Annotated in this window: 54 protein-coding genes, 2 tRNA genes, 1 other RNA gene, 1 pseudogene and 1 riboswitch (1 of these 59 running past the window's edge); of the genes and pseudogenes, 2 read left to right on the top strand and 56 right to left on the bottom strand. The window is 32.0% G+C overall.

The window, feature by feature from the left end; genetic code table 11:
• The 22 genes from B5D41_RS08005 to recO all read right to left on the bottom strand — a co-directional run.
• Positions 1-1,104, bottom strand: the 5' portion of a protein-coding gene (locus B5D41_RS08005; protein WP_078810103.1) for a hypothetical protein. Its footprint begins 606 nt before the window's first position; 1,104 of the gene's 1,710 nt are visible here — the first part of the coding sequence; its start codon is at positions 1,102-1,104; the stop codon falls past the left edge of the window.
• 168 nt (positions 1,105-1,272) lie between these two features.
• Positions 1,273-1,627: RNase P RNA component class A (gene rnpB, locus B5D41_RS08000), an RNA gene on the bottom strand.
• 78 nt (positions 1,628-1,705) lie between these two features.
• Entirely contained in the window at positions 1,706-2,311 is a 606-nt protein-coding gene (locus B5D41_RS07995) for a ribonuclease HI family protein (protein ID WP_078810102.1), read from the bottom strand.
• Between the two features lie 23 nt (positions 2,312-2,334).
• A complete protein-coding gene (locus tag B5D41_RS07990) occupies positions 2,335-3,051 on the bottom strand; it encodes a zinc ribbon domain-containing protein (protein ID WP_078810101.1) in 717 nt (238 codons plus the stop codon).
• A 36-nt stretch (positions 3,052-3,087) separates the two neighbouring features.
• Positions 3,088-3,279: a TraR/DksA family transcriptional regulator gene (locus B5D41_RS14250; protein ID WP_078810100.1), complete on the bottom strand. Its 192-nt coding sequence runs from the start codon at positions 3,277-3,279 to the stop codon at positions 3,088-3,090.
• A 67-nt stretch (positions 3,280-3,346) separates the two neighbouring features.
• Positions 3,347-4,468 carry a Nif3-like dinuclear metal center hexameric protein gene (locus B5D41_RS07980; protein ID WP_078810099.1) on the bottom strand — a complete coding sequence of 374 codons (1,122 nt, stop codon included), beginning with the start codon at positions 4,466-4,468 and terminating at the stop codon, positions 3,347-3,349.
• Positions 4,459-5,148, bottom strand: coding sequence for a tRNA (adenine(22)-N(1))-methyltransferase (locus tag B5D41_RS07975; RefSeq protein ID WP_078810098.1), 690 nt, complete (start codon positions 5,146-5,148; stop codon positions 4,459-4,461). The genes B5D41_RS07980 and B5D41_RS07975 overlap by 10 nt, the downstream gene beginning before the upstream one ends.
• Before the next feature lie 265 nt (positions 5,149-5,413).
• Positions 5,414-5,490: transfer RNA gene (locus tag B5D41_RS07970), tRNA-Ile, on the bottom strand.
• Positions 5,491-5,501: 11 nt separating this feature from the next.
• Positions 5,502-5,577 (bottom strand) — tRNA-Asn (locus tag B5D41_RS07965).
• Positions 5,578-5,732: 155 nt separating this feature from the next.
• A complete protein-coding gene (gene rpoD, locus B5D41_RS07960; protein WP_078810097.1) occupies positions 5,733-6,848 on the bottom strand; it encodes an RNA polymerase sigma factor RpoD in 1,116 nt (371 codons plus the stop codon).
• Positions 6,848-8,674 carry a DNA primase gene (gene dnaG, locus B5D41_RS07955; RefSeq protein ID WP_078810096.1) on the bottom strand — a complete coding sequence of 609 codons (1,827 nt, stop codon included), beginning with the start codon at positions 8,672-8,674 and terminating at the stop codon, positions 6,848-6,850. The genes rpoD and dnaG overlap by 1 nt, the downstream gene beginning before the upstream one ends.
• 27 nt (positions 8,675-8,701) lie before the next feature.
• The gene (locus B5D41_RS07950) at positions 8,702-9,139 is read right to left on the bottom strand and encodes a YaiI/YqxD family protein (protein WP_078810095.1); all 438 of its coding nucleotides are present in this window, start codon (positions 9,137-9,139) and stop codon (positions 8,702-8,704) included.
• Positions 9,140-9,296: 157 nt separating this feature from the next.
• Complete coding sequence (locus B5D41_RS07945; RefSeq protein ID WP_078810094.1) at positions 9,297-10,307, bottom strand: deoxyguanosinetriphosphate triphosphohydrolase; 1,011 nt, start codon at positions 10,305-10,307, stop codon at positions 9,297-9,299.
• A gap of 163 nt (positions 10,308-10,470) precedes the next feature.
• Positions 10,471-13,116, bottom strand: a complete 2,646-nt coding sequence (gene ppdK, locus B5D41_RS07940) for a pyruvate, phosphate dikinase (protein ID WP_078810093.1) — start codon at positions 13,114-13,116, stop codon at positions 10,471-10,473.
• An 18-nt stretch (positions 13,117-13,134) separates the two neighbouring features.
• Positions 13,135-14,118 (bottom strand): class II fructose-bisphosphatase, encoded by a 984-nt coding sequence (gene glpX / locus B5D41_RS07935; RefSeq protein ID WP_078810092.1) that lies wholly within the window; start codon positions 14,116-14,118, stop codon positions 13,135-13,137.
• The gene (locus B5D41_RS07930) at positions 14,119-14,940 is read right to left on the bottom strand and encodes a pyruvate, water dikinase regulatory protein (RefSeq protein ID WP_078810091.1); all 822 of its coding nucleotides are present in this window, start codon (positions 14,938-14,940) and stop codon (positions 14,119-14,121) included.
• A gap of 13 nt (positions 14,941-14,953) precedes the next feature.
• Entirely contained in the window at positions 14,954-15,619 is a 666-nt protein-coding gene (locus B5D41_RS07925; protein ID WP_234983920.1) for a transcriptional regulator CcpN, read from the bottom strand.
• 203 nt (positions 15,620-15,822) lie between these two features.
• Positions 15,823-16,623, bottom strand: a complete 801-nt coding sequence (locus B5D41_RS07920) for a pyruvate, water dikinase regulatory protein (protein WP_078810090.1) — start codon at positions 16,621-16,623, stop codon at positions 15,823-15,825.
• Between the two features lie 113 nt (positions 16,624-16,736).
• Entirely contained in the window at positions 16,737-18,821 is a 2,085-nt protein-coding gene (gene glyS / locus B5D41_RS07915; RefSeq protein WP_078810089.1) for a glycine--tRNA ligase subunit beta, read from the bottom strand.
• A complete protein-coding gene (glyQ, locus tag B5D41_RS07910) occupies positions 18,814-19,704 on the bottom strand; it encodes a glycine--tRNA ligase subunit alpha (protein ID WP_078810088.1) in 891 nt (296 codons plus the stop codon). The genes glyS and glyQ overlap by 8 nt, the downstream gene beginning before the upstream one ends.
• 337 nt (positions 19,705-20,041) lie before the next feature.
• The gene (locus tag B5D41_RS07905) at positions 20,042-20,422 is read right to left on the bottom strand and encodes a DUF4342 domain-containing protein (RefSeq protein WP_078810087.1); all 381 of its coding nucleotides are present in this window, start codon (positions 20,420-20,422) and stop codon (positions 20,042-20,044) included.
• 14 nt (positions 20,423-20,436) lie between these two features.
• A complete protein-coding gene (gene recO, locus B5D41_RS07900; RefSeq protein WP_078810086.1) occupies positions 20,437-21,195 on the bottom strand; it encodes a DNA repair protein RecO in 759 nt (252 codons plus the stop codon).
• 194 nt (positions 21,196-21,389) lie between these two features.
• On the opposite strand from recO, the gene B5D41_RS07895 reads away from it, so the two are divergent.
• Positions 21,390-23,249, top strand: a complete 1,860-nt coding sequence (locus B5D41_RS07895; protein ID WP_078810085.1) for a patatin-like phospholipase family protein — start codon at positions 21,390-21,392, stop codon at positions 23,247-23,249.
• Between the two features lie 56 nt (positions 23,250-23,305).
• Here the strand turns inward: B5D41_RS07895 and B5D41_RS07890 are convergent, their stop codons facing one another.
• The 5 genes from B5D41_RS07890 to B5D41_RS07875 all read right to left on the bottom strand — a co-directional run bounded on the left by B5D41_RS07890 (position 23,306) and on the right by B5D41_RS07875 (position 25,765).
• The gene (locus B5D41_RS07890) at positions 23,306-23,584 is read right to left on the bottom strand and encodes an ArsR/SmtB family transcription factor (protein ID WP_234983919.1); all 279 of its coding nucleotides are present in this window, start codon (positions 23,582-23,584) and stop codon (positions 23,306-23,308) included.
• 149 nt (positions 23,585-23,733) lie between these two features.
• Positions 23,734-24,264, bottom strand: a complete 531-nt coding sequence (locus B5D41_RS07885) for a permease (RefSeq protein WP_078810084.1) — start codon at positions 24,262-24,264, stop codon at positions 23,734-23,736.
• Entirely contained in the window at positions 24,261-24,740 is a 480-nt protein-coding gene (locus tag B5D41_RS07880) for a conserved protein, permease-related protein (protein ID WP_078810083.1), read from the bottom strand. The genes B5D41_RS07885 and B5D41_RS07880 overlap by 4 nt, the downstream gene beginning before the upstream one ends.
• A gap of 73 nt (positions 24,741-24,813) precedes the next feature.
• Positions 24,814-24,951 (bottom strand): hypothetical protein, encoded by a 138-nt coding sequence (locus tag B5D41_RS14245; RefSeq protein ID WP_200806443.1) that lies wholly within the window; start codon positions 24,949-24,951, stop codon positions 24,814-24,816.
• 235 nt (positions 24,952-25,186) lie between these two features.
• Complete coding sequence (locus B5D41_RS07875; protein ID WP_234983921.1) at positions 25,187-25,765, bottom strand: flavodoxin family protein; 579 nt, start codon at positions 25,763-25,765, stop codon at positions 25,187-25,189.
• 352 nt (positions 25,766-26,117) lie between these two features.
• Here B5D41_RS07875 and B5D41_RS07870 point away from each other — a divergent pair, with 352 nt between their 5' ends.
• Positions 26,118-26,399, top strand: coding sequence for a DUF2325 domain-containing protein (locus tag B5D41_RS07870; protein ID WP_078810081.1), 282 nt, complete (start codon positions 26,118-26,120; stop codon positions 26,397-26,399).
• 96 nt (positions 26,400-26,495) lie between these two features.
• On the opposite strand, the gene B5D41_RS07865 is transcribed toward B5D41_RS07870, so the two are convergent.
• The 29 genes and pseudogenes from B5D41_RS07865 to B5D41_RS14100 all read right to left on the bottom strand — a co-directional run.
• Complete coding sequence (locus B5D41_RS07865) at positions 26,496-27,584, bottom strand: iron-containing alcohol dehydrogenase family protein (protein ID WP_078810080.1); 1,089 nt, start codon at positions 27,582-27,584, stop codon at positions 26,496-26,498.
• Between the two features lie 27 nt (positions 27,585-27,611).
• Entirely contained in the window at positions 27,612-28,451 is an 840-nt protein-coding gene (locus B5D41_RS07860; protein WP_078810079.1) for a MetQ/NlpA family ABC transporter substrate-binding protein, read from the bottom strand.
• 99 nt (positions 28,452-28,550) lie between these two features.
• A riboswitch (SAM riboswitch) is annotated at positions 28,551-28,671 on the bottom strand.
• A gap of 133 nt (positions 28,672-28,804) precedes the next feature.
• Positions 28,805-29,983, bottom strand: a complete 1,179-nt coding sequence (locus B5D41_RS07855) for a YgeY family selenium metabolism-linked hydrolase (RefSeq protein ID WP_078810078.1) — start codon at positions 29,981-29,983, stop codon at positions 28,805-28,807.
• A 21-nt stretch (positions 29,984-30,004) separates the two neighbouring features.
• Positions 30,005-31,591, bottom strand: coding sequence for an N-acyl-D-amino-acid deacylase family protein (locus B5D41_RS07850; protein WP_078810077.1), 1,587 nt, complete (start codon positions 31,589-31,591; stop codon positions 30,005-30,007).
• A 360-nt stretch (positions 31,592-31,951) separates the two neighbouring features.
• Positions 31,952-32,725, bottom strand: a complete 774-nt coding sequence (locus B5D41_RS07845) for a sulfite exporter TauE/SafE family protein (protein ID WP_234983917.1) — start codon at positions 32,723-32,725, stop codon at positions 31,952-31,954.
• Between the two features lie 32 nt (positions 32,726-32,757).
• A complete protein-coding gene (locus tag B5D41_RS07840) occupies positions 32,758-33,519 on the bottom strand; it encodes a creatininase family protein (RefSeq protein WP_078810076.1) in 762 nt (253 codons plus the stop codon).
• A gap of 33 nt (positions 33,520-33,552) precedes the next feature.
• On the bottom strand, positions 33,553-35,067 hold the full coding sequence (locus B5D41_RS07835; protein WP_078810075.1) for a tripartite tricarboxylate transporter permease: 1,515 nt from the start codon (positions 35,065-35,067) through the stop codon (positions 33,553-33,555).
• A 24-nt stretch (positions 35,068-35,091) separates the two neighbouring features.
• Positions 35,092-35,556, bottom strand: a complete 465-nt coding sequence (locus tag B5D41_RS07830; protein ID WP_078810074.1) for a tripartite tricarboxylate transporter TctB family protein — start codon at positions 35,554-35,556, stop codon at positions 35,092-35,094.
• An 87-nt stretch (positions 35,557-35,643) separates the two neighbouring features.
• Positions 35,644-36,591, bottom strand: a complete 948-nt coding sequence (locus B5D41_RS07825) for a tripartite tricarboxylate transporter substrate binding protein (RefSeq protein ID WP_078810073.1) — start codon at positions 36,589-36,591, stop codon at positions 35,644-35,646.
• 313 nt (positions 36,592-36,904) lie between these two features.
• Entirely contained in the window at positions 36,905-38,275 is a 1,371-nt protein-coding gene (gene hydG, locus B5D41_RS07820) for a [FeFe] hydrogenase H-cluster radical SAM maturase HydG (protein WP_078810072.1), read from the bottom strand.
• A gap of 67 nt (positions 38,276-38,342) precedes the next feature.
• Positions 38,343-40,055, bottom strand: coding sequence for an NADH-dependent [FeFe] hydrogenase, group A6 (locus B5D41_RS07815; protein ID WP_078810071.1), 1,713 nt, complete (start codon positions 40,053-40,055; stop codon positions 38,343-38,345).
• On the bottom strand, positions 40,046-41,437 hold the full coding sequence (gene nuoF / locus B5D41_RS07810) for an NADH-quinone oxidoreductase subunit NuoF (protein WP_078810070.1): 1,392 nt from the start codon (positions 41,435-41,437) through the stop codon (positions 40,046-40,048). Before nuoF ends, B5D41_RS07815 begins: the two co-directional genes overlap by 10 nt.
• 45 nt (positions 41,438-41,482) lie before the next feature.
• Positions 41,483-41,713 (bottom strand): annotated as a pseudogene (locus B5D41_RS14550) ((2Fe-2S) ferredoxin domain-containing protein); the annotation flags it as partial.
• Between the two features lie 18 nt (positions 41,714-41,731).
• Entirely contained in the window at positions 41,732-42,178 is a 447-nt protein-coding gene (gene nuoE / locus B5D41_RS07800; protein WP_078810069.1) for an NADH-quinone oxidoreductase subunit NuoE, read from the bottom strand.
• 18 nt (positions 42,179-42,196) lie between these two features.
• Entirely contained in the window at positions 42,197-42,607 is a 411-nt protein-coding gene (locus B5D41_RS07795; protein ID WP_200806442.1) for a (2Fe-2S) ferredoxin domain-containing protein, read from the bottom strand.
• 353 nt (positions 42,608-42,960) lie between these two features.
• Entirely contained in the window at positions 42,961-45,198 is a 2,238-nt protein-coding gene (locus B5D41_RS07790) for a sigma 54-interacting transcriptional regulator (RefSeq protein WP_200806441.1), read from the bottom strand.
• A 195-nt stretch (positions 45,199-45,393) separates the two neighbouring features.
• Positions 45,394-46,047 (bottom strand): DUF1638 domain-containing protein, encoded by a 654-nt coding sequence (locus tag B5D41_RS07785; RefSeq protein ID WP_078810068.1) that lies wholly within the window; start codon positions 46,045-46,047, stop codon positions 45,394-45,396.
• Positions 46,048-46,069: 22 nt separating this feature from the next.
• On the bottom strand, positions 46,070-47,299 hold the full coding sequence (locus B5D41_RS07780) for an MFS transporter (protein ID WP_159442922.1): 1,230 nt from the start codon (positions 47,297-47,299) through the stop codon (positions 46,070-46,072).
• 135 nt (positions 47,300-47,434) lie between these two features.
• Positions 47,435-48,784, bottom strand: coding sequence for a uroporphyrinogen decarboxylase family protein (locus tag B5D41_RS07775; protein WP_078810066.1), 1,350 nt, complete (start codon positions 48,782-48,784; stop codon positions 47,435-47,437).
• Positions 48,784-49,416 (bottom strand): cobalamin B12-binding domain-containing protein, encoded by a 633-nt coding sequence (locus B5D41_RS07770; RefSeq protein ID WP_078810065.1) that lies wholly within the window; start codon positions 49,414-49,416, stop codon positions 48,784-48,786. The genes B5D41_RS07775 and B5D41_RS07770 overlap by 1 nt, the downstream gene beginning before the upstream one ends.
• A 135-nt stretch (positions 49,417-49,551) precedes the next feature.
• Complete coding sequence (locus B5D41_RS07765; RefSeq protein ID WP_078810064.1) at positions 49,552-50,355, bottom strand: methyltetrahydrofolate cobalamin methyltransferase; 804 nt, start codon at positions 50,353-50,355, stop codon at positions 49,552-49,554.
• A 189-nt stretch (positions 50,356-50,544) separates the two neighbouring features.
• Complete coding sequence (locus tag B5D41_RS07760) at positions 50,545-51,180, bottom strand: cobalamin B12-binding domain-containing protein (RefSeq protein ID WP_078810063.1); 636 nt, start codon at positions 51,178-51,180, stop codon at positions 50,545-50,547.
• A gap of 14 nt (positions 51,181-51,194) precedes the next feature.
• Positions 51,195-51,974, bottom strand: a complete 780-nt coding sequence (locus B5D41_RS07755) for a GntR family transcriptional regulator (protein ID WP_078810062.1) — start codon at positions 51,972-51,974, stop codon at positions 51,195-51,197.
• A gap of 158 nt (positions 51,975-52,132) precedes the next feature.
• The gene (locus tag B5D41_RS07750; RefSeq protein WP_078810061.1) at positions 52,133-53,239 is read right to left on the bottom strand and encodes a phospholipase D-like domain-containing protein; all 1,107 of its coding nucleotides are present in this window, start codon (positions 53,237-53,239) and stop codon (positions 52,133-52,135) included.
• Between the two features lie 237 nt (positions 53,240-53,476).
• On the bottom strand, positions 53,477-54,298 hold the full coding sequence (gene larE, locus B5D41_RS07745) for an ATP-dependent sacrificial sulfur transferase LarE (protein WP_143555679.1): 822 nt from the start codon (positions 54,296-54,298) through the stop codon (positions 53,477-53,479).
• Between the two features lie 140 nt (positions 54,299-54,438).
• Positions 54,439-54,717 carry a hypothetical protein gene (locus tag B5D41_RS07740; protein ID WP_078810060.1) on the bottom strand — a complete coding sequence of 93 codons (279 nt, stop codon included), beginning with the start codon at positions 54,715-54,717 and terminating at the stop codon, positions 54,439-54,441.
• 17 nt (positions 54,718-54,734) lie between these two features.
• A complete protein-coding gene (locus B5D41_RS07735; RefSeq protein ID WP_078810059.1) occupies positions 54,735-55,217 on the bottom strand; it encodes a cytochrome c-type biogenesis protein in 483 nt (160 codons plus the stop codon).
• Positions 55,210-57,192, bottom strand: a complete 1,983-nt coding sequence (locus tag B5D41_RS07730) for a heme lyase CcmF/NrfE family subunit (protein ID WP_078810058.1) — start codon at positions 57,190-57,192, stop codon at positions 55,210-55,212. Before B5D41_RS07730 ends, B5D41_RS07735 begins: the two co-directional genes overlap by 8 nt.
• Positions 57,193-57,236: 44 nt before the next feature.
• Positions 57,237-57,671, bottom strand: a 435-nt coding sequence (locus B5D41_RS14100) for a hypothetical protein (protein WP_159442921.1), incomplete at its 5' end; no start/stop codon positions are given.

The raw sequence follows: 57,671 nt of genomic DNA, 5'->3' as shown, positions 1-57,671 counted from the left end.
AGAATGCCATCTATAACAATTATCAACTTTATTATCATTTAGCCACCCTTTTAAGAACTCTCTAAATTCTAATTCACTTACTTGCTCTAACATGCTAAAAATTCGTTTCCAATCTTCCCAATCAATATCCACTATATCTTTTGGTCGATTCTTAGATTCGATTACTTCTTTTTTATCTTGGAATTCAGTTTTAATCTTAAAATGTAAATCCTTTACTTTATTAATAAACCTACTATAATTTAAATTAGTATCATATTCTATATGATATGTCCCCAGCAAATTATTAAAATAATCATTATAATAATTATTATTAATAAGTAAATATGTTATTAAAGCTCGACCATGGGCCTTCTTCTGACTAATTAATCGATAATAATATTCTTTTAATTGCCCAGTAAATAATTGCCTTCTTTTTCGTTCATTATAATTTCCTATTTTATAATCTTTTATTTCTAAACCTTGCTTCTTATCTAGCCACATAATATAATTTAATAATAAATTATAACTTTTCATTTCAAATTTAAAATTATATTTCCTTTTAAATTTAGTTAACCTTTTTAAAGTAATTATATTATTAACCGGATTTAAAACCCTTAATAACTTATCTTTAATATCATTAATAGCTAACTGCGTAGCATATAATTCATCTTTAAAATACATAAATTGCCTAAATGTTAAATCGAAATCCCAAACTTTAGTTTGAGGATTAGTACAAAATAATAAATCACAATCATAACCATTATAATTAAATGTAACTCTTTTACTCACTAACTCTTTAGAATAAGTCGCAGTAATCTTCTCTTCTTGTACTGGAGTTAAATCTGAAATGTTTTCTCTGCTATTTAATTTTTTAATTATTTTATCTGAATCTACTTTTATATTTATGAATATATCAATATCTGATGATTTTATTTCTGAAATAATTTCTTGGTCAAGTAAATAACTATCTGAGATTATCCCACCTGCAATTACTACATCTAAATTTAGTTCTAAAAATAATTCGTTAATCTCTTTAACTATCTCTGGTAATAAAAAATTAATTCTCTTTATTTGCATTAAGCCTAACCAACCATTCTTATTCTCCATATAAGAACTTTTTAACATACTTACTCACCTTCACGATATTATTCCTTTACTTTTCATTATATAATACTACATAATTTGCTAAATGTAAACATTACTAATCTAATCAATAATACTAAACTCTAATTTTCTTTAATATATTGTAAAAGACTTACCGATAATCGGTAAGTCTTTTAATCATAATATAAGCAAATAAGCAGACCTGTAAGCCGAGTTCTGTCATTTAAAGTAATCATCTATCTAGGGTAGTAGTTACCTACTACCTCAAGCGACCTAACCCGAGAAGATGGACGAGCAGCCCTTAACCTCCCCCTATTTGGTCTTGCTCCAGGCGGGGTTTACCATGCGGTGTCTGTCACCAGACCCCCGGTGCGCTCTTACCGCACCCTTTCACCCTTACCTACTTTACAGTAGGCGGTATACTCTCTGTGGCACTTTCCCGCAAATCACTTTGGCTGAGTGTTACCCAGCACCCTGCTCTATGGAGCTCGGACTTTCCTCAAGTAGAGATTCAATCTCTACTTACGATTACTTAGTCTACTTATTCGCTCAAATATTTAATTATTATCATCAACTGCTTTAACATGATAACACCTTAATCATTAATTGTCAAGTAGAATTATTAATTTATTCTTTTAGCTAATAATAAACCATAAATTATTCCTTGAGTTAAACTATCGTCCATATTAAGATCTCTATTTATAATTTGTGATTTAATTTCATTAATAATAGGAATTAAATCAGGTGATACTTCAAATTCTGTTACTTCTTCTTTTAGCTGATTGCTTAACTCATTTAAATCAAATTTTAATTCTTCATTCTGTTTATCTAACTGATCAATTCCTAAATTAGCTAATTTATCTGCCTCTTTATTCTCTTCCCTTGGAATATGTTTAAGATTATATTCTGGTATCTCTGCTAATAATGCCTTAACCTCATTATAATAAGGCTTTAATCTTTTACTCTTAACTCGATATTCACCGGTCAACTGTTTAATTACTAATTGACTATCTGCAAATAAATTAACAACCTTAGGAGTAAGGCTCTTTGCTAATTTAAGACCCTCTAAAATTGCCTTATATTCAGCAACATTATTAGTAGTCTCTCCAATATATTTAGCCAATTCTTCCTTCCTATTTCCTGTCTTGTCAAAGATAACTGCTCCTATACCCGCCGGACCAGGATTGCCCCTAGATGCTCCATCAGTATATATATTTAATTCTGTCATAATTTATAAATCTCCTCCCAGTATTACTCTTCACCAGTCCAATATAAAATCCGACCACAATTTTCGCATTTGATCATTTCATTACTATTTTTAACTGCTTCTGCATTCTTAGTAGACAATCCAACTCTACATCCCATGCAATAACCATCATTTAATTCAACTACAACTAAGCCTGCTTTCTTTTCCTTCAATCTATTATACTTAGCAATTAATGTGTCATCTAAATCATTATTTAATTTATCCCTTACCTTCTTCACTTCCTCTAATTCCTCATTTAATTTTATCTGTCTTTCTTTATAATTTTTCTGAAATTTAGTTAAATCATTACGATAAGTTTCTAATTTATTATTTAATTCTTCTTTATCTTCAACTAAATTCTCTAACTTCATCATCACGTCTAGGATTTCATCTTCTAATTCTGATTGTTGTTCTTTTAATTCATTCATCTTAGATTGTAATTGTTCCAATTCTTTAGGATTACTTTCTCCATTATATAATTGATCTTTATAATTTTTTATTTGACTATTTAATTTATTATTCTCATATTCTTTATTCTTAAGTTCATTATTTAATTCTTCTTTATTTTGATCTTTAGTCTTAATCTTTTTTTGTAAATTAGTAATTTTAAGCTCAATTTCTTCTATCTCTTTTAAAATACTTTGGTCATCCAAAGTATTTTTAATTCTATCTATATCATTATCGAATTGCTGTAATCTATATAACTCCTCTAACTCCGGCATGTTTTTTCCCCTTTCTAAAGAAATATTAGTATAAACTTAACTTCTTACAGCCCCTAATAAATCACAGTAAGTGTCTTGGTCCATTCCAACTTTTGTATTACTATCTTTAATGTCAGAGCCAAAAGTTTTTGCACAATCAATACATAGCCTAGTTAATGGTAATGCCTCTAATCTACCTTTATTAATTGCCTGACCACATATTTCACAAGTTTTAAAGTATATTACCATATTCCCCCTCCTTTCACCAACTTCAATACAAAAAGGTAGATCAAACAGCGAGTAACTGTTGACCTACCTAAACTATCTGTATAAATCCTTTATTACTTTTAGCACTACTAACTTCAATTTCTTCTAATCCTCGTTCTTGAATTTTAGTCTTAAGATATTCTACAATTCCTTTTTGCATAATAATTTCTGTACCATAATGTCCAGCATCTATGATTCCTAATCCTAATTCTACAGCTAATTCTGCATCATGATATTTTAGATCTCCAGTTAATAACAAGTCTGCTCCTTTAAAAGCTGCTTTCTTAATTAAATCAGCTCCACTACCACTGCATAGAGCAATTTTTTTAATCGTATCTACTTTAGGTTCTACAACCCGTAAATCAGCAACACCTAACTGTTTTTTTACTTGAGCTATTAATTCTACAAAAGATAAACTAGCCTTTAATTTTCCAATTCTACCTAAACCAAAACTCTCACCATTAATCTCTACTGGATAAATATCATAAGCAACCTCTTCATAAGGATGAACTTTATTTAACTTATTAATTACTCGTTTCAATTTACTAGCAGGTACTATAGTCTCTAATCTTACTTCCTTTACACTTTCCAATTGACCTTCTTCACCAAGGTAGGGAGTAGAATCTGCTAATGGTTTAAAAGCACCTACTCCTTTCATTTGAAATGTACAATCACTATAATTACCAATCCAACCAGCTCCTGCTGATGTAATAGCTTCTCTAACTTCATCAATACTCTCTTCTGGAACAAAAGTTACTAATTTCTTCACCTCATCTTCAAAAGTTGGCTGTAATATTTGTACATCTAATAAATCTAACTTATCGGCTAAGAGATCATTTAATCCACCTTTAGCTATGTCATAATTAGTATGCGCTACATAAATATTAATTTCATTCTTAATGGCACTCCTAATTATCCTGCCTATTTCTGTATCAAACCTAACCTCTGATAATGATTTGAAAATAACCGGATGATGGGAAATTATTAAATCTACTTCTTTTGCTATAGCTTCATCCATCACAGCCCGATTAACATCTAATGTAACTAATACTTTGCTTACTCTTTGGTCATAAGCACCAACCTGTAAGCCTACATTATCCCAGTCGGCAGCTAATTTCTTAGGAGCTAATTCTTCAATTAATTGAATCACTTGTTGAGCACTTAAAGACATCTAATTACCTCCTGAGTTTTAGCAATTTTTCCCTCTAATTGACTTCTTTTATTAAGTATCTCTTGATTCTTTGTGTCAGGCAACTTATTTAAGATGTGTTGCCAATTTTTCATTTTAGTATTCAAAAATTCTACATAAGATTCTGGTTTCTTCTCTTTAAGTCTAGGACCTATTTCCAATATGAAATCATCATGAATTATTTCTTCACCTGTTTCCGCTACTATAACCTCATAATACCTATTTCTTTCTTTAACTAAATCTTCATCTATAATTTTAAATTTATTATTAATTAACCAATCTCTTAAAGCTGCACTGGCATTCATCGGTTGTAATATAAATCTATTTATTGAATCAGTTATCTGCTGATTAGCAGATAAAATTTCCGATATAGTTATTCCTCCCATTCCAGCTATTACTACTGTCTCTACTTTGTAAGGATCTAAAATACTTAACCCTGGTCCTAATCTAACCTCAATTTCCCGTTCTAAACCAAATTTTTCTACATTCTTTAATGCTGCCTGATAAGGGCCAGACTTTATATCACTAGCAATTATCTTCTTACATTCATAATTTTGCTCTAAATGAATAGGAAGATAAGCATGGTCAGTCCCAATATCTGCTACGCTACAAGGTTTAGGTATAAATGATACTAACTTTAATAATCTATCTGATATTTTCATTTTTACTCACCACATATCTTAATTATTTACTCCAAAGAAACCTTAATTAATATAATATACATTTATGGTAACTATTATAACTAATATATAACCTCTATATCATTATATTCAATAGAGTCTAAAAAGTTCCTGCAATTTTTATTATAAAGAACAAAGTCAACACATATCTACAATTGTAAATAAAGATATAACTAAAAACCCCTCATCTAATGATGAAGGGTTTAATATACTTAATATGTAATCCATTTTTAATAAAATTATAAAATGGTGGACCCACTAGGATTCGAACCTAGGACTACTCGGTTATGAGCCGAGTGCTCTGACCAACTGAGCTATGGGTCCAAAAATCAAAATGGCTCCCCGAGTAGGACTCGAACCTACGGCTCGATGGTTAACAGCCATCTGCTCTACCAGCTGAGCTATCGGGGACCATTGGTAAGACAAAGATATTATATGATAAAATCATCAAAAGGTCAACAGACTCTATTAATGATTTAACTTGATTATCCCGGATTATCTAAACTTATCTTTTAATTACTCATTCATATTTACAAATAATTATTTCTAACAAATTTCCATTTAAATTAATCTAAATAATCTTTTAATTTCTTACTTCGGCTAGGATGTCTTAATTTACGTAAAGCCTTAGCCTCTATCTGTCTAATTCTTTCTCTAGTTACTCCGAATTCTTTACCCACTTCCTCTAAAGTACGGGAACGACCATCTTCAACACCAAATCTTAGCTCTAGCACCCTCTTTTCGCGATCACTTAGAGTATCTAAGACTTCATCAAGCTGTTCTTGAAGTAACATAAATGATGCAGCAGCAGATGGCGCTGGAGCATCTTCATCCTCAATAAAATCTCCTAAATGACTATCCTCTTCTTCCCCAATAGGAGTTTCTAATGAAACTGGTTCTTGAGCAATTTTCATAATCTCTTGTACCTTCTCTTCGGTTAAATCCATTTCTGCTGCTATCTCTTCAGGAGTTGCTTCTCTACCTAATTCCTGTAAAAGATGTCTAGAGACTCTTATTACTTTATTGATTGTTTCTACCATATGCACTGGAATTCTAATCGTTCTTGCCTGATCAGCTATAGAACGAGTAATAGCTTGTCTAATCCACCAAGTTGCATAGGTACTAAATTTATATCCTTTAGTATAATCAAACTTCTCTACAGCTTTAATCAAACCTAAATTACCTTCTTGAATTAAATCTAAAAATAACATTCCTCTACCCACATATTTTTTAGCAATACTAACTACCAATCGTAAATTAGCCTCTGCTAGCATTTGCTTAGCCTCTTCATCGCCTGCTTCCATTCTTTTAGCTAATGAAACTTCTTCTTCTGCAGTTAATAATGGTACTTTCCCAATCTCCTTTAAATACATACGAACAGGATCATCTATCCCTACTCCATCTGGAACACTAAGGTCTAAATCACTACTATTATCATCATCTTCTTCTTCTGCATTATCCTTAGACTTTTTATCTTTATTATCGCCTTCTTGCTCCTGATTAGCAACCTCAATCCCCACATCAGCCAATGTTTCATATATATCATCTATCTGTTCAGGGCTTAACTCAACTTCAGATAATGCATCCATTATCTCTTCATAGCTTAAATTACCATCTTTTTTTCCTTTTTTAATTAACTTCTTAACTTCCTTTTCAATTACTTTACGGTTTTTCTCAGTCATTAATTCCCCTCCTTTCCAATGATATCAGAATTATTGGCAAATAAATTTTGATATTCTCTTAAAAGTGGTCTAAGCTTAGCAAAGTCACCACTTGCTTCATATTCTTGTATTTCTTTTTCTAGTTTTTCTTTCTTCATCTTAAGTTGATACTCCTTTATTTTTTTTATATATCCTCTAGCATCTTCCTTGATCTGATACTCTCCAAAACCCTCTTCATAATTAATACTAACTGATAATTTAGTTAACAATTCTTTAATCTCCATATTATTTACTTGATCTAAAAGTTTCCCTACATTTAAATTTTCTAACCCAAAAATAAGATCTGCAACAGATTGATATTTAGGTGTAATAAAGTCCTCTGCATCGAGTTCTTCTTTAACTAAATTTAATATTTGAATATCTGTTAACATTAATTCTAAAAGTTTCCTTGCTGATTCTATATAAATGTTTGATTCTTCATCATTTTCAGCCGCACTATAGTTAGATTTATCTTTATTATCCCAGTTTTTATAATTTCTATCCTTATCTTTTTGATAAAGATATTTCTTTAATCTCGCTTTTATTGCCTTAATCTCTGTATCTATTTTATTAGCCACTTTCTTAACATATTCCGTCTGTTCAATTTCATTATCTATCTCAGCTAAAATCGGAATTATCTGATCCACTTTCTTTACTTTATCTTCAACTCTAATTGATCCATCATCTAATAAGATTTGTTCTATCTTAAATTCAATTAATGACATAGCCTCTTTTAATAAAGAATTAAAATATTCTTGTCCTCTCTCTCTAATTACTTCATCCGGATCTGCTCCTGATGGTAAGTCAACTACATAAACCTCAATACCTTCTTTTTTTAAGATATTTAACCCACGCAAAGTAGCTTGTTCACCAGCAGCATCTCCATCATACGCTATATACGCACGTTCTGCGTAGCGACTTAATAACTTAGCCTGCTCTTTAGTTAAAGAAGTACCTAAAGAAGCAACCATGTTATGGATTCCTGCTTGATATCCCGTAATTACATCAGTATATCCTTCAACAATAATTGCACTTTCTGAATTTCTTATCTCTTTTTTGGCTAAATTAAATCCATATAAATTGCGCTTTTTATTAAATATCATAGTTTCCGGTGAATTTAAGTATTTAGGATGAGAATCATCTAAAACTCTACCACCAAAACCGATTACGCGCCCTCTAGAATTAAAAATAGTAAAAATTACTCGATTACGAAACCTATCATAATATCCCTTTCCTTTTTTACGAGGAATAATTAAACCAGCTTGATGAATTCTTTGAGCTGAATAACCTTTCTTTTTTAAAAACTTAAATAGGGATTCCCAACTGTCTGGCGCATAACCTAATTTAAACTTATCAATAGTTTTACGCTTGATTTCTCGCTGTCTTAAATAATTGTATGCCTCTGATCCCTGGTCTACTTCGGTTAAAAGATAATTAAAATACTTAGTAGCCCAATCATGAATTTCATATATTTCACTTTTTTCAGTAGTCTGTCTCTCTTTAACCCCTCCTTGTTTAGGTAAAGAAAGGCCTATTCTTTCTGCTAATATTTTAACTGCTTCTACAAACTCTAAATTCTCAATTTCCATAATAAAATTAAAAACATTTCCACCAGCTCCACAACCAAAGCAGTGATATAACTGTTTTTCAGGACTCACCATAAAAGATGGAGTCTTTTCGTTGTGAAAAGGACATAAGCCTTTATAATTATTTCCTGCCTGATCCAATTTAAGATAATCAGATATCACATCGATTATATTATTGCCAGTTCTAACCTCATCTATAAAATCATCATTTATATATGCCAAAGCACCTCACCCTTAGATCATAAGAATCTAAATTATTTCTTTTAAAACGCGTTCAAATCTTTTCCGATCAGACTTAGAATACTTGCTAGGACCTTTAGTTTTATTACCACTTCTACGCAACTTAGCCGAATGATGTCGTTTACTTAAAAGATAATTAATATTCTCATCTGTAAATAATTTTCCCCGTGGTGATAATACTTTTACTTCTTTTCCTAATAACATAGCTGCTAAACCGTAATCCTGAGTTATTACAACATCACCACAATTGGCTAAATTAATTATCTTCATATCCGCAGCTTCAGGTAAGTTATCAACAACAATATATTTTACTAATTCATTGTTATCTATACTATTAGACCAATGTGACACACTGCTAACTAATGTCACTTGATAATTCACCTTAGCTGCAATTTCAATAATTAAATCTTTAACTGGACAAGCATCAGCATCAACTAGAATTTTCATTTTAATCTCCAATCATATAAAATAGGCAACAATAACAATTTTTCGATAAAAATCACCAAATTCCTTCTTCATGGAAGATAATTTTATAAATAAATATATATTATTACCATTAGAATCCAAAATTATTATTTCCATTTTCTATTGAATTATACATTTATTATCCTAACCACGGTTGAGGTAAGAATAACTCTTTACCTCTTTTTAAAGCATATCTATCTGTCATTCCAGCGACATAATCTGCAACTATCCTTGGTAAAAGCATTTCCTCTCTCCTATTTTTAAACTCATCTGGGAGATTGTCAGGATATTTATTATAATGAGTAAAGAGATTCTTTAATAATTCCTTAGCCTCATCTTCTTCTGTTTTAGCCCGTGAGCCAATATAGACTGTTTCATAGAGAAAACTTCTTAAATTATTTGTTTCCTTACTTACCTCTTGACTCATATGAATTCTATTGCGATATTGACTATTATCTATAATATCCTTAACCATTATGTCAATCCTCTTGGAATTCTCCTCCCCTAGTACTTCTAGAGCAGATTTTGGAAGATCATTTTTAGATATAATCTCAGCACGTAATGCATCATCTATATCATGATTAATATATGCAACCCTATCTGCTATTTTAACAATCTGCCCTTCTAAAGTCATAGGTTGTACTTCACCTGTATGATTTAAAATCCCATCTCTAACTTCAAGAGTTAAATTCAACCCAGGGTAATCATCAGATTTATCTTCTAATAGTTCTACCACTCTCAAACTTTGTTGATTATGCTTAAAATCCTTTATGTATACTTCAGCTAATGCTTCTTCACCAGCATGCCCAAAAGGAGTATGACCCAAATCATGACCTAGGGCTATAGCTTCTGTTAAATCCTCATTTAAGCATAACGCTCTAGCAATCGTTCTAGCTATCTGTGCTACCTCTAGTGTATGGGTTAAACGAGTTCTATAATGATCTCCTTCAGGAGCAATAAACACTTGAGTCTTATGTTTTAAACGCCTAAATGCTTTAGAATGAATAATGCGGTCTCGGTCCCTTTGAAACGCAGTCCTCACTTCACATTTAAGTTCTTTATACTTTCTGCCTGCTGTTTCTGTACTTAAAGTAGCCCTCTTATCTAAGTAACTTTTTTCTAATTCTTCTAAATTTTCTCTGTGAGTCATTTCTCTTAACTCACCTTCCTTAAGGGTATAGTATCTCTTTTAACTGTTATATTATTATTACACAATCCCCTTAAGAATTCCTTTAAAAAAGAAAAAGTAAAAGAAAATATAAAAAAGAGATAAGATGAAAAATATCTTATCTCTTTAAACCAATTAAGATTGATTATTCACTCTTGATTTTAGCTTGGGCAGCTGCTAACCGTGCTACTGGTACTCGATAAGGAGAGCAACTAACATAATTCAAACCATATTCATGGCAAAGAGCAATTGATTTCGGTTCACCACCGTGCTCACCACAAATCCCAACCTTTAAATCTGGGTTAACTTCTCGACCAGAATCAGTAGCTAAATTAACTAATCGTCCAACTCCATCTGCATCTAGAGAAATAAATGGATTCTCAGGAAGCAATTCTTTCTCTACATAGTAATGTAAAAATTTACTTTCTGCATCGTCGCGACTAAAACCAAAAGTAGTCTGAGTTAAATCATTAGTCCCAAAGGAGAAGAAATCCGCTTCCTCGGCAATTTGATCAGCAGTCATACATGCTCTTGGCAACTCAATCATTGTACCGATCTTATATTCTAAATCTAAGCCTGCTTCTTCTAATAATTGATCAGCCACTTTTTCTACTCTAGTTCTTAACGTCTTAAATTCGTTTACATGAGTAATCAATGGAAGCATAATTTCAGGTTCTACTTCTTTACCTTCTTTAACTAATTTAATAGCTGCTTTAAAGATAGCACTAACCTGCATCTCATAAATTTCAGGAATCATAATACCTAAACGACAACCTCTAAAACCTAACATTGGATTTGATTCATTCATATCTTTTACTTTTCTCAATAATTCTTGTTTTTCTTTTAATTCTTCATTGGCATCTGATTGCTGTAATTCTGTTACTTCTTTAACCAACTCTGTTAAATCAGGTAAAAATTCATGTAATGGTGGGTCTAATAAACGAACAGTTACTGGCTTACCTTTCAGTGCAGTGAATATTTCTTCAAAATCTTGGCGTTGCATTGGTTCTAATTTAGTTAAAGCTTCTTCTTTTTCTGCATCTGACTCACTAAGAATTAATTTTTGTACTATAGGCACTCTATCAGGAGCCATGAACATATGTTCTGTTCTACAAAGCCCAATTCCTTCTGTACCAAATTCATATGCTTTCTGAGCATCAGGACCGTTATCTGCATTAGCTCTAACACCTAAATCTCTATATTCATCAGCCCAATTCAAAATTTGCTGACACTCTTCACTTAATTTTGGTTCTGTCATCTTTACGCTACCAACCATTACTTCTCCGGTTCCACCATTAATAGTAAGGTTGTCACCTTTTTTGACAGTAGTATCCCCAACTACAAATTCTTCTACCTCAAAATCAATATTAATTCCTTCACATCCACAAACACAAGATTTACCCATTCCTCTAGCTACTACTGCAGCATGACTAGTCATCCCACCACGAGTAGTTAAGACACCTTCAGCAGCAATTACTCCATGAATATCTTCTGGAGTAGTTTCTAAGCTAACTAAGAGTACATTCTTTCCTTTCTCTTTTAACTCTTCTGCTTCATCAGCAGAGAATACTACTTCTCCAGAAGCTGCACCAGGTGAAGCTGGTAATCCCTTTGCTATTACTTCAGTTTCAACTTCAGGGTCTATTTGTCGATGTAATACTTTTTCAATATGTTTTGGTTCTACTCTTAACAATGCTTCATCTATCTCTATTAATCCTTCTGCCACCATATCAGCGGCTATTTTTATGGCAGCCTTAGCTGTTCTTTTTCCAGTTCTAGTCTGTAATAAATATAATTGTCCATTTTCAATAGTAAATTCGATATCTTGCATATCCTTATAATGTTCTTCTAAAGTCTCTGTTACTTCTACTAATTGATCAAAGACTTCAGGTAATTGTTCTTTTAGAGTTTGAATAGATTGTGGAGTTCTAATTCCAGCTACTACATCTTCTCCCTGAGCATTTAATAAATATTCACCATATAATTTATTCTCTCCAGTGGATGGGTTTCTAGTAAAGACAACTCCTGTTCCAGAACCATCTCCCATATTACCAAAGACCATTGTTTGAATATTAACAGCAGTTCCTAAGCTATGATCAATCTCATGAGCATCTCTATAAATAATAGCTCGCTTATTGTTCCAAGAACCAAAAACAGCTTCTACAGCAGTAATTAACTGTTCCATTGGATCTTGTGGAAAATCAATTCCTGCCTCATCTTTAATAATTTCTTTATATCTAGAAACTAATTCTTTTAAATCTTCAGTAGTTAAAGCCAAATCATTCTCTGCCCCAACCTCTTCTTTCAATTCATCTAAACCTCTACCAAATTTATAACCTTCAATCTTTAAAACTACATTCCCAAACATTTGAATGAAACGACGATAACAATCATAAGCAAAACGTTCATCATTAGTTTCTTTAGCAAATCCTTCAACAGCTTGATCATTTAAACCTAAATTTAAAATAGTATCCATCATACCTGGCATAGAAATCGTTGCCCCTGAGCGAATCGATAAAAGTAATGGACTATCATTATCACCAAAATTCTTGCCTGTTTTTTCTTCAAGCTCAATCAAGTATTCTTTAATGCCTTCCTTAAGTTCTTCTGTTAACTTTTCATTATTTTCATAATAAAGATTGCAAGCCTCTGTAGTTACTGTCATTCCTGGAGGTACTGGCAAACCTAATGTAGTCATTTCTCCCAAACTAGCTCCCTTACCTCCTAATAAAGGTTTTAAGTCTAAGGAACCTTCTTCAAATGAATAAATATCTTTATTCTTTGCTGACATTTTTAATATCAACTCCTTTTAAAAAGTATTAATTTCATCTTTAAAATAAGATGGTTTTTGACTAATTTTATGATGTGCTTTAATATGTCTAACTGTTCCTGTCTTACTTCTCATTACAATAGAATGAGTTTCAACCTGGTCATCACCATGATATTGAACACCTTTTAATAATTCTCCATTAGTTATGCCAGTCACTGAGAACATAACATCTCTCCCTTTAGCTAAGTCATCAGTAGTAAAGATTTGATCTAAATCATCAACTCCCATTTCTCTAGCCCTTTGGGCTTCTTCTTCATTTCTAATATGCAATTTACCTTGAATCTCTCCACCTAAACATTTTAAAGCAGCGGCAGTTAACACTCCTTCTGGGGCACCACCGATTCCCATTAACATATCAACACCAGTGTGACTTAAAGCCGTAGCAATTCCGCCGGCGACATCACCATCACTGATTAATTTAATTCTAGCTCCAGCATTTCTAATCTCTTTAATCATTTCGTCATGACGAGGTCGTTCTAATAAGATTACTGTTATATCTGAAATATTCTTTCCCTTAGCTTTGGCCACAGACTTTAAATTTTCAGTAGGCGTTGCTTCAATATCAATTGCTCCATTAGCTTCGGGACCTACTGCTATCTTCTTCATATACCAAACCGGGGTCTTTAATAAACAACCCTTTTTAGCAGCAGCTACTACTGATAAGGAGTTTGGGGATCCCTTAGCAACTAAATTAGTTCCTTCTACTGGGTCAACGGCTATATCTAACTCAGGTGAGTCACTACATCCGATTTCTTCACCAATATAAAGCATAGGGGCTTCGTCTTTTTCCCCTTCTCCAATTACTACTGTCCCTTTAATGTTCACAGTGTCAAATACAGCTCTCATGGCATCTACAGCGGCTTGATCGGCGGCAATTTTATCTCCTTTTCCCATCCATGGTGCAGCAGCTAAAGCTGCTGCTTCTGTTACTCTAACAAATTCTAAAGCTAATTCTCTTTCCACTTATAATTCACCTCTTTCAGATAATATCTTACTAGCTGTCTCTTCAATCGACTTATTAGTTACATTAATTATCATACAACCTATCTTCTTCATAATCTTTTCTGCAAAATCTAATTCATCTAAAATCCTATTTACTTTGGCATAATCAGCATTTTTATTAAACTGCATTGCTTTTAACCTTTGCTTTCTAATCTCTTGTAGAGTAATTGGATCAATAGTTAATCCAACTACTTTATAAGATGGTAAATCAAATAACTCCTGGGGAGGATCTACTTCAGGCACTATAGGAATATTCGCTGCTTTATATCCTTGATGAGCTAAATACATGCTTAATGGTGTTTTAGAAGTCCTAGAGACACCAGTTACTACAATATCAGCTTCTTTTAACCTTCTTAAATCCTTTCCATCATCACATCTTACTGCAAAATCTATACAAGCAATCCGCTCAAAGTAAGCCTGATCTATTTTACGATTTAGACCTGGCTCTAAATGCGGTTTTTGTCCTAATACCTCTGAAAACTTAGACATGGTCGGTCCCATAATATCTATTATTTCAATACTCAACTTCTTTGCTACATCTTCTATATATTCACATAATTCAGGCAAAACAATAGTATAAGCTAAAATTACATTATTCTTTTCTGCTCTATTAATTATTTCTGATAATTTAGCTATACTAGTTACATTAGTAAATTTTTTCAATTTAATATTATTGGCATTAAATTGACTCGCTACAGCATTAATTACAGTTTCTGCTGTTTTGCCTATAGAGTCTGAAACAATAAATACTGTTAAACCTCCATTAACTGCTTTACTTAACACATTATCTCCCTCCCTACATCTCTAATCCAAAATCAGTAAATACTCTAGTAATATTTGTTTTACTGACTCTACCTATTACCTTTAATTTATCTTCTAATGGTACTCCTGCTTTATCAGTTAAATTCTCAACCACTGGTAGGGCATCTATTTCATAATTTACTAACTTTTCAGCAGCTTCAAAAACAGTATCATTATCACGAGTAGTAATTATATTTGGCATTCTAGTCATAACTACACTGACTGGAACTTGATTTATATCAGTCTCACCAATTGTCAGCTTTAATAAATCTTTTCTTGAAATAACCCCTACTAAAGCCTCATCATCATCAATCACAAATAAAGAACCAACATCTTCTAAAAATAAAGTGACTATAGCATTATAAACAGAAGTTTCTTCTTTAACTACTACCGGTACTGATTTAATCTTACTAAGCTTTATATTATATAGTTCATTAAAATCTGTTAAATGAGAACTATCTTGTACATAAAAATATCCAACTCTTGGTTTTGCTTCTAGTATATTAGCCATAGTTAAAATAGATAGATCTGACCGGAGGGCACTACGAGTTAAGTTTAACTGATTAGCTATATCTTTACTAGTTATAGGCTCATCATTTTTTACAATTTCTATTATCTTATTCTGTCTATTACTTAACTTAATTTCTAACCCCTCCTTCAAATTTTAATTGTGTTGCACTATTAATGACTATTGTGCATCATATTGCTTTTCCAATTACATTATACTAGATTAATGTGCACTTTTCCTTCTTTTAGATGAGGTTTTTTAATCTTTTTTTGAATTTAACTAAATTTGTGCAACATAATTAAAATCCCTGAACCTAATTATTAGAGTCAGGGATTTTAATTATCAATTATAGTATATTAATCTTCTATTAATTTTAATACATGGTTTGCTGATTCTTCTACTGATTTATTTGTCACATCAATAATTGGACATCCTATATTTCTAATTATCTTATTTGCATAACTTAATTCTTTATTAATCCGTTTTAAAGAAGCATAATCAGATTCTAAATTTAAACCTAAAGCTTTTAATCTTTCTTGTCTAATCTCATTTAATGCTTCAGGAGAAATAGTTAATCCAATCATCTTATTATCAGGATTATCAAATATGATGTCTGGTGGATCAATCTCTGGAACTAATGGAATATTAGCTACTTTATAACCACGATAAGAAAGATAAATAGACATTGGGGTTTTAGAAGTTCTAGAGATTCCTACTAAGACTATATCAGCTTTTTTAATTCCTGCAATATCATTACGATCATCATATTTAACAGTAAATTCTATAGCATCAACCCTTTTAAAATACTCCTCATCTAATTGTCGTACTAAACCCGGTTGTAATTTAGGTTCTATATCTAATACTTTCTTTAATGAATCCATCATCGGTCCCATAATATCTACATACTCAATCTCAGCTTTATCTGCCGCTTTCTTTAACCTCTCTCTAATACCAGGATTTATTAAAGTAAATGCTATGAGACTTTTTCTTTTTTTCGCTTCATTTATTACTCCAGTTATATCATCAAAATCTGTCATATAAGAAAAACGCTTGATCTTTACTCCAGAACCATTAAATTGAGTAATTGCAGCTTGTACTACTTGTCTAGCTGTTTCTCCAATAGAATCAGAAACTATAAAAACCATGGGTTTAGACATATTACTTATCAGCTCCTAAAATATTATATATAGTTTGACCACAAAAAGTCATCTTTCTGTCAAAAATTTATGATTTGTTCAATATAACCTTTTTGTGTTTTAATCATAGATGATTAGTCAATTACAATTTCTGATAAATCAGCTACTTTAGTAAAGATATTAACTATATTCTTTAATAGAGCTAATCGATTCTCCTTAACTGTTTCATCATCTGCCATAACCATTACTGAATTAAAGAATTTATCAATTGGTTCTTGCAACTTAACTAACTCATGTAAAGCTGAAACATAATTCTTTTCATTTAATAATTGCTGCAATTTCTCTTGTACAGTTAAATAAGCATTATATAACTCTTCCTCTGATGAATCAGTAAATAGTTCAAGATCTATTTGATCATTATTAGTTTTAACTGCTAAATTTCTAGCTCGATTATAAGCAGAAATTAAATTTTCAAACTTTTCTTTTTCTCTAAATTCCATTAAAGCTTCTGCTCTTTCAAAAGCATCTTTAATATCAGCAAATTCTGTAGCTAAAATAGCATCTCGAACATCATATCTAATATCTTGCTTATTCATAAACCACTCTAAACGCTGTTTAAAGAAACCCATAACTTCTTCTTTAACTTCATCAGCATCTCGTTTTAATTTATTATTATCATCTAGTAATGTTAATGCATTCTCTACTAATTCATCTAAGTTTAAATTTAATTCTGTTTCTAAAATAATTCTAACTATTCCTTGAGCTTGCCTTCGTAGTGCATATGGATCTTGAGAACCAGTTGGAATCAACCCTACTCCAAAACAACCTACAATATTATCTATCTTATCTGCTATACTTACTAATTGTCCAGTAGTAGATTCCGGCAAGATATCTGTGGCATGACGTGGCAGATAATGTTCAAAGATAGCTTCAGCTACTACCTCATCTTCTCCAGACAACTTTGCATATTCTCTTCCCATAACTCCTTGTAATTTTGAAAATTCAGTTACCATTTCAGTAACTAAGTCAGCTTTAGATAAATATGCAGCCCGCTTATTTATTTCTACTTGGTCTTCATCTAAATTAAGAACTTTTGAAAATCTCTCAGTTAATTCAACTATTCTTTCTACTTTTTCATAAATAGTACCTAAATCTTCTTGGAATATAATATCCTTTAATTCTTCAATCTTAACTTCTAAATCTTCTTTTTGGTCTTCATCATAAAAGAATTTGCCATCGGCTAGTCTAGCCCTAAGCACCTTCTCATTACCTTCTTTAACTATATCTATGTAATCTTTAGAACCATTTCTAACAGTAATAAAACGGGGCATTAAGTTACCATCTTTACCTTCTACAGGGAAATAGCGTTGATGTTCACGCATAGAAGTAATTAATACTTCTCGAGGCAATTCTAAAAATTCAGCATCGAAACTCCCCATTAAACCTGTTGGATATTCAACTAAATAAATAACCTCCGTTAACAAACCTTTATCTATTAATACCTCTCCTTGAACTTCATCAGCTAACTTATTAATCTGCTCTATGACCATCTCTTTTCGCTTATTTTGATTAACTATAACATACTCATCATTTAATTTATCAAAATAATCATCTACAGAATCTATTTCTATTTCTCCTTCGCTTAAGAAACGATGACCTCGAGTATATCTGTCTGCTTTAACATCTGCTATCTCTAAATCAACTACCTCTTCACCATATAAAGCTAATATCCACTGGATTGGTCTTACAAAGCTAAGATCCTTATCAGCCCAGCGCATGGCTTTAGGAAAGCTTAAATCTTTAATTAGTTTATTTAAGAGTTCAGATAATAATTCAATTGTCCTTTTACCTTCTTCTTTTTGTACAGCAAATAAATATTCTCCATTTTCAGTATTCCGAACCTCTAATTCATCTACTGCTAAACCTTGACCACGGGCAAATCCTTCTCCAGCCTTAGTAGGGTTACCTTCATCATCAAAAGCAATATTTTTTGCTGGTCCTTTTACTTCTTTAGTCAAGTCTTTTTGTTCTTTGTTAACCCCTTCTAACAGTAATGTTAATCTACGCGGAGTACCATAAGTATCTATAGAATCAATATCTATCCTATAATGTTTAAATAATTCAGCAGCTAGCTTTTCTAATTGATCGAAAATAGGTTGCATGAATCCTGCTGGAATCTCTTCTGTTCCAATCTCTAATAATAATTTTTCTTTACTCATCGTCAGTCCCCCTTGCTTCTTTAAGTAATGGATGACCTAATCTTTCTCTTTGCTCTACATATGCTTTAGCACATAAATTAGCAAGATCTCTAACTCGTTTAATATAACTTGTCCGTTCTGTAACACTAATAGCTCCTCGGGCATCTAACATATTAAATGTATGAGAACATTTTAATACATAATCATAAGCTGGTAGAACTAAATCTTCTTTAGCAGCTCTCTTTGCTTCTGCTTCGTATAGATTAAATAATTCAAGTAATGTATCAATATCTGCTACCTCAAAGTTATAAGTAGAATGTTCTACTTCTCCTTGATGATGCACATCACCATAAGTAATTCCATCTACCCATTCAATATCATAAACACTATCAACTTCTTGCATATACATAGCAATTCTTTCTAAACCATAAGTTATCTCTACAGAAACTGGCTTAACATCAAATCCTCCTACTTGTTGGAAGTATGTAAACTGGGTAATTTCCATACCGTCTAACCAGACTTCCCATCCTAATCCCCAAGCACCTAAGGTTGGTGATTCCCAATTATCTTCTACAAATCGAATATCATGCTTTTGAGGATCAATACCTAATGCACATAAGCTATCTAAGTATATCTCCTGAATATCCTCTGGTGAAGGTTTCATTATTACCTGATATTGATAATAGTGTTGCAATCGGTTAGGGTTCTCTCCATAACGCCCATCAGTCGGTCTCCTAGATGGTTCTACATAAGCTACATTCCAAGGTTCTGGTCCTAATGATCTTAAAGTAGTAGCTGGATTCATGGTTCCTGCTCCTACCTCGATATCGTAAGGCTGTTGAATTATACATTTTTGGTTAGCCCAAAATTCATTTAATGTTTGAATCATATCCTGAAAATTCATTTCTTCTATTCCTCCTTAATTCTCACCTTTATTTTAAAATACAAAAATTTTAAATATAAAAAACCTCGTCGCTGATAGCAATTCATTTACTATCAGGGACGAGGTTTCCCGCGGTTCCACCCTGGTTAATTATCTACTATACTAAATAATATAGACAATTCCCTTTAAACTACTGCTCCAAAGTGCCATTTACTAAGAAGCTATACCAGGCTTTCCACCACCCCTAGCTCGCTTTAATAGCTACCCTTAGTTATTCTTCTTCTTCCTCACAGCTAATTCTCTAATTTTGTATTAAATATATCAGACTTGTTAAGTCTTGTCAATAAGAATTCAAAAATTACTTCCCTTCATACTCTACTTCTAATGTATATTTGCCTGCTATAGTAACCGCCATACCTAAAACAGCTAAAGGTGGATAAATAACAGTTCCTAATACCCCAACAGTTGCTGGGATATTCACTAGAACTTCTTTACCTTTTTTAATCTGAATTTTAGTCACGTTACCTTGTTTAATCAATTCTTTTACCTTTTTAACTACCTTATTTCCAGCTACATGAAACTCTTTTTTCTGTCGCTGTTTCTTTTCTTCTATAATAACTACAGCATCTATAACATCACCTTTACTTTCTTTTAAGGCTTCCTGTGCTTCCTTATAGCCAACACCTGTTCTTTCACGTAAAAGATCTATTTTCTCTAGCTGTTGTTTAGTCTTTTTCATCATTTCACCTCTTTTTAGGTTTCCATATGGCTTAAAGTTTGAATAAAGTCTAAACTCTTTAATTTCTTCTCTATAATAGACTGTAAATAATTAGGTAGTATTTTAGCTAATTCTCTTCTAAAATTATCTGGTACTTTTAATCTATCTAATTTTCTATAATCAATTTCAAGTAATCGCTGCATAATTGCCAGAGCTCCACGACTTATATGCATGGCATACTGATCAAATGAAGAACATTCTGTACAAACTATTCCTCCAGACTGAGAACTAAATTTTACTCGTTTTATTTTATTTATTACTTTATCACATTCTACACAACCTGTAACCTCTGGCCGATATCCTAATAAGTTAAGTAATCTTAGTTCAAAAAATCTAATAATTAATTCTAAATCATCCTTTTCTGATAATAAATAAAGTGTAGTCAAAATTAATGCAAATAATGGCTCATTCTTCTCTTCCTCAATTGCAAACTCATTCACTACTTCAGTTAAATACGAAGCATATGCCATTTTAAAGAGATCGCCACGTAAATTAGCAAATGAATTCATGATTTCACATTGACTAATTGTAAATAAAGACTTTCCTTTATAAAGTAATAAGTCATTATAAGTAAATAACTCTACACCGCCAGCTAAACGACTCTTAGTCTTTCGTACTCCATTGGCTACGGCTTTTACTTTACCGTTATTTCTAGTATATAGAACAATTATCTTATCAGCTTCTCCTAATTCATAATGTCTTAATACAATAGCTTCTGTTTTATAGAGGGACATTTAAAATCAATCCTTTACTTAGTTATTCATTTTATACTTTTTCTGCATCAATCATTAAATCCCTCTTTATATAAAGTCTTATTCTTAAGATATCCTAATTAAAGCTAAATTATTCTTGGATTATTCAATATGGATATGTTATAATAACCATTACTATTATTATTATACATATATCAACAGAAGGAGTCATATAAATGAAATTAAATAAATTTAATAATTACTTAATATTATTACTTATCCTTATTTTACTTACCCCTAAAACTTTTGCATTAAGTGATTCTGCAAAAATAATATACCAAAAAGTCAAAATGGGGAATGAAACCTATATAATAGAAGATTCTAAGCAGTTTGATAAATTAGATGATCCTACAATAGCAATAGCTCTGGGAGGTGGAGGAGCTAGAGCCTTAGTTCATATTGGCGTTTTGAAAGCGCTACAAGAAGAAAATATACCGATTGATATGGTTGTAGGTACTAGTATGGGAGCAATTATTGGTACTTTATATGGTAGTGGTATCCCGATTAAACAGATTGAAAAGATAGCAACTGAAGTAACTTTTTCGAAGATGTTTGAATTAAACTTTCCTTCTACACAATCTTTACTTGAAACAAAAAAAGTCAATTATTCATTGGAAAAATTAGCTCCTAATAAACGATTAGAAGAATTCCCAATTCCAACAGTATTGTTAAGCTTTGATCTAAATAGAGGTGCTAAATATGTTCATACTTCTGGTAGAATCTCTAATGTAATTCAAAGTTCTTATGCGATTCCTGTTTATTTTCCAGTACATAAAAAATCAGCATATAATCAAGAAGACTTTTATCTGGTAGACCCCGGAGTGGTAGAACTAACTCCTGCTAAAACCGCTAAAGTATTAGGAGCAGATATAATTATCTCATCAACGGCTATTGACCAGCTTGCATACGATAAATATAATAATCCAATTCGTGCTTTGTCTAGAATGATCCAGTTACTACAAAAAAGAAATTCAGCTCCAATAGTCAATAAATATTCTGATATAATAATCAACAATAATGTAGGCAATTATTCATTTATGGATTTTGAATTAGCTGATTCTCTTATAAAATTAGGTTATAGTCAAACTAAAAAAAAGATTCCAGAAATTAAGGAATTATTAAAACAAAACAATATTGCTTTAAATAAATTAGAACGTAAACAAACTCTAAATATATCTCAAACATTAAAGAATATAAAATATAATCGTTTAATGATAGATTCCTACATGACTAAACCGCTAATTTATTTTGGTAAGGACAATTCGCTTTTTAAGCAAGAACTATTTAAAGATGAATTATTTAAACCTCAATATGGTGCTAAAGTTACAAAAGAACATATTGATTTTACAGTATTAAATGTTGATAAAGATACTGATGATTTAGAGACTTCAATTAGATTAAAGCAAGTAACACCAAATATAGACTTGATTGGTAAAGGTAAAATAAACTCTGAAGAAGACAAAATGGAACTAACTATGAAATACTATACTAATAATTATACTATTGGCTTTGGAAGAAAGAAGATTAATCACCAAGATTTTAACCTATTAACAAATGAATATGACTTAAGTACTAATAATATTAAGTTTCAAGGTGAAACTGATTTGCTAATTTCACCTGATTTTGACTCTTATAAAGTACTGACTTCACACCAAACCAAATTTAAATTGAGTAGTATTTGGAGTATAAAACCAAAGATAGTCTATAACAATACTGATATTCTCTCTTCCCCAGATATATATCGAGGAATAGAACCTGAAGAAACAGCTGACTTTCAAGCAACTATTGATTGGGTTTATACTCATGATTTTCTACCAGCTTTAGAATTTATGAAGATAATCCAGGTAAATGATATTCAACTTTATTTATTCTCTGATTATCTATCTTCAACAAGAGAATCAACGGCTTACGGTCTTGGAGCACAAATGAACTTAAGGTTATTAGGTTTAAAACCATTACATTTAGGTGTTTATTCATCTCGTGATAAAAAATATGATGAATCCAAATTAAGTTGGGATTTAGACCTTGTTTTTTAAAATTATAAACTTTTAAACTCCCTGGTATACCAGGGAGTTTTTATTATGAAATATATCTATTTTTCATTATGTTTACAACAACCTGTACATTCAAAAGAATAATATTCTGAAAGATTATTTAACTTTTTTGTGATTTTATCCAACTGGTCTTCTTTAACAGAATAATGAACCCAATAACCTCTTTTTTCTCCTATAACCAATTCAGCTTCTCTCAATACTTTTAAATGTTGGGATATAGCAGATTTAGAAATGTCTAATTTTTTTGCTAATGCTCCTACACAATAATCTTTATCTAATAATAATACCAATAATTTTAGTCTAGTTTCGTCTGACACTGCCTTCAATCCTTTAAGAAGTTCTTGCAGTATAACCACCCCTAACAAATTTTCTCTATTAATTAAATTATATAGTATTTATTTAATATAGGCAACCTAAATGAAAATAACCTACTATGTATAATCAAGTTTTAGATTAAAAATCACCTTCAATTAGATAAATTATTCGTCAATTTATAATCATTCCTATTTAAATATTTCTCTAATAAAATACTACTTAAAATAATTAACGGAATTGATGTCAGTAATCTAATTAAAGAAAATTTAATTCCTAAAAAAGAAGCTTCAAATAAGGTCATTGGTATTCTACAAACAGCCGCAGCTCCTATATAAGTAAAAATCACTTTTAAACTCGCACCTTTTTTAGCTAAAGCATGAGCAACAGGAAAAGCTACATATACTCCACCTACAGTAGTTCCTGATAATAAAATAGCCCACAAAAAGCTTAAAGCACCTGATTTTTCACCTAAATGTTCCTCAATAACTTCTCTATCTACCCAAACGTCAAAGAGTCCAATTAAGATAAAAACTGCAGGTATAAACTTAAGCATTGTCATCAAAAAGTCAAGAAAATTAAAGTATACTTGCTGCCCGGGGCTATAATTAACCCAAAAGCTGATTATGATAAAAATAAAAAATACTAATGATAAAGTATATTTCTTTAAACTATCCCAATTCATATTACCACCTCTCCATAAAAAATACCTATAAATAAAGCAACAATTAAAGCTATTAGTAAGCTTAAGACATTTCTAATAATAGTTACCTTAACTCCAAAAAACTCTTTTTCTACTGGATAAGTTAATATCCCAACCATCATTAAAGTCGTAGTAAAAACAGCAATTACGGTATAGCTAACCCCTTTATTTAAAAGTAATCCTGAGAGAGGAAAAGCAATAAAGCCAGGCATTAAAGAAATAGACCCTAAAAGACTTGCTAATAAAACTCCAAGCCAACCGCTCCCTTGTCCTAAATATTTAACAATTAATTCATCAGAAACAAAATATAAAGAAATTGCTACTAAAATTATCATATTTAAAAAAACCGGTAAATTTTTATTGAGTTTTTTAATACCTTTCTTAATCCCAGCAATTGTTTTCTCTTTATCTTTAATAAAAAGAATGATTATTAAAATTAAAGTTAATCCATAAACCAATAATATCACCTCAACTTTTTTCTTAATTATTATAATACGGAGCCTATTGATAGGCTCCGTATTATAAATCTAATTACTCTTCTTTATTATTTTTACAAGAATGCCCCTTTTGTTCACCATGACATTTCCGAATCCGTTCCTGAGAACATTCACCTGGCTTGCCTTTAAGCTTTTCTGGGTGTTTACATTTAGAATTATTTGAGTTACACATTATATTAACACCTCCTTAAGCACTTTGAATTTAATTAAGTTAACACTTAATTAAATTATAACATACTAAAATAAATTATCAACATTAGGCTAACAAAAATTACTGAAATTTATTCAAGGATTATATTCTTAATTTAATTACTATTTTTATCACTAAAGCTAAAGCGGCTATCAGTTGTGATAGCCGCTTTAGTATCTAATCAATATTATTCACTTAATTAATGTTCTTTAATTCTTTATCTTAAATCCATGGTAGCTTTAGCCACTTTAGCTACTCTTCTACCTATAATTTCTGCACGTGTTTGAGCATTTTCATCTTCGGCTGATTTCATTTGACCAGCAGCGCCTTGATGACCAGCATCACTTTCACTATCTCCATCTCCAACAACTATTACACCTTGAACTAACATCATATCATGAATAGCTTTTAAGGTAGTCTCTTGACCACCAAATCTACCAGCACCAACTGATAAGGCACCACCTACAGTATTTAATAAGCTTTTTTCACCTCTTAGAGATCGAGTCATATCCCAAAATCCTTTTAACTGACCACTAACTGTACCAAAGTAGACTGGACTACCAACTATAACTCCATCAGCTTTAGCTAATAATTCATGATATTCCTCTAGTTTAGTATCCCCATAACAAGCCCCAACACAAGGCTGTGAACAAGCAGTACAATATGGTTCATCTAATTCCGCTAATGCATCAGAAACTTGAATTACTTCTGTCTTAGCTCCTTCTGCTTTTGCTGCATCTAATGCTTTATCTAGTAAATATTTTGTATTCCCATCTTCATTAGGGCTACCGTTAATTCCAACTATTAAAATAATACTCCCTCCTCATAACTATCACTTCTTCATTGTTATATTACTATTACATGATAAATTTTAGTATTCCTGCAAAGCCATAAATAATTTTTTATTTATATTTACAAGTAAACTAAACTTCTGCATCATATCTTTTTATCCCTATAAAATTCTTCATAAGAAATTAATTATAAAAAGCCCCGTTTCCGGAGATTTTTGACCACTTGCACTCTTTACACCCTTGACAAATTGCAATAAGTATGCTAATATTATATCTAAATGATAATGATTATCATTTTAAGTGGTATTATTTTAAAATTATAAATTTTTATCTACATAAATAAAGAGGGTGAGATAAATGTCAATCACTATTATAGGTGGAGATAAATTAGGAAAAATTCCAAACAGGTTAAAACAGTTAGGGTTTGATTGTGTAAGTCATATAACAGGCCGTAAATGTAAAGCTTGTCATTTGACTAAAGAAACAGATATGGTATTAGTTCTTACTGATTATGTTAGTCACAATTTATGTAATCAAGTAAAAGCCCAAGCTAAGGATAAGGATTTGTCCATACTCTTTTGTCGTCGTTCCTGGGCTAGGATTTATAAAAAGCTTAATTTTTGTGGTTTTTTAAACTAATTTTACTTTAAAATTTTAATAAAAAATTATTAATATTAAAAGAGAGTAGTTTGATTTAAATCAAACTACTCTCTTTTAGAAAAGGAAAATGATGGACTATAATAAACTCTGGCCACTCTTATCAACTTTTTTTATAGCGTCTAACACCATATCTGATGTAATTTTAAAAGGCATATTATGAACAGATTCTTCAGGCTTACAAGTCGCTTTAGCAACTTTTCTTAAATCACTTTCAGTAACTTCTTTAAGATCTAACCCTTTTAGAGTTATAGGCTGATCTAATTTTTTTAAGAAATCCATCAGTTTATGAAAATTTTCTTTATCATCTTCTAACACTAATTGAACAAGATTACCATAAGCCACTTTCTCGCCATGTAACATATTATGAGTTTCATCTAAAACTGTAAACCCATTATGAACAGCATGGGCAGCTGCTATACGACAATTATCACTTCCTAAACCTCCTACCATTCCACTTAAAGCAATTATACAATCTACTGTTTTTTCTACTGCTTTGGTAGGTCTTTTCTTTTCTAGATCATAAGATGCTTGAACTCCATATTTAAATAAATTCTCTGCACATTGTTGAGCCACATTTAAAGCTGCTTGAGTAGGAATATTCTTCTCCTTCTTAGCTGATGAAGCTCTTGCCTCATACCATTTAACTACTGTATCAGCAATTCCAGCTTTAAAATAATTTATAGGTGACTTAGCAATAATCTCAGTATCCACTAATACAAGGGTCGGACTATACTGAAATATTACATATTCTTCGAATTCCCCTTCTTCATTATAGAATACAGATAGTGGAGTCCAAGGAGCACAATTAGAAGCTATTGTAGGTACTGCAACAAATGGATAATCAGCAAAAGCTGCTGCTGCTTTGGCAGTATCTATTGCTTTTCCACCACCAATACCGATTATTACCTCAAAACCTTCATCTTCAGTTAATTTAGCAATCCTTTTTGCTTCTTTTTTGGTAACCTCTCCTCCAAATACTTCTTCTTTATACTTAATATCTTCATTATTTAGACTTTCTGTTAAATCTTCTCTAACTACTGCAAGAGTCGTCTTATCTCCTACTAATAAAACTTTGTTGCCAAGTGGTGTTATATGTTTACCAGTTTCCTTTAAGATACCACTTTCTTGTATATATCTATTGGGTGATGCCATTACTAAATGCATAGCTATTACCTCCTTAAAAACAATTATTTAAAATGCTGGAATAACAGAACCATTAAAGTTTTCATTAATAAATTTTCTTACTTCTTCTGACTGATAGGCTTTCACAAACTTTTTAATAATAGGATCATCTTTATCCTCTGGTCTTACAGCTACAATACATACATAAGGCGAATCTGCATCTTCTATAAGTATAGAATCTTTTCTAGGATTCATATCTAATTCCAAAGCATAATTACTATTTACAGCAGCTGCATCAACATCTGGAAGTACTCGAGCTGTTTGAGCTGCGTCCACTTCATGAATCTTAATATTTTTAGGATTCTCTACTATATCGCTAACTGTTGCATTTATCCCAACACCTTCTTTTAATTCAAATACACCTGCTTTAGCCAAAAGCAATAAGGCTCGACCACCATTAGTAGGATCATTAGGTATGGCAATTGTTGCTCCTTTAGGCAATTGGTCAAGTGATTTATACTTATTTGAATAGATAGCCATAGGAATTATTATTGTCTTCCCTACTGTCGTTAAGTTAAGATTTCGACCTTCTTTAAAACTATTGAAGTATGGAATATGTTGAAAAGTATTAGCGTCTATTTCCCCTTCTGATAAAGCTAAATTAGGGGCTACATAATCAGTAAATGTAACAATTTCTAATTCAACACCTTCTTTAGCTAAAATCGGCTTTACTTTTTCTAAAATCTCAGTAAATGGTCCAGCTGTTGCCCCCACCTTTAAAACTCTCTTCTCAGAACTCGCTTCCTGACTTGCATTATTCACCTTACTCTCCTTACTATTTGAACATCCAATAACTAGACTAGCCAACAAAACAATGATCACAAATGTTACAGTAATCTTTTTCTTCATTTGAATCCTCCTCTGTTTTCGAATCTCTACCAAGCTTTATTTATAGTTAAATAAAGAAATCCCCTCCTGACAAATGCAGAAGGGGTTATTTTACCACTCTTCTCATCTATCAGAACAATCCGTTCTGCAGGATTTGGCACCACTGCTTACTTAAAATAAATTTTAAGTAGCTGGTTGCCGGGCTTCATCGGGCCAGTCCCTCCACCTCTCTTGATAAGAGATTCATATTATGTTTTATTTTTATAACTTAGTATTTATTTTAACAGAACATCTATAGGTTTGTCAATAATAAATTCATATAAACTTTATTATTCTTCACTAACTTTGTATTATTAAATTATATATAATCAAAATTATTTTAAAACTGCTTCCATAATCCCATAAAAACCCTTGCATCCTTTTAATAATTGATCAACCTCAATATGCTCATCTATAACATGAGCTAAATGTTCTTGAGACGGTCCAAACCCAACAGTTGGAATATTCTTTTCTCCAGCAAAATGACTACCGTTAGTACAAAATGAATAATGTGATATCTCAGGATTTAAACCTACTTGTGCCAGACCGGTTGAAGCCTTTTGAACTAATTCGTGGTCTTTATCATACAACCATGCTGGAAAGAACCGTTCTGCCTTAATCTTTTCTCCTGTCCAGCAGTCTTCTTCATCTTCTGCATAATATACTCGTGCTTCTAAATCTTCATCTATCTCTTTAAGACGATTAATTTCTTCTTCTATCTGATTCAATACCGATTCTTTTGTTTCTCCTACTAATGTTCTTCTATCATAAGTTGCTTTGCATAAATTAGGAACAACTGAAGCCCCAGGATATGGATTAGAAATAATATCTGTTACTTCTAAAATTCCTTCTCCTAGAACATCGTGTTCATTTAAATCGATATTATCAATTTCTTGCATTAGGTTTATCATATGGCGTATAGCATTCTTCCCTATTTGTGGGTTAGAAGAATGTGCTGTCTTACCCAATGTTTCTACTTTTATTTCCGCTCTGCCACGTTGTCCTCTTGCTAAATTTAAATTAGTTGCCTCACCTATTACTACGTAATCAGGCTCTACATATTCGCTAATCTCTCTTCCTGCTACCCCTTCAAAACATTCCTCATGAACAGAACAAGAAATATATACATCGCCTTTAAAGTTCTTGTCTTCAGCAAAACAGCTAGCAGCATAAATCATTGCTGCTACTGACCCCTTCATATCTGAAGCACCACGTCCATAAATCTTATTATCAACAATTTCTGCCCCAAATGGGTCATGACTCCATAAACTTCTATCTGAAATACCCACAGTATCAATATGTCCATCGAAAAGAATACTTTTACCGGTACCCTTACCTTTAATATGCCCAATCATACTTCCATATTTATCAATCTTAACATTATCAAAACCTAATTTTTGCATATTATTCTTTACTGCCTTTGTTACTTCTTCTTCCTCTCCTGAATAACTAGGTGCTTTTATAAGTTCTTGACATAAAGTTATTAATTTTTCCTTTCTACTCTCTGTTAACACTATTTTAACCCCCTTTAAATATTATCGCCTTATCACTTCTCCTGTTATCAATTCAGACCTTTTTTCTTGATGTATAACTGGTCTACCATTTATAATTACTGTTTCAATACCTTCAGGATACTGCATAGGATTTTCAAATGTAGCTTTATTCTTTATCTTTTCTGAATCAAATATAACTATATCAGCTTTCTTACCTTTCTGTAGTACTCCTCTATTATTCAAATTAAATATTTCAGCCGGTTTTAAAGTCATCTTATGTATTGCTTCTTCTAAACTCAATAATCCTTCTTCTCTAACATACTTACCTAGTACTCGTGGGTATGTTCCATATACTCTAGGATGAGGTTTTCCTGCTAATAATCCATCAGTACAAACATTTTGTTCCGGTCTCTGCATAAGCCTAGCCACCTGGTCTTCTTTTCCATAATTAATACGTATTCCTACAGCATTCTCTTCTTCGTAAATCAAATCAAAAGCAGCATTATATGGATCTTTCCCTTTCATTTCAGCAATTTCAAGCAAATTTTTTCCTACACAATCTTTATTTTTATCATTTTTTACACTTGTTATATAAATTCCATCTAATCCAGCAAAATCAATGAAATTATCCCAACCTGGAATACCTTCTTTGATATCATTTATTATTTTTGTTCTTAATTTAGAACTTTCTAATCTATTTAGTAGTTTTTCCGTACCTCCATTATGAACCCAAGAAGGTAGAATCGCTCCAAACATTGTACTACCTATTATATATGGATATTGGTCAAATGAAATTTTAATCCCTTCATCCTTTGCATAATCTAATAATTCTTCTACTTTATCAATCTTCTCCCAATTCTTTTTACCACATATTTTAAAATGTGAAAAATGTACTCTTACACCACTTCTTTTTCCTATTTTAATAACTTCTTTTATAGACTCTATTATTGCATCTGCTTCACTCCGCTGATGGATAACAAATACCTTATCATACTCTGCAACTACTTTACACATTTCTATTAATTCTTCTGTATTTGCATAAGCACATGGAGTATAAAGCAATCCAGTAGATAAACCTACAGCACCAGCTTCTAATGATCTACGTGTAATCTGTCTCATTTTCTTTAACTCATCCTTAGTAGCTGCTCTATCATCAAGTCCCATAGCTTCCATCCGAATATTTCCGTGTGGAACTAGATATGATACATTAGGCCCTATTCCTGACTCTTCTAATAAATTAAGATAACCTTCTGTAGTTTCCCAGTCCCAATTCAATTTATCACTATCGCCATTAAGTCCTGATAAATTTTTTCTCCATGGTTTAGTATATTCTAAAGGAAGCGGCGCCATTGAAATACCATCCTGGCCTAATACTTCTGTTGTTATTCCCTGTCTTATTTTGGGTTCTATATAAGGATCTAATAAAATTCCTAAATCTGAATGACTATGTGTATCAATAAATCCTGGAGAAACTATCTTACCCTTGGCATCTAATATATTATTGAATCCATCTTGGTTAATCATTCCAATTTCAAATATTCTGTCATTTTTGATTAATAAATCAGCTTTAAATCTGCTTTGTCCAGTTCCATCAATAATTAAGCCATTTTTTATTAAAAGCTCATTCAATTTAATCCCTCCCTTCTTGCTATAAGATAGATCACAAGTAATTGCTTCTTCTTTTTTATATAATTTGTTAAAAAGTATACCATTAATTTAATGTCGAAACAAGGAAAAATTAATAGGATTTATAATTTTATAACATATATATAAATTAAACTATGCTATTTTTGTGTATGTTTACCCAGCGTTTTACATAATTACATATGTTAGTTAAGCTAAACTGTAATAAATTTTGTTTATAGTTAAATAAAGAAATCCCCTTCTGATAAATGCAGAAGGGGTTATTTTACCGGGCTTCATAGGGACAGTCCCTCCGCCTCTCTTGATAAGAGATTCATATTATGCTGTAATAGACTAAATATTATATTAAAAATTAAATACTCCTAGTAATCTTGCGGACATAAATAAAATTGCAGTAGTTAAAATAACTTTGATCCATTTATCACCTTTAGCTACAGCAAAATTACTACCTAACCAGGCTCCAATTGCATTACCAATTGCTAAGGCAATTCCTAATACCCAATTCACTTTTCCGTTCATCAAAAAGACTATTAAAGAAGAAACTGTATACATTCCTATAATCATTACTTTAATACTATTGACCTTAACTAGAGAAGTTCCGGTAATTAATGATAAAGAAACAATTATAAAGAATCCAACTCCTCCCTGAATAAGTCCTCCATAGATTCCTACAAAGAAGAAGACAATTATAGCAATCAGTTTCCTAACAGGAGTAAGTTCATCACCAGATGTAATCTCAAATCTCTTTTGAGGTTCCCAAAGAGTTAAAACAAGAACAACTAGCATAACTACCGCTAAAATATTATTAAATATATCTTCTGGTAAGCTAATAGCAAATTTGGAACCGATAATTGAACCTATTGTTGCTGGTATAGCCAGCATAAGTCCTAGCTTATAATTAAAAAATCCTTTTCTTTTAAAGTTTCCTATCGCTACAAGATTTTGAGCCATAATAGCAACTCTATTTGTTCCATTAGCAACAGCAGATGGTAACCCTAAAAAGATTAGAACAGTCATTGCAATAAAAGAACCTCCACCTGCTAAAGTATTAATAAAACCTGCAGCAAGACCTGTTCCAAGGATTAGTAAAAAACTTTGCATAGTTATTTCATTTAACATAATCTAAACACCTCATAAATATATAATTATTTTTAGTTTTCAATGAAATCAGTTATAAATTCTTCTAGGTTAGTTAGTGATTCTTCTACTAACTCCTTACCAAACTCTTTAGTTGCTTTAGTTGCATCACCTAAAGCACCATTTTCTGTCCATTCTTCAAAGTCATAAGTTACTTTGATTGGACCTTTATTCTGCATAGTTAGACTATACGGAAAATCTTTTACTTCTCCTTGAGTTAATTCATCTTGCTTAATTATTTCTGGAGCTAAATAAAGTGCTTCAGAAACTTCTCTTTCACATGAATGTCCAGAGGAATCTGACTTAACATGTTTTTTAATGGCTTCTGGAGCAAGTAAAGTATACTTTATATGAGCAGCCTTTACTCCTAACTCTTCTTTGAGTGTAACAATAGCCGTATCTAATGTTGCTTCATTACCACCATGAGAGTTCAAGAATAAAAACTTTTCGATTCCATGATGCTTTAAAGATTTAACAATATCCCGTAAAAGACTTATCATAGTCTCTGGTAAAAGAGATATAGTCCCTGGGAAATTTAAATGATGAAAAGAAATTCCAAAATTAACTGTTGGAGTTATCATAACTTTTGGATACATTCTTTCACCAACTACTTTAGAATATTCTCTTGCTCTTACTGCATCACAGCTTTCTGCTAAATTTGGCCCGTGTTGTTCATGGGCACCTACAGGAATTACTGCAACTTTTACTGTTTCTAAGGCCTCTTCTACTTCAAGCCAAGACATTTCTTCCATTAAATAAGCGTTCTTTTTACTCATCCTAGTCACTCCTCATCTCTAATTCTCTAATATTTATGCACTTACCTTCTCTGCTACTTGCTTACTTTTATTATTCTGCCATATAGCATAGATTATAGATAGTACTCCTAAAATTAAGAATCCTACTGAAATAGGTCTAGTAAAGAACAAGCTCCAATCTGGACTAGTCATTAAAGCTCGTCTTAAATTAGTTTCGGCAATAGGACCCAAAATAACTCCTAAAATAACCGGTGCTAAAGCAAAGTTATACTTTTTAAGTATATAGCCAATAATCCCCATAACAAAAAGGATATAAAGATCAGAGAATCTATTATTTAAAACATATGCACCAATAACACATAAAGAAAGTATTGTTGGTACTAATAAATACTTAGGTATCTTAGTAATCTTTAAGAATAATCTAGCTCCAACAAACTGTATTATTAACATAAATACTGTTGCCACAAAGAAGCTGACAAAAATACTACCTACTACATCAGGGTTATTTTTAATTAACATTGGACCAGGATTAATACCATGAACCATCAAAGCTGCTAACATTACTGCACTAACAGCACTACCTGGAATACCTAATGCAATCATAGGAATTAAACCACCGCCAGCAGTAGAATTATTACCAGATTCTGAGGCAATAACCCCATCTGCAATACCTGTTCCAAATTTTTCAGGATGTTTTGAAGCTTTTTTAGCTTGATCATAAGCTAAAATATTAGAAATACTTGCACCTGCTCCTGGTATTGCACCAATAAAAGCTCCAATTATTGAAGAACGAATTAAATTTACTGGCTGAGATAATACTTCTTTAGCTGATTCTAAAGGTGCAAATTTAATATTACTATCTATACCAATTCCTGTTGTCTGCTCCTCATCTTCTTCATTCACCTCTAATTCCGTCAATAAACGAGAAACAGCAAAAACACCTATTAGAACTGTTAAGAATGGTATACCAGCCCCAAGATTCTCAATGCCAAAGATAAATCTAGGCACCCCACTCATCGGGTCTACACCAACAGTTGCAATCAATAACCCAAAACAACCTGCTATGAGACCTTTTACAATGGAGTCACCTGTAACACTAGCAATAATAGTTAGACCAAAGACTACTAAAGAGAAGTACTCCCATGGCCCTATCTTCATAGCTAAATTAGCTACTTGAGGTGCAATCGTAATCAACAAGATCATACTTATTAGAGAACCAAAGAATGAAGACCAAATCCCGATTCCTAAAGCTCTTCCAGGTTCTCCTTTCTTCACCATTGGAAATGCATCAAAGGTTGTTGCCACTGCAGAAGGAGTCCCTGGGATTCCTAGTAAACCTGCAGTAATCAATCCACCTGATAATCCTCCAATGAATACACCAACCATAGTAGTGACACCTTGAATAGGACTCATCCCGAATGTAAAAGGCAAAGTCAATACTATAGCCATAGTAATTGTAAAACCTGGTATTGCTCCAGCTGTAATCCCAGCAGCAACACCTATGAACATCTTAATTAATATACTTAAATGAAATACTTCTTGAATTCCTTGAACTAATATTTCCAACATATATAATACCTCCTCGCTTATAACCTACTCAAATAAAATTCCTGTTGGAAAGACAACTGTTAAATAACTCTGGAAGAAATAATAAGAACCTAAACTAAGTATAATAGCAATAACCAACATTATAGGCAATTTCTTCATCTTATTTGGTCCCAGCATCCATTGAGTAGCAATAATGAATGAGAATGTAGAAATTCTAAAACCAATATAACGCATTAGCTTGATATAAATAAGGAAAAACATCAATGTAAAGAAAGGATATTTATACCTATTCAAAACCGTCGTAAAATTGAAAGATGATTCTTTATTAAATACGTCCTTTATCTTAGACAGAATTAATAATAGAGATAAAACCCCCATAAAAATTGCTATTAATTTAGGAAAAGCACCAGGCCCTAATACAGCGTATTTAGAGACTGGAAATGCATCTGCTTGTAAATAGACTACACTACTTAATATCAATAATATAATACCAATTAAAATTTCACCCAATTTAAATCTTAACCTCCTCTACTTCTCAAAAGTTAAAGAATAATATCTTGGATGAATATTCATCCAAGATATCATTTAATCTATAAACTACATATTTTTAGTTGCTTTTTCAAACTGCTTATCTATCTTATCTAAGTAATCAACATAATCATCTGTGCCGATAAATTCTACATTAATGCCTAATTTATCTAAAGCGTTGATAAACTCTTGGTCATTTGTCAACCCTTTTACAGCCTCCTCTAAGGCAGCTACTTTAGCCTTTGGAGTTCCTTTAGGAGCAACGATTCCACGTCTAATACTCCATAATACATCATAACCAGCTTCCTTAAGTGTTGGCACATTAGGAGTCTTGTCTGAACGAGTCTTAGTGGCAGATGCTAAGAATTTAAAGTCTCCATTCTCAACAAACTGAGCGGCTGATGAATAATCTACAATACTAGCATCAATAAAACCACCAGCTAAAGCTTGTACTCTCTGACCAGTTCCTTCATAACCAACCATTCTAAACTCTGTTCCAATTTGATCACCTAACACATTTGCCCACACATGTGCCGCTCCTCTTAAAGTAACACCAAAACTAATTTTTCCTGGATTAGAACGTGCATCGGCAGCAAATTCTTCTACTGTATCCCAAGGTGCATCACTTCTAACTACCAAATATTGAGGTGTATCTGAAATAGATGCTATCGGAGTAAAAGAATCATAATTAAGATCTGTTAATCCTACATGATTAGCTATTAATAATCCTTCGTGAATTTGACCAATGAAATAGCCATTAGCCGGTTTATTAGATAATTCTCTTAAGCCTAACGTACCACTAACTCCTGGCTTATTAATAACTACCATAGATTCATCTAAGTAATTTTCAATATGTTTAGCCACCAATCTCATAACAGTGTCACTACCACCACCTGGTGACCAAGGCACAATCAACTGTACCGGTTTATCTGGATAACTCTCAGCAAAACTAAGACTAGATACCAACATAACAATAAGTACTGCTAAAACTACACTTCTACTTACTTTACTAAACATAATAATTTCTCCTCCTCCTTCATTCTCTACTACTTTTTATATTATAAGCTGTGATAAGAAGTATACCATTGATTTAATGTCGAAACAAGTAGAATTTAATAGAATTTTTGGTTTTATAGCATTCATATAAATCAAATTATATTACTTTGTATATATATAACCATTATTTTACATACTTACATAAGTCAGTCTAGCTAGTATTCTTAATACTTAAAACTATTTAATAAAAAAGCATACTCCATGTATTATAGAGTATACTTATAATTACATACATTGATTTTTAATTAATCATTATTCCTCTAAGCTTCCTTAGTTATAAATAGATATCTCTTGTTCCTGTTTTAACTTTTTCTAATCCTCGTTTTGTCTCTTCTTTAATTACGGAATTTTGAATTTTATCTAATTGCTGTCTAACTAATTTTTCCGCTACTTTCTTGGTATCTTGTGAAGCATAATCCTCTAAATATTCCTGAAAGGTAAGTAATGCATTTGGCTGACAAAATTTATGAATATCACCAGACTTAGCTAAATCCATAAAATCCTCACCAGTTCTTTCCGTACGATAACAAGCAGTACAAAAGCTAGGCAAATATCCAGATTCGCAAATTCCCTTAATTACCTGATCAGGTGATCTATGATCTGCTGTCTCAAATTGCTTAGCCTCCTGTTCACTACTTTGTCCTTCTTTATATCCTCCTGGATCAGTACAAGAACCAGCACTCATTTGTGAAATTCCTAAATCTAATAATTCTTCTCTCAATTCTATATTTTCTCGCGTAGAAAGAATTATTCCAGTATAAGGAAGAGCTAAACGAATAATAGCAACTAATTTCTCGAAGTCTTTATCAGAAACTGGTGCTGGAATATCATTTAGTTTAACTCCAGAAGCTGGCTTCCACCTAGGAATAGAAATAGTATGTGGCCCAACTCCAAATTTTTCATCTAAATATTGAGCATGTTGAAACATAGCCAATACTTCATATTTATAATCATAAAGCCCAAACAAAACTCCTAATCCTATATCATCTATACCTGCCTCCATAGCTCTATCCATAGCAGTCAAATGATATTCATAATCAGACTTTGGACCAGAAGGATGCATCTGCTTATAAGTCTCTCGATGATAAGTTTCCTGGAATAATTGATAAGTTCCAATACCGGCTTCTTTTAACCTTTTAAAGCCATCTACCTCTACAGGGGCTATATTAATATTTACCCGCCGAATATCTCCACTAGCATAAACTGTTTCTATGGCTTCCACTACTTTATCTAAAGAACCAGCCTTAGGGTCTTCACCAAATTCAATTAAAATTCTTTTATGCCCCAATCCTTCAATTACTTCAACCTGTTGGCTGATTTCTTTAGGAGTTAAGCTAATCCGTTCTAAATCACGATTATCTTTTTTAAATCCACAATAAACACAATTATTAATACATTTATTACTAATATAAAGCGGGGCAAATAAAACTACTCGGTCTCCATAAATCTCATCTTTAATCTTCTTAGCAGTTACAAATATCTCATTTAAAAGATTTTCATCTTCAACTTGTAATAAAGCAGCTGTTTCTTGAATGTTTAATCCTTCTTTAGTTTCTGCTTTTGCTATGATCTCCTTAATCTTAGATGAATCTTGCTTCTTAGCTAATAAACTTTCAATCTTTTTAGGCTTAATAATTTTTTGCATTTTACCGCCTCCTACACTACTACAATATGCTTGATATCCTAAAATATTTTTCTTTTTAAATTTAATCCTAATATTGATCCCTTTCTTGATAGGTAGTATGCAATAAAGAATGAGCCTTTTCTCCACCAATTTGTCCTAAATAACTTTGATATATCTCTTCTATTATAGGATTTTCATGAGATTTTCTAATCTTCTTGCTTTGATCAATATCATATAAACCAGCTCCCCGCTGAGACAGAATCTCTTGATTAGTTGGAATTGGCTGTCCTCCTCCGCCAACGCAACCTCCTGGACAGGTCATTACTTCAACAAAATGATATTCTTTTTTACCATCTTTAATAGCTGCTAATACTTCATCTACATTACCTAAACCATTGATGACTGCTACATTAACCTTCTGACCATCTAATTCAACACTTGCTTCCCTTACTCCTTCAAACCCTCTTACTTGAGTAAAATCTAATCTTTCTAATTCATCATTAGTTACTTTTTCATAGACAGTTCTTAATGCTGCTTCCATTACTCCACCAGTCACACCAAAGATATCTCCAGCTCCAGTAGTAATTCCAAGAGGATCATCAAATTCACCGACTGGTAAATCCAATAATTCTACTCCACTAACCTTTAACATTCTTGCTAGTTCACGAGTAGTGAGCACTAAGTCTACATCTCTATTCCCATCAACTTCCATCTCTTCCCTAGTTGCCTCAAATTTCTTAGCAGTACAAGGCATAACAGAAACGACTACTATATCCTCAGGAGCAATATTTTTGGTTTCAGCATAATAGCTTTTAACCAATGCTCCAAACATCTGTTGAGGAGATTTACAGCTAGAAAGATGCGGTAATAAGTCACTATGAAAATGCTCCATATACTTAATCCATCCTGGACTACAAGAAGTAAATAACGGTAGTGGACCATCATTCTGTAATCGAGATAACAATTCATTGCCTTCTTCTACAATAGTTAAGTCAGCTGAAAATACAGTATCAAAAATTTTGTCAAATCCTAATCGCCGCGCCGCAGTTACTAATTTTTCCGTAATTGGAGTTCCTGGATCTAATCCAAATTCTTCTCCTAAAGCAACTCTAACTGCCGGAGCTATTTGGATTACAACATGCTTATTTTCATTACTTAATTCTTGCCATACTCGTTCAGTATCATCAATCTCTTTAATTGCAGCCACTGGACAAGCATGAATACATTGACCACAGTAAGTACAAGCTACATCCTTCAATACCTGTTTATAACCAGGTGAAATTATAGCTTTAGAACTGCGCTGATTAGGATATAAAGCTTTAACTCCTTGAACTTTTTCACAGACACTGACACAACGTCGACACTTAATACATTTACTATAATCCCGAACAATGGAAGGAGTAGTCTTATCTAACTTATAATCACTGGTTTCTTGAGTAAATCTTACTTTTTCTATTCCTAAATCCTTAGATAATTTCTGTAATTCACAATTGGTATTACGTTCGCATTTTAAACAGTCTTGAGGATGATTAGCCAAAATCAATTCTAAATTTAGTCTTCTTAACCTTCTAATCTCTGGGGAGTTAGTCGTGATTTTTAGACCTTCACTAACAGGAAAAGTACAGGCAGTTTGATATCCTTGCCCTTCTATTTCTACTATGCAGATTCGGCAAGCTCCAATTTCATTTATATCTTTTAAATAACAAAGGGTTGGAATCTTAATTCCTTTTTCTTTAGCTGCTTTTAATACTGTTTGATTGGCTTTAACTTCAAAATTTTGTCCATCAATTATTACTTCCATAATCTTTCCCTCCTATTTTGCCCTTCATTTAGAGGAGCGGTTAAATCTCGACAACTACCTGTAGTGCAAACCTTATCTTCAATATGATTTAAATATTCATCTTTAAAATATCTAAGTGTAGTATAAATTGGAGTAGGTGCTGTCTGTCCTAAACCACAAAGAGCAGTCTTAGACATCGTATCTGCTAAATCTTTTAATCTATCTAAATCTTCTAAAGCACCTTCTCCTTGGGAGATTTTATCTAATATATTATAAAATCTTGTATTTCCTTCTCGACATGGAACACATTTACCACAGGATTCATGTTTAAAGAAACGCATAAAACATTTAACCATATCAACAATACAATGGGTTTCATCCATAATTAGTAATGCACCAGAACCTAAAGTCATTCCGATTTCAGCTAAAGAATCATAATCCATTGGAGTATCGAGTAATGTCTTAGGCATACATCCCCCAGATGTACCTCCACTTTGTGCCATCTTAAATTCTCTATCATCAGCAATACCGCCGCCAAAATCTTCTATAATTTCTCTTAAAGGAGTACCCATTGGTACTTCAATTACTCCTTCATTTTCTACATCTCCGCTTAATGTAAATACTTTAGTTCCAGGACATGTTTCAGTTCCAATATTACTAAACCACTCCGCACCTTTTTTAATAATAACCGGAATATTGGCTAGCGTTTCTACATTATTAACTAAAGTAGGCTGCCCCCATAAGCCTTCATTAGGAGGATAAGGTGGTTTTACTTGTGGTTCTCCTCTTTCTCCTTCAATCGATTTTATTAAAGCTGTTTCCTCACCGCAGACATATGCTCCTGCTCCTTCTCTAATCTTAATTTCAAAATCAAAGCCAGAATCAAATATATTATCACCTAATAATCCTAAATTTTCAGCTTGTTGAATAGCAGTTTCTAACCTACTCACAGCTAATTGATACTCACCTCTAATATAAATGTAACCAGTATTAGCTCCTATGACATAACCAGCTATGGCCATGGATTCTAATAAAGTATGTGGATCACCTTCCATAATCAATCTATCTTTAGAAGTACCTGGTTCACCTTCATCAGCATTAGCTATTACATACTTTTCTTTTCCTTCGGCTTGATTGGTAAACTTCCATTTTAAACCAGTCCGAAAGCCCGCTCCTCCTCGACCTCTAAGGCCAGATTCATCTATCATTTCAATTATTTTCATCGGTTCTAACTCAGTTAAAACAGTACCCAACTCTTTATACCCATCACGAGCAATATAATCTTTTATATTCTCAGGATCAATAAGTCCACAATTTCTTAATACAATTCGCATTTCATCTGCAAATACTTCATCTCTTGCATAAGGAGTAATAATTTTATTATCTATTTCTGCTTCATACAATAGTCTTTTAACTGGTCTCCCCTTTAACAGGTGTTCCTCTACAATCTCTTTTATATCTTCTATCTGTACTTTACCATAATAAACTCCGTCTGGATAAATAACTATTAACGGAGATACCTCACAAGGACCTAAACATTCTGTTTCTACTACTTTTATCTCCTGATCAAGATTAAATTTCTTTAATTCTTTTATTAAAGTTCTTTCAATTTCTTTAGCTCCTTTATTGGCACAACCTTCTCCACTACAAACTAATACATGACTTCTATAAAAAGCTATTGTTAGTCACTCCCTTCTTTAATACTTCTCTAAAATGGTAACTAATTTAGTAGAAGTTAAATTGCCATAAACGGTATCATTAATCATAATTGCCGGAGCAACTCCACAAACTCCTAAGCAACTAGTTAATTCTAAACTAAATTTATCATCATCAGTAGTCTCTCCAATATCAACATCTAATTTCTCCTGCACCTCAGTTAAAATATTAGTCGCCCCTTTGACATGACAAGGAGCACTCTCACATATCCTAATTATGTTTTCACCCTTTTGCTCAGTATCCAACAAAGTATAAAAAGTAGCCACCCCATATACTTTACTTAAAGGAATATTTAATTTTTTAGCTACTACTTTTAAACCTTCTTCACTCAAATAACCTAATTCTGCTTGAACTGCATGTAATACTGAAATTAAAGGTGTTCTTTCAGATGTAAAATTCTCTGTAATCTCTTCAATAGTCGCTTCCATGCTCTTTACCTCCTTAAATTATTCTTCTTCAACCTGCCATTTACCAACAACTTGATTATTAACTATATGTTGCGTAACAATTTCTCTAGCCAACTTAGGAGTTAAGTTCCCATAAAGTACCGTTGGCTGATCTTCTGCCTTTATTTGAACCAGTGGTTCCTGGTCACAAAGCCCAATACATCCTGTATGATTAACAACTACATGTTCTAACCCTCTATCTCTTAACTCATCTAAAATAACTTCTGAAATTTCTCGAGCTCCAGCAGCAATACCACAAGTCCCCATTGCAACAGTAACCTTAATTTGTTTCTCTTCATCATTGTCTTTCGAACTTTTTTTAAGTTTTTCTTGGAGTAGATTTAATTCTTTTAATGAACTTATTTTCTTATTCTTTAAATTATAGGCATCAGTTGTTACCTTTTCTTTCACTATACTCCCTCCTCACTAATGGTTAATTCTAAATTCTAATTTCTAGCTTACTAATAAATAATTGCAATTTTCATTCCAATACTTTCATTATGCTTTAAAAAACTCCGAAAAATGCTATAAAGCTTAATTTAACAGTAAATCCAATAATTCACAACCTTTTTGAGACAAATTAAAATTTTCTGAAATTTATTTAGGAACTGTATGATAATTGTACACTCTTCCTACGTGAAGGATTTCGCTTGGTGTCATGCCAGTTGATCAAGGTTAAAATAGAAAGAAGCTGTATAGTTTTCATACATGTATGAAAACTATACAGCCAAATCTGAAGGCTAATATTAATTTATAATTGTAATTTAAAGATTATATTTATTAATCTTTTGATATAAAGTTGAACGAGAAATTTCCAATAATTCTGCAGTCTGTTTCTTATTCCAATTAGTTAATTCCAACGCTTTTCTAATGGTTTGTTTTTCAACTTCTGCTATTAATTGATTAAGAGGTTTAATTTCTGTCCCATCTGTCAATACAGGAATTGCACTACCCTTCTGTAAGATATAATTAGGTAGATGATTAGGTTTAATTATATCTTCATAAGTTAGACTGAAGGTTTGAATAATTGTATTTTCTAATTCCCTTACATTGCCAGGCCAGTCATATTGCATTAATTTGTTTAAAGCTGATTTAGAAAGAGATTTTTTAGGAAGTCTCTGTTCTGCTGTTAACTTGGTAGTAATATAATCTATAATTACCGGTAAGTCTTCTATTCGAGAACGTAATGATGGGGTCTTAATTGTAATTACATTCAATCTATAATACAAATCTTCTCTAAAGTCGCCATCTTTAACCATCTGCTTTAAATCACGATTAGTGGCAGCAATTACTCGAATATCTATATTTATTGTTTGATTACCTCCAACCCTTTCTATCTCTCCTTCCTGGAGCACACGTAATAATTCCGCTTGCATCCGTAAAGACATATCTCCTACTTCATCTAAGAATATAGTACCTCCATCAGCTAATTCAAACTTACCAGGTTTGCCACCTTGCTTAGCTCCAGTAAAAGCACCTTCTTCGTAACCAAACAATTCTGCTTCTAATAAGCTTTCAGTAATAGCCGCACAATTAACCTTTATAAATGATTCATTTTTTCGCTGACTTGTATTGTGAATGGCGTGGGCAAACATCTCTTTACCAGTACCGCTCTCACCTAGAATTAAAATCGTTGATTTAGTCTGAGCAGCCTGTTGAGCTTTAATCTTAGCTTCTTTAATTTCTACACTCTTCCCTTTTATATCTCCAAAGGAATACTTAGTCTGGGAATCTTGTGATAACTTCTCTTTATAATAATTAACTTCTTCCCGGGTCTGGTCTAAAAGATAAGGTAAACACATCTCAATTTCTGCCATCCCTTGATAAACAGCCACTGCCTTTTCTCGACAAGTGTCATATCCACAGGCTCCACAGTTTAATTCATCGCTAGGAGTGACTTTATTTGTATAAGTTAATATTTCTTTAACCTCTTGTTCATTAGGAAATTCTTCATCATGAGAAACAGTTTTAAACTTACATTTTAAATCTAATTTCATTAATGCTTTTTTAAGTTGGTCCTTATTATTTTCTGATTTTTGAAGTCCATCTTCCTTAAAATATTTAGCTACCTCCCTTTGCCGAGCAAATAAGGATAACTCACTATCTATCTTAGGACCATCAATGCATCCATCACAAAATAATATATCTAATAACCTAATATCTATTTCATCGTCTAAAACACCACTGAGCAACTGATGACAATTATGACTTCCTTCAGTAATTAAGATCTCATCAGAAGAAATACTATCTAAATTAGCAGTTAAACCTCCAGATAAAGCAAAGTTATCACTATGAGGTAAATAATTTTGATTAAATTCTCTATACTCTAAATTCTTAAAGGTCTCTAATCCTTCTTCTCTAGACATTTCTTTAATCTCTTTAAAGGTTAAGACAGCATCTATCTTCCCTGCTGCTTCTTTAATTTGTATTTCTGATTTTTTGGCAATGCAAGGACCGATAAATACTACTCTCGTCTCTGGATTATTCTCTTTGATTAGATTTCCAATAACTATCATAGGTGACACTAATGGAATTAAATTATCTACTAATTGTGGATAATGTTTTTCTATTAAATTAACTACTGCTGGACAAGCAGTACTAATTAAGTTCTTCTTATTTGAATTAATTAAATATTCATCATATTTTTCTGCTATTAATTGGGCTCCTAAGGCAACTTTATAAACTTGGTCAAACCCTAATTTTTGTAACCCTGCTACTACTTGTTCTGGCTCACACTCTGTAAAAGAAGCAATAAAGGAAGGAGCTATACAGGCTACTAATTCTTCTCCTTGCTGACTCCAATTCTTAATTTCATGACGATAACTTTTTGCTTCTCTTGCATTACGGGCACAAACATCAAGACAATAACCACAAGTAATACATCTATCTTCTACTATCCGGGCTTGATTATCTTCTACTTTAATAGCTTTAACTGGACATTGTCGCACACAGGCATAACACCTTTGGCATTTAGTACCATCAATTTCTATTACAGTAGTCACTAAAATCCTCCTCAATTCCTCTTAATCTTTACTTACAATTATAACTAATAATCAATTATATGTCTAATCTATGATTGATCCTGTCTAAGCACCTTCTACTTGATAAGCTAATGTAGAAGCCCCATAAAAAATACCTCCTGAGATTCTAGATTAGAATCTCAGGAGGTATTAAAACTTTTATAATTTTATTTTATCTCATATTACATCATCATAATTAATTACTTTTTCAGGTTCTATTATAACAAAATCTTTATCCCACTCTCCACTAAAAGCCTTATATACCAACTTCAAAGATCCTTTTACTATCTCATGAGTTAAATTAAACTCTTCTGCCATATCACTGATTTCCGGAAGAATTTCTTCTGGCTTATAAGCTCCTGTATCTATTACACTTAATCTTTCATAATTATGCAACATCTTATCAAAAATAACTTCTGCTTTTTCTGGCCCATATTTATTTACACAATAAGTATACTCTTGCCAAATATTAGCCTCATTTCTTAAGTAACCTCTAGTAAAATAGTAAGATGCAATTTCTCTATCTATTTTTTGTCTTCTTTCATTTCCTCCTAAGAATAAGGAAATACAATCATCTACTTTAGGAAAGATTATTCGAGCATTTGATGAAGATAATCCTACTAAAGAATTGCCACAACTCCCAAATAGTAATATAATATTTTCTACATTTTCAATTTTATTAATTTGATCTTGAATAGCAGTATTAAGTTTATTAGGAACATTGTGAAGTCCAGAATCAATCCACAGAATCGGGTAATGCACTCCTAAATCATCTACCACAAATCTAATTTCATCTCTTAAAGTATTACAAGCAACAATAATGTTTTCCAAAGTAAAATCACCACCTTTTCAACTAACTTACCTTACTAGGAAATGTAATATTTAATGCAAAAATAGCTTGAGCAGCAAATATAAGCACTGCAACTATAAAACCTTTTGTATAGCCAAATGATGTTATTATAGGCATTACTATAAATGGTAAGCCAATAAATCCCCCAATATTCATTAAAGAAGTTAAAAGACCAGAGGCACCTCCAACATGTTGTGGTTCAACAGGGTCATCTTCCATACGAGTTAAAAAAACAGGAACTTCCATAATTAATGGTAAAGCTCCACCGGCAAGATATCCAGCAAGAGCAGTTCCAATCCATAAAACAGTAATATTATCACCTGAAAACCAGGTTAATGTCATAATTACGGCAAAAGCTATTGGTAAAATAAATAAAAATAATTTCCGTTTATCTAACTTATTAGCCCAGGTTGGAAGAGTTAAAGAACCCAAAATTCCAGGGTAAGTTAACATTGAAGCTATTCCTCCCCCAGTAGACATTGGTATTCCGTACATCTTATTTAAGCCTCCTGGATAAGCCGCCTGAACAGAAACCATACCTGCCATCGCCATGAATACAGCAAAAGCTGCTGCCCAGATGCTTTTACTTTGTATAGCAGATTTAAGACCATCCACTAAAGAAGTAGGAGGCAATTCCTTACCAGGAGGAGTATCTCTCACTATTGCAAAAAAGACTATGCCTAACACTATAATTAATATTCCAAAAAGAATATTCCCACTAGACCAGCCCGGAAGATATGGAGCTATTACTAAACCTGTTGCAATTCCTCCCATCAAGCCAGTGTTATAAATCCCAGTTGCTAACCCTGTCTCTTCAGGAGGGAACCAGATGCTTACTAGTTTAGGGAGATTAGGCATAATTAATCCTAGACCTACTCCAACAATCATCATGGGAGCTAGTAAAGAAATGAAACCATTTGCTTGAAATCTTCCTAAAATTCCAAGTCCTGAAATAATTATTCCTAATGAAGCAGTTTTTCTAAGGCCCAATCGATCAGCCAACATACCTCCACCTATAGCCAAGAGACCAGCAATCAAAAAAGGAATTGTAAAAGCAGTTGAATACTGAGACGAATCTATTTGATAAATCTCTAACAATTTATGTTCAAGCGTCGGCATAACATACCAGGCCATTGCTATAGAGAAAAAACTAAGCCAGGCAATTCCTAAGACTACCCATCGGCGTGGAGATACTATTTCTGCTTTATCACTTTGCTCTAAATTAGCGCTCATTATGTAACCACTCTCCTTTAACAGAAAATTATTCATTTTCTGAAAATATAGCCTATCAAAATTTCCTCTTAAATCATAGCTAAATTATACAGTTTAAGAGTAGGTCCAGTCTCACGACTGGACCTTTTAATTTTATTAATAGACTCCATATTCTCTTCCTGCTTCAATTATTGCCTGCATATTCTCTGGCTCGGCATCATCAACAACAACACCAGTACTAAGTATGAAACCGCCACCATCAGCTACATCATCTATAAGATTCTTTACATAATCTTTTACGTCTTCTGGAGTTCCTGTTTTAATTAATGAAGCTGAAACGTTTCCACCAATAGCAGCCTTACCACCTAAATGCTTCTTGGCTTCAACCATGTCAGTCTTATCAAATAGCCAGTAAATTCTTTCTTCTGGTAAATCTGGATCTGCTATTAAATCTAAACGTTTATTATAAGCACCTTCTACAAATAAGAATGGAACACATCCCTCTTCTATTAGTCCTAAAAGTACTTTCTTTAAAGTAGGCCAATAGAACTTCTGGAACTGTTCTCTAGACATGAAGCTATCGGCTCCTTTATGAAGAGGTATAAATACCATTGGAGAATTATTTGCAGTTGCAGCTCTTACTCCTGTCTCAACCATAATCGGTACAATTTGTTCCATGGCTTCAAGTATCTTTTCAGGACGTCGGAACATATCAATCATTAATGGTTGAGTTCCTCTTAACGTATCACTAAGTACATCAAATGGTGCTTTAGTAACCCCACCTATAAATCCTGGACGTCCATAAGTAGCGCTCACTCTTCCGTCAATCTCACTAATAGCTTGCATCCATTCAAATGCTTGTTTCCCCGCTTCCATATATTTTTCAAATGATTCTTGAACATCAGGCATTCCAACTGGGAACATACTAAAACCTACAAAAGGTAATTCAACTAAATCCGTAAAAGGAGCTAACTGAGACCACGGGGTTAAACTTCCAAATATTCGCGGTAAATATTTTCTCATCCAGAAACCAGATGGATCAGCAATAAGTTCATCGTATTCATCAGCCTTCATGTATTCATCTTCAACACATTGGTAAGATGTGTCTGGATCTGTTCCATGACCAGGCCATCTATATAATTGATAATCAAGTGTTTCAAATACAGGTCCAGGACCAATCATAGTAGTTGAAACCAAAAAATCAAAATTAAAATCTTTATTAAACTTTTCCCAGGCCATACCTAGTTTATCATAATCATACATTGCTTCCTCAGCAGTAATCCCGGCATATTCTGCTGGATAAAAACCCATATTAGGTACAATAGGAACTCTATCTGGCTCTCTTAATTCAATTACATCTTTTAATCTATCTACAGCTTTCTTATAGTCTTCTTCAGCTTCCTCGTCTACGAACTCAATATTTTCAGGAGATCTATAGGACTCAAATCTTGTCTCAAACTTCTCATCAGAGCTAAGTTCATCCCAGTTATCAGTAAGTTTCATCATTACTCACTCCCCATCCATTTCTTTGCTAATGCCACAGCTTCCATAGCATCATCACCAAAAGCGTCAGCTCCAGTATATTTTCTAATTTGATCGTCAATCGGTCCTCCACCAATCATTATCTTAACATTATCTCGTAATCCTTCAGCTTTAATAGTATCTATAGTTTCTTTCATTTTGTCAAAGACAGTTGTTAAAAATCCACTTAGAGCAACAATATCAGGATCAACCTCTTCAATCTTATCTATAAACTTTTGAATCGGAGCATCTACACCTATATCATGTACTTCAAAACCATTGATATCTAACATGAAAGCCACAATATCTTTACCAATATCATGAATATCACCTTGAACTGTTCCTAATACAATAGTTCCTAGCTTTTCACCATCTTCTTCTTCTTCTAAATGAGGTTTTAAGACTTTCATGATATCATTTAACATTTCACCAGACATCATGAGTTCTGGAAGAAAGTATTCACCTTCTTCAAAGCGATTACCGATAACCTCCATAGCTTTTTTACAATCATCTAATATCTCTCTAGGGTTTATTCCATCTTCAATCTGACTCTTTATTAAATCTAGTGCTTCATCTTCTCTTAAATCTGCCATTAATTCTACTAAGTTTCCAGACATAAATTTTACCTCCTTTATAATTTAAAAGCAAATTAATATTTTTTCAATAATTAACTCCAGCTCACTCTTCCTAAATTTTTATATCTTGATGATACCTCCTTTCTTTTTTAAGTTTAATAACATTTATGTTAAAATTTAAATAGTTAACTTATTACTTTTTGCTGCTTTAATATAATTACCACAATATTTATCATTGCCTAAAAGAGTATCTCCTGCTATAGCTAAAGACATAATCTTTTCATCTAATGGGTCTAAAATAGCACTATCCATCCCCCTACTCATACCTAATACTACATAAGTTTGATTTAGTAATCGTCTCATTGGTAAACCATGAGAAATATTACTTAGCCCACAGGTAATATGGATATCCTCATATTTATCAGTAATTGTATCTATAGCATTTAAGATTTCAATTCCCATCTTAACATCAGTCCCAATCGGTTGAACTATTGGATCTACATAAATATTCTCCATAGAAATTCCATCATCAATTAAAGCTTCAACTAACTTAGTAGCTACATTGATTCTATCATCAGCATTCTTAGGCATCCCACTATCATCCATAGCTAACGCTACTACGGAAGCATTATATTCTTGCAACAATGGTAAAATCTGTTCATATCTTTCTTCTTCAGCAGTAATAGAATTAATTATAGCACCTTTTTCATGTTCATACGCTTCTAAACCACGTTTAAGTGCCTCTGGATTAGGACTATCTATACAAAGTGGTACATCTACAACTTCCTGAACTGTTTTAACTAACCATTCTAATGCTTCTGGTTCTTCTTTAATTAGAGTCCCACAATTAACATCAATATAATCTGCACCTACTTCTTCTTGTTTTTTAGCTAAATCTTGAATAAATTCTTTATCTCTCTCCTTAACTGCTGGTTCTACTCCTTCTCTACTAGTGTTAATTAGTTCTCCAATAATTATCATTTAATCCTCACTCCTTTAATATGGATGATATAATTTGTATTAATTTAAAGAATTATAATCTAATAACTTTTACTTCTATCAGATTATAATTACGTGGAAATCACTATACAACCATTGTGGATGTATAGTTGTATAGACATGTGAAATCAAAAACAATGTCCCTAATATTCTGAAAATTATTAATTTGAATTAGAAATTCTCTTCTAGTATATCTTTAACTAATTCAACAGCATTATTAGCATCAGTTTCAAAATAATCTGCTCCTGTATACTCTTTAATATTCTGATTGACAGGATATCCACCTATAATAATTGTGACTTCATCTCTTAGATCTGATTCACTTATTAAATCAATAACTTTTTTTACCTCATTAATTGTAAATGTTAAAAGTACGGAAATACCAAGAACAGATGCTCCAGTCTCTTCTAATCCTTTGACAAATTCTTCTGGTTTAACATCTACACCTAAATCATAAACATTAATTCCAACTGATTTTAACAAATAAATAACAAGATTCTTTCCTAAATCATGAATATCTCCTTCAATGGTTCCCATAACAATATCAATTTCACCATCATCACCATGCTCCTTAGGAAAATATGGTGCTAAAATCTCCATTACACATCTTAATATCTCTTCTGACATTATTAAGTCTGATAAAAAGTAAGTTCTATCACTATATCTTTTACCTACAATTTCTACTCCCAATTGGCATTGCTCTACAATTTCTAGAGGTGTTATATCATTTTCAATTTTCTCTCTAACTAATGTTAGTGCTTTCTCTTCCTCTAAATCAGCAACTGCATTAATTAAGTCTTTTTTCATGCTCATAAACCCCTTTAATCTCCGGTAGTATTATCCATTGACCAACTAATTGTACTAGTAAATTTAAAACGATCTCCTCGACAAACTGATTTACCCCATCCAACTGGATTCTTATCAGCATCATATAATGTCTGCTCAACAACAAATACTGGTTCATTCAACTCTATTCCAAGAACTACTGTCTCTTCTTCTGTAGCTACTGATGCATGTAAGATTCGCTTACTCATTGTAGGAAACTTTTCTCCATGAAGAGTAGCTAAATTTGATAATGAAGGATCATTTAATTCCGATTCCAATATTGGTTTCTGCTTAGTATATACTACATATTTATTTTCATAAACTAATGGTTCTTCTTGTGTTGATAAAAGCAAGCGGTAATATAGACAATTAGTATTTAAAGGAACGTTTAATTTTTTAGCAAGCAATTTATCTGCCCTAACTATTTTCACCCCTAAAAGCTTAGTACGAGGTTGCATCCCTCTTTTTCTTATCTCTTCATGAAAATTTTTCAATTCAAATATAACATCTTCTAATTTAGGTTTGGCTACAAAGGTTCCTTTCCCTTTTTGAGTATAAACCATACCAGCATTTGTGAGTTCAGAAATTGCTCTACGTACCGTCATCCGACTAATATCATACTTTTCAGAAATTTCATTCTCAGACGGTAACGCTTCTCCTGGAGTAAGTCTACCTTGCAAAATTTGCTTTTCAAAAATTTTTGCTAGTTGATAATATATAGGAATAACAGAATCTTTATCAAGTTTTTTTACTTCTTGGTTATAATTTTTTATCATAAACCTCACCTTGTATAGACATCTACACTTCATTTGATTAAATAATACCATAAATAAGTAAATCAGTCAAGAAATTTATGGTATTATTTAATATTAATGAAAAATTAGAATAATTAAATCTTATTTTACGCATTAGTTTTAAAATTAATATATTAAGTTTAACATAACACTGCTTCTGTCAAAGCAATTAAACTATTGTAGTCTAAATTCTTATCCTCAGAAATCAATTGGCATTCCTGTAAATGTTTCTCTCTCCATCTATTCCACTTATTATCTATATCAACCTCATTCTCCACTAATACATTTAATTCTGATAATTTACTCATTCCAAGCTTATGTAAGTTTGCTGACCCTAAAAAGAATTTACATCTATCTATACAGATAAACTTAGAATGAATCATTCTATCTGACATATAAACCTTTACTTTTGAATTGGACTCATCAATTATTTTATGCAAAATATGTTGATTCAGTGACTGCTGAACATTGGACTCTCTAGAAGTTATTATAGTAACATTAATTCCTCTTTTGGAAGCAGCAATAATTTCTTCTGTTATATCCCGGTCACCAAAATAAGCCATCTCTATATCTACTCTGTATCGTGCTCCCTTTAACAGTTTCAAAACTTTAGGTTTGATTTCAAAGAGATTCTGTTCTCTGATATTAAAATAAAATTCAACATCTTGATAACCAATTTTAGAGCTTTTACCGGTGTATCTATTCCAAAAATAATCCACTAATTTAGAATCCACAAATTTAATCATATAATCTGCATATTCTTCAGTTCTTCCATCAATTGTTTTATCACCAATATTAATTCCACCTAAAATCAATACTTCATTATCAAAAACATAAAACTTAGAATGATCATGTCTCTCCTTATCAGCTTCTATTGTAATATTATTATGATTTAACATTCTATTTAATCTTTCATTTCTAGATTGTTTTTTAGAACGATTATTATCTCTATAATATAAAAATGAAAGAACCCATTCTTTAATTGTTAAAACAACTTCTAAATCTTTATGAAAAAAACTCTGTTTCTGCTGTTCAATTCTTTCAAATACTGCTCCAGCCTTATCCTTTATAATGTTGATTTTTACTCCTCTATCAGCTGCTTTAATCAGTTCTTCAGCTATTAAATTTCCAATATTATCATCACGCCAAATATACATACGGATATAGATTGATTCTTTAGCTTCCTTTATCTGTTTAATAATTTCAGCAAAAAATTCAGTTTCATTAATCAATAACTCTTTTTCCATTCTAGCTACATCTCCTTCTATCTTATAAATTACTGAGATATATTATTAATTTATCAGTTGTATTATTCTATAATAAAATCTTTTAATAAAAACAACCAATTTTAATTATAACATCTATTAAATTAAATGAAAACCTCTTTTAGCAAACTTGTTCTAAATTAGACGAGTTATCAACGATCAAACTAAATCTTGCTTGGTTTTATACATTTACTTTCAGAAATTGACTTACTTCTTATCTTACTGATTTAGTACTTCATTCATACTTCCAGTTCGATAGCCTTCTAAGTCCATGGTAATATAAACATAACCAATTTCTTTAAATTTAGCAATTAGCTCTTCTCGCAAATCCAATAATTGCTCAAAATCTTCAGAATTTAATTCAATCCGAGCCGTATTTTCATCATGATGACGAACTCTTAATTGTTGCCAGGAATATTGACGTAAGTAAGCCTCAGCTTGATCAACCATCTCCAATTTATCAACAGTTATTTCATCACCATATGGAAAGCGAGAAGATAGACAAGCAAAAGCAGGTTTATCCCAAGTCGGTAATCCTAATTCTTTGGATACCTCACGAATATTATCTTTAGTAAAGCCTATCTCTTTTAAAGGACTTAATATTTCTAACTCCCTAGCAGCATCGGCTCCAGGCCTATAATCACTTATATCATCATAATTTGCCCCATCAGCTACGTTATTATAACCTTCTTCTTTAGCTATCTTCTTTAAAGACTTAAATAATTCAGATTTACAATAATAACAACGTCTCGGAGGGTTTTTTACAAATTTTTCATTATCTAATTCTTCAGTATAAGTAACTAAATGTGGTGCACCAATCTCTTCTACCAAATCTTTCGCTTCTTTTAATTGCTCATCCGGATAAGTTTCAGCGCTAGAAGTAATAGCCAATACATTATCACCTAATACATCATAAGCAACTTTAAGTAAGAAAGTACTATCTACTCCTCCAGAAAAACCAATAACTAAATTCTCTAAATTAGCCAAATAACCTTTAAGTTTATTATATTTCCTTTCCGCCTCTTTTGATAAGTTAATCATAATTAATTCCTCCACTATTAATATTTTTATATAATTTAAATTGTTTTAATAAGTCATTTAATTCCTATACCATATTATTTAGTGTTGAAAATAAAGTGTCTAAAGCTCTTTAGAATATAAGAACTTTAGACATTTAACCTTTAACTATTCTCTTCTTCTTGTAATACTTCCACAGCTAACTTCTGTAATCGCCCCTTTAACTCATGATAATCCTCTTCAGATAATTTATTCATTTGATAATCTAGTTCTATTTCACCTAATTCTGAAAAAACAGCTTCTTTTCTTAGTTCTATATCTTCTTCTAAGGAGACTATTCTTTCTTTATAATCTAATTCATCAATCTCATCATTCGTTAAGATAGGGTATCCTATTAAATAAAGCCCCATAATCCCAAAAACAATACCGGTTATTATGCTCATATCATCTCCTCCTTAAGTTATAAATACTTTTTAAATTCATCATTTAATTTTTCTTCATATTCTTCCTGCTCTTCGGAACTTATTTGTAATTCTTGATCTGAATTACCATTTGCTTCATAAGCTATCTGCCATTTATTGGTGATGTAGTAAATGAATATCCCACCAATTATAATTACTAGAAACGGCATAATCCAGGCAATTAGATTAAATCCTTCCTTAGTTGGGGCTGCATATACTTGTTCTCCATATTGTTTAATAAAAGTGTCAACAATCTCTTCTTTAGTCATCCCTTTATCTATCATTCCGGAAATTTTTTCTCTCATTTCCTGAGCAGCATCGGTTCGACAGACTGAAACTAACATTTCACAACCAACCATCTTTATCTCACTACCTACTTCTTTTACTGTTACAGCATAACTAATTCCTGAAGTAAAAATAACTATTATGCTTATTAAAATCGAAGTAGCAATCATCTTTTTAGCAATCATCTTTTTAGCCATCTCTATGCATCTCCTTTAACAACTCAATAGAACGTTGTCTCTTATCAGGCCAAACTGCAATTAAGGTACCGATGATTAAAATATTTACTCCAAAGAATAGCCAACCGATTAAAGGATTAATAATCACTTTAAATATAGCTTTTTGACCACTATCTGTCCAACCAGCTAAAATCAAATATAAATCCTCTTTAATGCTACTTTTAAAATCAACTTCTGTAACAGGTTCTTCCGATGTTTTAAAGTATTGTTTTGCTGGTCTTAAAGTAGTATATGACTTTCCATTTCTTCTCACATCTAAATCAGCATAAACTGTAGTCTTGTTGGGATCTTCATTAATTTTCAAACCATTATATGTAATATTATAATCATGGTATTCAATGACTTCTCCTTTATTAACTGTAACTTCCATCTCTTTTTGATAGGCACTAGATCCTGTAATTCCGATTACCATAATAATCACAGCTAAATGAACTATATAACCGCCATAACGCCGTCGATTACGACTAATTAATCTAACTAAAGATGTCATAACTCCTTCATCTGTCATTTTCATTCTAGCTTTAACCCCGCGATAGAACTCCAAGAATATTGTTATTAAAACAAAGAAACAAGAGGTAGTCGCTAATAGTGGATATAAACTTCTAATATTGAAAATAACATAAAATCCTAATGCAGAAATTAGACTTAAGACAAAGGGAATCATGAAGTTCTTCTTTAAATTTTTAAATGATGATTTACGCCAGGCAATTAAAGGGCAAATCCCTGTTAAGATAACTAATAAAATCCCAATTGGTACATTTACTTGATTATAAAACGGTGGCCCAACTGTAACCTTAACTCCTCTGATTGCTTCGGAAATAATTGGATAAATGGTTCCCCAAAAAGTAGCAAATGCTGCTCCTACCAATAATAAATTATTAAATAAGAAACTACTTTCTTTAGATAATATAGATTCAAATTCATTTTCACTCTCAAGTGTCTTACGATTTATAGCAAACAAGTTAAGAGCTCCTGCTAAAACAACTCCCATAAAGATTAAGAAGTATAATCCAACTTTAGACTCACCAAATGCATGTACTGAAGATAATACTCCACTTCGAGTTAAAAATGTCCCAAATAATGTTAAAACGAATGTGATAATTATTAATAATACATTCCAGACCTTTAACATTCCTTTACGTTCTTGAATCATTACTGAATGTAGAAAAGCTGTACTAGTTAGCCAGGGTAATAAAGAAGCATTTTCTACTGGGTCCCAAGCCCAATAACCTCCCCAACCTAATTCTACATAAGCCCACTGACCTCCAGAAATTATACCTATACTTAAAAATAACCAAGAGATCAATGTCCACTTTCTAGTTAATTTAATCCAAGTTGCTCCAGACTTTTTCAAAAATAATGCTGCCATAGCAAAAGCAAAAGGTACTGTAAAGCCCACATAACCTAAGTATAATGTTACTGGGTGAATTACCATTCCTACATTTTGCAGCATTGGATTTAATCCTTGTCCATCTTGAGGAACAAATCCTAGCTCAGTAAAAGGATTAGCTTCAAAATTAAGTAATGCTGCAAAAAACAGACCAATTATCATTATAATCAAGCTAGCGTATGGTCTCATCTTTGCTCCTTCAGGCTTTTTAGAAAGAGCAATTATTGCAGCATATATAGAAAGAACCCAAAACCATAATAATAATGAACCACTGTTACCGGCCCAAAAGGCTGAAATTTTATAAAATAATGGTAGAGCTTGATTAGTATAATGAGCTACATATTTAATACTAAAATCACTAGTAATTAACGCATAAAGTAATGAAATTGAAGCAACTGTTGTCAAAATAGCATTAGTAAAAACCCCATTTTGGGCACTCTTTAATAACTTTTTATTCTTCTTTATTAAACCTACAATATAAGCAATTATTGAATAAATTGTAAATAGTAATGACATCAGTAAGGCGACTGATCCAACTTCAGGCATTCTAATACCTCCTCAGTTAATCTTTAATTTATTGATTTTTAAGTTTAATCTTCTATATCATCTATAATATCTTGATAAGTTTTTTCACTTATCTTACCTTCTAATAATAAGTTTCTAGCTTTTTTCTTTTCTTCTTTTGGACTTAAACTTTTATTATTTTTCTTCTTGTTTCTCTTGTTTTTCTTCTTGTTTCTATGTTTATTCTTTGTCGAAGTTGAATCATCACTAATCATATTATAAATAAAATAGCCCATTATCCCAATAATAATAATTGCTAAAATTAATAACATTGAATTATTAGAATTCGATTCATTACTAACAGGCTGTTGACTAGCAACTGCGTCTGTATTTTGATTATTAGTTCTAGTAATAGATGGTCCAGTGTTAGAACGATCATATTTAACTGTTATGTTGACATTTTCTCCTTCATTTAAATTCACTAATTGATAAAAATGGTTTTTAAGTCCATAGCCATCAGT

The organism is Selenihalanaerobacter shriftii (genome assembly GCF_900167185.1).
Classification (GTDB): domain Bacteria; phylum Bacillota; class Halanaerobiia; order Halobacteroidales; family Acetohalobiaceae; genus Selenihalanaerobacter; species Selenihalanaerobacter shriftii.
Note: the sequence above shows the minus strand (reverse complement) of the source record. Positions and strands in the feature narration are given on the sequence as shown.

What these genes read in the sequence shown, in the direction of transcription:
- B5D41_RS07990 (WP_078810101.1), bottom strand. Translation starts at nt 3,051, where the DNA reads ATGCCGGAGTTAGAGGAGTTATATAGATTACAGCAATTCGATAATGAT.
- B5D41_RS07920 (WP_078810090.1), bottom strand. Translation starts at nt 16,623, where the DNA reads ATGTCTAAACCCATGGTTTTTATAGTTTCTGATTCTATTGGAGAAACA.
- B5D41_RS07770 (WP_078810065.1), bottom strand. Translation starts at nt 49,416, where the DNA reads ATGTCTGGAAACTTAGTAGAATTAATGGCAGATTTAAGAGAAGATGAA.
- B5D41_RS07945 (WP_078810094.1), bottom strand. Translation starts at nt 10,307, where the DNA reads ATGACTCACAGAGAAAATTTAGAAGAATTAGAAAAAAGTTACTTAGAT.
- glyQ (WP_078810088.1), bottom strand. Translation starts at nt 19,704, where the DNA reads ATGAATTTTCAGGATATGATTCAAACATTAAATGAATTTTGGGCTAAC.
- B5D41_RS14245 (WP_200806443.1), bottom strand. Translation starts at nt 24,951, where the DNA reads ATGTGTAACTCAAATAATTCTAAATGTAAACACCCAGAAAAGCTTAAA.
- B5D41_RS07780 (WP_159442922.1), bottom strand. Translation starts at nt 47,299, where the DNA reads ATGAGCGCTAATTTAGAGCAAAGTGATAAAGCAGAAATAGTATCTCCA.
- B5D41_RS07975 (WP_078810098.1), bottom strand. Translation starts at nt 5,148, where the DNA reads ATGAAAATATCAGATAGATTATTAAAGTTAGTATCATTTATACCTAAA.
- nuoE (WP_078810069.1), bottom strand. Translation starts at nt 42,178, where the DNA reads ATGGAAGCGACTATTGAAGAGATTACAGAGAATTTTACATCTGAAAGA.
- B5D41_RS07775 (WP_078810066.1), bottom strand. Translation starts at nt 48,784, where the DNA reads ATGATGAAACTTACTGATAACTGGGATGAACTTAGCTCTGATGAGAAG.
- B5D41_RS07980 (WP_078810099.1), bottom strand. Translation starts at nt 4,468, where the DNA reads ATGTCTTTAAGTGCTCAACAAGTGATTCAATTAATTGAAGAATTAGCT.
- B5D41_RS07815 (WP_078810071.1), bottom strand. Translation starts at nt 40,055, where the DNA reads ATGGAAGTAATAATTGATGGACAAAATTTTGAAGTTAAAGCCAATCAA.
- B5D41_RS07760 (WP_078810063.1), bottom strand. Translation starts at nt 51,180, where the DNA reads ATGAAAAAAGACTTAATTAATGCAGTTGCTGATTTAGAGGAAGAGAAA.
- glyS (WP_078810089.1), bottom strand. Translation starts at nt 18,821, where the DNA reads ATGAGTAAAGAAAAATTATTATTAGAGATTGGAACAGAAGAGATTCCA.
- ppdK (WP_078810093.1), bottom strand. Translation starts at nt 13,116, where the DNA reads ATGTCAGCAAAGAATAAAGATATTTATTCATTTGAAGAAGGTTCCTTA.
- B5D41_RS07865 (WP_078810080.1), bottom strand. Translation starts at nt 27,584, where the DNA reads ATGCATTTAGTAATGGCATCACCCAATAGATATATACAAGAAAGTGGT.
- B5D41_RS14250 (WP_078810100.1), bottom strand. Translation starts at nt 3,279, where the DNA reads ATGGTAATATACTTTAAAACTTGTGAAATATGTGGTCAGGCAATTAAT.
- B5D41_RS07735 (WP_078810059.1), bottom strand. Translation starts at nt 55,217, where the DNA reads ATGGCTAAAAAGATGATTGCTAAAAAGATGATTGCTACTTCGATTTTA.
- B5D41_RS07840 (WP_078810076.1), bottom strand. Translation starts at nt 33,519, where the DNA reads ATGAGTAAAAAGAACGCTTATTTAATGGAAGAAATGTCTTGGCTTGAA.
- B5D41_RS07755 (WP_078810062.1), bottom strand. Translation starts at nt 51,974, where the DNA reads ATGATAAAAAATTATAACCAAGAAGTAAAAAAACTTGATAAAGATTCT.
- rpoD (WP_078810097.1), bottom strand. Translation starts at nt 6,848, where the DNA reads ATGACTGAGAAAAACCGTAAAGTAATTGAAAAGGAAGTTAAGAAGTTA.
- B5D41_RS07905 (WP_078810087.1), bottom strand. Translation starts at nt 20,422, where the DNA reads ATGAAAAAGACTAAACAACAGCTAGAGAAAATAGATCTTTTACGTGAA.
- hydG (WP_078810072.1), bottom strand. Translation starts at nt 38,275, where the DNA reads ATGCAAAAAATTATTAAGCCTAAAAAGATTGAAAGTTTATTAGCTAAG.
- B5D41_RS07860 (WP_078810079.1), bottom strand. Translation starts at nt 28,451, where the DNA reads ATGAAGAAAAAGATTACTGTAACATTTGTGATCATTGTTTTGTTGGCT.
- larE (WP_143555679.1), bottom strand. Translation starts at nt 54,298, where the DNA reads ATGATTAACTTATCAAAAGAGGCGGAAAGGAAATATAATAAACTTAAA.
- B5D41_RS07835 (WP_078810075.1), bottom strand. Translation starts at nt 35,067, where the DNA reads ATGTTGGAAATATTAGTTCAAGGAATTCAAGAAGTATTTCATTTAAGT.
- B5D41_RS07765 (WP_078810064.1), bottom strand. Translation starts at nt 50,355, where the DNA reads ATGATAATTATTGGAGAACTAATTAACACTAGTAGAGAAGGAGTAGAA.
- B5D41_RS07730 (WP_078810058.1), bottom strand. Translation starts at nt 57,192, where the DNA reads ATGCCTGAAGTTGGATCAGTCGCCTTACTGATGTCATTACTATTTACA.
- B5D41_RS07825 (WP_078810073.1), bottom strand. Translation starts at nt 36,591, where the DNA reads ATGTTTAGTAAAGTAAGTAGAAGTGTAGTTTTAGCAGTACTTATTGTT.
- B5D41_RS07950 (WP_078810095.1), bottom strand. Translation starts at nt 9,139, where the DNA reads ATGAAAATTCTAGTTGATGCTGATGCTTGTCCAGTTAAAGATTTAATT.
- B5D41_RS07870 (WP_078810081.1), top strand. Translation starts at nt 26,118, where the DNA reads ATGTCAATCACTATTATAGGTGGAGATAAATTAGGAAAAATTCCAAAC.
- B5D41_RS07885 (WP_078810084.1), bottom strand. Translation starts at nt 24,264, where the DNA reads ATGAATTGGGATAGTTTAAAGAAATATACTTTATCATTAGTATTTTTT.
- B5D41_RS07895 (WP_078810085.1), top strand. Translation starts at nt 21,390, where the DNA reads ATGAAATTAAATAAATTTAATAATTACTTAATATTATTACTTATCCTT.
- B5D41_RS07750 (WP_078810061.1), bottom strand. Translation starts at nt 53,239, where the DNA reads ATGGAAAAAGAGTTATTGATTAATGAAACTGAATTTTTTGCTGAAATT.
- B5D41_RS07995 (WP_078810102.1), bottom strand. Translation starts at nt 2,311, where the DNA reads ATGACAGAATTAAATATATATACTGATGGAGCATCTAGGGGCAATCCT.
- B5D41_RS07740 (WP_078810060.1), bottom strand. Translation starts at nt 54,717, where the DNA reads ATGAGCATAATAACCGGTATTGTTTTTGGGATTATGGGGCTTTATTTA.
- recO (WP_078810086.1), bottom strand. Translation starts at nt 21,195, where the DNA reads ATGTCCCTCTATAAAACAGAAGCTATTGTATTAAGACATTATGAATTA.
- B5D41_RS07845 (WP_234983917.1), bottom strand. Translation starts at nt 32,725, where the DNA reads ATGTTAAATGAAATAACTATGCAAAGTTTTTTACTAATCCTTGGAACA.